Source organism: Pseudomonas sp. FW305-3-2-15-E-TSA4, assembly GCF_058787295.1.
In genome coordinates this window covers 59,126-116,621 of record NZ_JBYSZP010000006.1, presented here as the reverse complement: position 1 = coordinate 116,621, position 57,496 = coordinate 59,126, and the positions used below count along the sequence as shown (strand labels likewise).

The window sequence follows — 57,496 nt, the reverse complement described above, 5'->3', positions numbered from 1 at the left end:
GTCGGTCCAGGAGAGCCGGATTTTCAACCCGGCGCAGGCGGTGAAGACTTATCGCATCAGCATGACCGACCTCACTGAAGCAGTGATTCTGCCGCCGCTGTTCCAGCGTTTGCGGCGTCTGGCGCCGACGGTGATCATTGAAAGTTTCCTGTCCAAACGCCGCGAGACCACCAAGGAACTGGCTGCCGGACGCCTGGATTTTGCCGTCGATGCCCCGCTCAACACCGACCCGCAGGTGCGCCACGTCAAACTGATGGAAGACCGTTACGTCTGTGCGATGCGCAAGGGCCATCCGCTGGCGGGCAAGGAGAAACTGTCGCTGGATGACTATCTGTCGCTGACCCACATCCACATTTCCAGCCGCCGCAGTGGTCTGGGCTACGTCGATCTGGCGCTGGGCAAAATGGGCATTCAGCGCAAGATCGCCCTGCGCTCGCAGCATTATCTGATGGCGTCGCAGGTCATGCAGCAGACCGACATGGTGATGACGGTGCCCGAACGCTTTGCCCGGCGTAATGACTTGCACGCGTTCAACCTGCCGGTCAACGACGTGCCGCCGCTGGAGACTCACCTGTACTGGCATGAAAGCACCGACCAGGACCCGGCCAATCGCTGGATGCGCGAGCAGATCATCGAGTTGTGCCAGCAGGTGGCGGCGCAGGAGAAGAAGCTGGAGAAGGTGTAAGTCTTTGCACCGAGTCGCTGGCATCGCGAGCAGGCTCACTCCTACATACGACCGCGTTTCAATTGTAGGAGTGAGCCTGCTCGCGATGAGGCCCACAAGAACACCGCAGATCATCCTGCTTGACGTAAACGTCAACTCGCCATTAGCTTAGCGCCAAGACCTTTTTCCGAGCGCTTTCATGAGCAGCCAGACCTACAGCATTTCCGACCTCGCCCGCGAGCTGGACATCACCACCCGGGCGATCCGCTTTTATGAAGAACAAGGCCTGCTCAGCCCCGAGCGTCGTGGCCAGGAACGCATCTACTCGCCGCGCGACAAGGTCAGCCTGAAGCTGATCCTGCGCGGCAAGCGCATCGGTTTCTCCCTGGCCGAATGCCGTGAGCTGATCGAGCTCTATGACCCGTCCAGCGGTAACACCAAACAGCTCAACAGCATGCTGGCAAAAATCGGCGAGCGCCGCGAACAGCTCGAGCAGCAGTTGCTCGACATCGAACAGATGAAGCTGGAACTCGATACCGCTGAAGAACGCTGCGTGCAGGCGTTGGAGCAGACGCTGAAGAGCCAGCAGATAGCGCAGTAATCAGCCACAACTCATTCCCTGTGGGAGCGGGCTTGCTCGCGAAGGCGGAGTGTCAGGCGACAAATTTTGTATCTGATACACCGCCTTCGCGAGCAAGCCCGCTCCCACAGGGACCTCATGTAATTCCGAAAATGAGCAGGTCAACCCATGTCCCTCCCCTCCCAAGTACGCCTGATCGAAGTCGGCCCGCGCGATGGCCTGCAGAACGAAGCCCAACCGATCAGCGTGGCTGACAAGGTGCAACTGGTCGACGCCCTGAGCGCCGCCGGCCTTGGCTATATCGAAGTCGGCAGTTTCGTCTCGCCGAAATGGGTGCCGCAGATGGCCGGTTCCGCCGAAGTGTTCGCGCAGATCCAGCGCAAACCCGGCGTGACCTACGGCGCACTGGCGCCGAACCTGCGCGGCTTTGAAGACGCGCTGGCTGCCGGTGTGAAAGAAGTGGCGGTGTTCGCTGCGGCGTCCGAGGCGTTCTCGCAGCGCAACATCAATTGCTCGATCAGCGAAAGCCTGGCGCGCTTCGCACCGATCATGGAAGCGGCGAAACAGCAGGGCGTTACCGTGCGCGGTTACGTGTCCTGCGTGCTCGGTTGCCCCTATGAAGGCGAGGTCGCGCCGGAGCAAGTGGCGATGGTCGCGCGCGAGTTGTATGCGATGGGCTGCTACGAAGTATCCCTCGGCGACACCATCGGCACCGGCACCGCCGGCGCGACCCGGCGGCTGTTCGAAGTGGTGTCGGCGCAGGTGCCACGGGAGAAACTCGCCGGGCACTTCCACGACACCTACGGCCAGGCGATGGCCAACATCTATGCCAGCCTGCTGGAAGGCATCGCGGTGTTCGACAGCTCTATCGCCGGCCTCGGCGGCTGCCCGTACGCCAAAGGCGCGAGCGGTAACGTCGCCACCGAAGACGTGGTGTACCTGCTCAACGGCCTGGGCATCGAGACCGGTATCGACCTGGACGCCTTGATTGCGGCGGGTCAGCAGATCAGCGCGGTGCTCGGTCGCCCGAGCGGTTCGCGTGTGGCCAAGGCCCGTAACGCCCAGTGAGGGCGAAGGTGTTACCGCTGCGTCGGAAACGTGGGCGTAGACGAGTAACACGGAAACAAATTGTCTGGTTTGCCCTGAAGAAAAAATCCTTCAAAAATATCAAGCCCTTGATTTACAAGGGTTTTAAAAAGTTGGCACGGCTTCTGCTATCTCTATGGCATAACAAGAATAAAAAGCAGCAAACCAATAAAAATAAGACGTACCGACTCTGACATAACAAAAACAACACGGCAGAGACGCAGCTAACAGATTTTTTTGGAGAAGGTGTGCTTTTCAGGGTGCTCTCAGGAGTGACCCGCAACCGGGCAGAGAACAATAAAACTACCTTCAGGTAGCTCCCGAATCGGTTGGATCGTTTAACGAGAAAGCAGATCAGCGCTCAAAAAAATACGTTTGCTCTTGACCCCGGATGGGGGTCGCCAAAAACAGCGGTAAAGGGCCACGGTTGCCAAAAACAACAACAGACCGCCCCTCAATAATAAAAAAGAGCACGCGACGACAAAATTAAAGGGGAGCCTCGGCTCCCCTTTGTGCTTTCTGTGATTCCTGTTTTCACTGCGCATCCCTTGTGGGAGCGAGCCTGCTCGCGAAAGCGGTGTATCAGACTCATCTGCGCTGAATGACACACTGCATTCGCGAGCAGGCTCGCTCCCACATTTGATCTTCGTCAGGCCTGCTTTTCGCGGAGCTCCTCGATACTGATTTCACGCATCCTGAATTTCTGGATCTTGCCCGTCACCGTCATCGGAAACTCTTCGACGAACTTGAAGTAACGCGGCGTCTTGAAGTGCGCGATGCGCTCCTTGCACCAGGTTTGCAATTCCAGTTCGGAGGCGCTGTGACCGGGGTGGAACTTGATCCAGGCGACAATCTCCTCGCCGTAACGCGAGCACGGAATGCCGATCACCTGTACGTCCGCCACCGCCGGGTGGGTGAAGAAAAACTCTTCGAGCTCACGCGGATAAACGTTCTCGCCGCCGCGAATGATCATGTCCTTGTTACGCCCGGCGATGTTCACGTACCCCTCATCGTTCATACTCGCCAGATCGCCGGTGTGCATCCAGCCGGCCTCGTCGATGGCTTCGGCCGTGGCTTGCGGGTTGCTCCAGTAACCGAGCATCACACTGTAACCGCGGGTGCACAGCTCACCGATGGTGCCGCGCGGCACCAGGTTGCCCGCCTCGTCGATGATTTTGTTTTCCAGTTGCGGCTGGGTGCGGCCGACGGTGGTGACGCGCAGTTCAAGTTCATCGTTGGGTCCGGTCTGCAGCGACACCGGACTGGTCTCGGTCATGCCGTAGGCAATCTGCACTTCGCTCATGTGCATCTCGCTGATGACCCGGCGCATTACCTCGATCGGGCAAGTGGCGCCGGCCATGATCCCGGTGCGCAGGGTCGACAGGTCGAACTCGGCCCGCTGCGGCTGATCGAGCATGGCGATGAACATGGTTGGCACGCCATAGAGGCCGGTGGCTTGTTCTTCGGCGACGGTTTGCAGGGTCAGTAACGGGTCGAACGCGTCGTTGGGATAAATCATGGTGCTGGCGTGGGTGATGCAGCCGAGGTTGCCCATGACCATGCCGAAGCAGTGATACAGCGGCACGGGGATCACCAGGCGGTCGCTCGGGGTCAGGCCGATGCTTTCGCCGACCATGTAACCGTTGTTGAGGATGTTGTAGTGACTGAGGGTCGCGCCCTTGGGGAAACCGGTGGTGCCGGAGGTGTACTGGATATTCACCGGTTGATCGAAGTGCAGACTGTCGCTGCGTTCACGCAGTTGTTCGGGCGAAACACTGCTCGCCAGATCGGCCAGTTGCAACCACGGCAGGAAGCCCGACGGTGGCTGTGCGTCGAGGCTGATCACCCCGCGCAAATCCGCCAGACGTTCGCTGCACAAATGGCCGATGGATTGCTCGGCGAGTTCCGGTACCAGCCCTTGCAGCATGGCGTGGTAGTTGGAGGACTTGAAAGCGCCGGCGCACACCAGCCACTGGCAACCGGACTGCTTGAGCACGTATTCTAGTTCGGAGCTGCGGTAGGCCGGGTTGATGTTGACCAGGATCACGCCGATCTTCGCCGTGGCGATTTGCGTGATGCACCACTGCGCGCAGTTCGGCGCCCAGATGCCGAGCCGATCTCCCGCCTGCAAACCCAGCGCCAGCAAGGCTCTGGCGTGCAGGTCGACGCTATCGGCCAGTTGCTGCCAGGTATAACGCAACTGCTGATGCCTTACGACCAGCGCCTCGCCGTACGGGTGTTGCGCGACAGTCTGATCGAACTTCTGCCCGATGGTCATCGCCAGCAAGGCTTTGTCCTGTGAGCCACGGGTGTAGCTGCGCTGCGGGTTTGCACTGGGTTGATCCATGACTACCCCTATTGTCTTTATTAGTGGGTTTACCGGGATTTTGCTTCGGGTGGGAGCGGGCTTGCTCGCGAATGGGGAGGATCAGTCGCCAGATGTATAGGCTGACACACTGCATTCGCGAGCAAGCCCGCTCCCACCAAAAGCACTCCGCTTTCAATCCTGAACTGCCCCTACTCTCGCTCAAGTTGACGTTAACGTAAAGGGTGATTGACAGCCATTCGTCACAGGCTTACGTTAACGTAAAGGTGAGAGCCATTGACCGCCCTCCCCACCCTACAAAAAAGCCAAAAGGTGACCCATGAGCTACCCATCCCTGAACTTCGCCCTCGGTGAAACCATCGACATGCTGCGCGATCAGGTTCAGTCCTTCGTCGCCGATCAGATCGCCCCACGCGCCGCGCAGATCGACCGCGACAACCTGTTCCCGGCCGACATGTGGCGCAAATTCGGTGACATGGGCCTGCTGGGTATCACCGTGCCGGAAGAGTACGGCGGTGCGGGCCTGGGTTACCTGGCGCATGTGGTGGCGATGGAAGAAATCAGCCGCGGCTCGGCTTCCGTGGCGCTGTCCTACGGCGCGCACTCCAATCTCTGCGTCAACCAGATCAACCGCAACGGCAACCACGAACAGAAATCCAAATACCTGCCGAAGCTGATCAGCGGCGAACACGTCGGCGCCCTCGCCATGAGCGAGCCGAACGCCGGTTCCGACGTGGTTTCGATGAAACTGCGCGCCGACAAGCGCGGCGACCGCTTCGTGCTCAATGGCAGCAAGACCTGGATCACCAACGGCCCTGACGCCAACACCTACGTGATCTACGCCAAGACCGACCTGGAAAAAGGCCCGCACGGCATCACCGCGTTCATCATCGAGCGCGACTGGAAAGGCTTCAGCCGCAGCAACAAGTTCGACAAGCTCGGCATGCGCGGTTCCAACACCTGCGAGCTGTTCTTCGATGACGTCGAAGTGCCAGAAGAAAATATCCTCGGCGTGCTCAATGGCGGCGTGAAAGTGCTGATGAGTGGCCTCGATTATGAACGCGTGGTGCTGTCCGGCGGCCCGACCGGGATCATGCAGTCGTGCATGGACCTGATCGTGCCGTACATCCACGATCGCAAGCAGTTCGGCCAGAGCATCGGCGAATTCCAGCTGATCCAGGGCAAAGTCGCCGACATGTACACCCAGCTCAACGCCAGTCGCGCCTACCTGTATGCAGTCGCTCAGGCCTGCGAGCGTGGCGAAACCACGCGCAAGGACGCCGCCGGGGTGATCCTCTACACCGCCGAACGCGCCACGCAAATGGCCCTCGACGCGATCCAGATTCTTGGCGGCAACGGCTACATCAACGAATTCCCGGCCGGGCGTCTGCTGCGTGATGCCAAGCTTTACGAAATCGGCGCGGGCACCAGTGAGATCCGGCGCATGCTGATCGGCCGCGAACTGTTCAACGAAACCCGCTAAACGGAGCTGCACATGGCTATCCTGCATACTCAGCTCAATCCCCGTTCAGCGGAGTTCGCCGCCAACAGCGCGGCGATGCTTGAACAGGTCGACGCGCTGCACACCCTGCTCGCCCAAGTGGCGCAGGGCGGCGGCGCGAAAGCCCAGGAACGTCACACCTCGCGGGGCAAGTTGCTCCCCCGCGAACGCATCAACCGCCTGGTCGATCCGGGCTCGCCGTTTCTCGAGATCAGCCAGCTCGCCGCACACGCCGTGTATGGCGAAGACGTACCGGCCGCCGGGGTGATTGCCGGGATCGGCCGTGTCGAAGGCGTCGAGTGCATGATCGTCGCCAACGACGCGACAGTGAAAGGTGGCTCGTACTACCCGCTGACCGTGAAAAAACACCTGCGTGCGCAGACCATCGCCCAGCAGAACCGCCTGCCGTGCATCTATCTGGTGGACTCGGGCGGCGCCAACCTGCCGCGTCAGGACGAGGTGTTCCCGGATCGCGAACACTTTGGCCGGATCTTCTTCAACCAGGCCAACATGAGCGCGATGGGCATTCCGCAGATCGCCGTGGTCATGGGCTCGTGCACCGCGGGCGGCGCCTATGTGCCGGCAATGGCGGACGAAGCGATCATGGTGCGCAATCAGGCGACGATCTTCCTTGCCGGCCCACCGCTGGTGAAAGCCGCGACCGGTGAAGTGGTCAGCGCCGAGGACTTGGGCGGTGCGGATGTGCACTGCAAGATTTCCGGCGTGGCCGACCATTACGCCGAGAGCGACGAGCACGCCCTCGCCCTCGCCCGCCGCAGCGTCGCCAACCTCAACTGGCGCAAGCTCGGCGAAGTGCAGCAGCGCACGCCGATTGCGCCGCTGTACGCCAGCGACGAGTTATATGGCGTGGTTTCGGCCGACGCCAAACAGCCATTCGACGTGCGCGAAGTGATTGCGCGGCTGGTCGACGGTTCGGTGTTCGATGAATTCAAGGCGCTGTTCGGCACCACCCTGGTCTGCGGTTTTGCGCACCTGCATGGCTACCCGATCGCGATCCTCGCCAACAACGGCATCCTCTTCGCCGAAGCCGCGCAAAAAGGCGCGCACTTCATCGAACTGGCCTGCCAGCGCGGCATTCCGCTGCTGTTCCTGCAGAACATCACCGGCTTCATGGTCGGCCAGAAATATGAGGCCGGCGGCATCGCCAAACACGGCGCCAAACTGGTGACCGCTGTGGCCTGCGCCAAAGTGCCGAAATTCACCGTGATCATCGGCGGCAGTTTCGGCGCCGGTAACTACGGCATGTGCGGGCGCGCTTACGATCCGCGCTTCCTGTGGATGTGGCCGAATGCGCGCATCGGCGTGATGGGCGCCGAACAGGCTGCGGGGGTGCTGGTGCAGGTCAAGCGCGAGCAGGCCGAACGCAGTGGCCAAGCCTTCAGCGCCGCGCAGGAAGCCGAGATCAAGCAACCGATCCTCGATCAGTACGAAGAGCAGGGTCACCCCTACTACTCCAGCGCACGACTGTGGGACGACGGCGTCATCGACCCGGCGCAGACCCGTGATGTGCTGGCCCTGGCCTTGTCCGCGTCGTTGAACGCGCCTATCGAACCGAGCCGCTTCGGCGTGTTCCGGATGTGATGCTTTTTGTGGGAGCGGGCTTGTGTGGCGAGGGAGCTTGCTCCCGTTCGATTGCGCAGCAATCGTAATCCAGGTGCATAGGCAGCTCCCACAAGAACCGTGGAGACGGATGAATATGAGCGACTTCAACACCCTCGAACTGCACAACGACCCACGGGGTTTCGCCACCCTGTGGCTCAACCGTGCGGAAAAGAACAACGCGTTCAACGCCGAAATGATCCGCGAACTGATCCTCGCACTGGACAAGGTTGCCAGCGACGCCAGCCTGCGTTTCCTGTTGGTGCGCGGGCGTGGCAGACACTTCAGCGCCGGCGCCGATCTGGCGTGGATGCAGCAATCGGCCGAACTCGATTACCACACCAACCTCGACGACGCCCGCGAATTGGCGGAGCTGATGTACAACCTCGCCAAGCTGAAAATCCCGACCGTGGCCGTGGTGCAAGGCGCGGCGTTCGGCGGCGCGCTAGGCCTGATCAGTTGCTGCGACATGGCGATCGGCGCCGATGACGCGCAATTCTGTCTGTCGGAAGTGCGCATCGGCCTGGCGCCGGCGGTGATCAGTCCGTTCGTGGTGCAGGCCATCGGCGAACGTGCCGCGCGTCGTTATGCGCTGACTGCCGAGCGCTTCGGCGGGCAGCGTGCGCGGGAAATTGGTTTGTTGTCCGAGAGCTACCCGGCCGCCGAGCTTGATCAAGCCGTCGAGCAATGGATCGACAACCTGCTGCTCAACAGTCCCGCCGCGATGCGCGCCAGCAAGGATCTGCTGCGCGAAGTCGGCAACGGCGCGCTGACCCCAGCGCTGCGCCGCTATACCGAAAACGCCATCGCGCGCATCCGCGTCAGCCCTGAAGGCCAGGAGGGCTTGCGCGCCTTTCTGCAAAAACGTCCGCCAAGCTGGCAAGCCGCATCCACCACCAAGGAGCCGCGTTGATGAGCGCACCTGTTCTCACCACCCTGCTGGTGGCCAACCGTGGCGAAATCGCTTGCCGGGTCATGCGTACCGCCAAGGCGCTGGGCCTGACCACCGTCGCCGTGCACAGTGCCACCGACCGCGAAGCGCGGCACAGCCGCGAAGCGGATATCCGCGTTGATCTCGGGGGCAGCAAAGCCGCCGACAGCTATCTGCAAATCGACAAACTGATCGCAGCGGCAAAGGCCAGCGGCGCTCAGGCGATTCACCCGGGTTACGGTTTTCTGTCGGAGAATGCTGGCTTCGCCCGTGCCATTGAACAGGCCGGGCTGATTTTCCTCGGTCCCCCCGCCTCGGCCATCGACGCAATGGGCAGCAAATCTGCGGCCAAGGCCTTGATGGAAACCGCCGGTGTGCCCCTGGTGCCGGGCTATCACGGCGAGGCGCAAGATCTCGAAACCTTCCGCGATGCCTGCGCACGCATTGGTTATCCGGTGCTGCTCAAGGCCACTGCCGGAGGCGGCGGCAAAGGCATGAAAGTCGTCGAGGACGTCAGCCAACTGGCCGAAGCCCTGGCCTCGGCGCAACGTGAAGCGCAGTCGTCGTTCGGCGATTCGCGGATGCTGGTGGAGAAATACCTGCTCAAACCGCGTCACGTGGAAATCCAGGTGTTCGCCGACCAACACGGCAACTGCCTATACCTCAACGAGCGCGATTGCTCGATCCAGCGCCGGCACCAGAAGGTCGTCGAAGAAGCCCCGGCCCCGGGCCTGACCCCGGAACTGCGCCGAGCCATGGGCGAAGCAGCGGTGCGTTCGGCACAGGCAATCGGTTATGTCGGTGCCGGCACCGTGGAGTTTCTGCTCGATGCGCGCGGCGAGTTTTTCTTCATGGAGATGAACACGCGCCTGCAGGTCGAACACCCGGTCACCGAAGCGATCACCGGCCTCGATCTGGTGGCGTGGCAGATTCGTGTAGCGCGCGGTGAAGCGTTGCCAATCACCCAGGATCAGGTCCCGCTCAATGGCCATGCGATTGAAGTGCGGCTATATGCCGAAGACCCGTCGAATGATTTCCTGCCGGCTACCGGGCGTCTGGAGCTTTATCGTGAATCGGCCGCCGGACCGGGGCGTCGGGTCGATAGCGGGGTTGCAGAAGGTGATGAAATTTCGCCGTTCTACGACCCGATGCTCGGCAAGCTGATCGCTTGGGGCGAAGATCGAGAGCAGGCGCGCCTGCGGCTGTTGAGCATGCTCGATGAGTTCGCGATTGGCGGCTTGAAGACCAACATCAATTTTTTGCGGCGGATCATCGCGCATCCGGCGTTTGCCGCCGCGGAGCTGGATACCGGGTTTATTCCGCGTTATCAGGAAACGCTGCTGCCCGCTCCGGGTGAGCTGAGCGATGAGTTCTGGCAGACCGCAGCGCAGGCTTTCGCGCAGAGTCTGCCGGGCGCTGTTCGGGCGGATGACCTGGGTTCGCCGTGGGCGTTGAACAGCGGGTTGCGCACAGGGTTGCCGGCGGAAGTCACCTTGCACTTGAGCTGCGAAGGTCAGGATCGGGCGTTGACCTTGGGCAGCACCGACAACGCCAAACTGTCGGATGAAGCATTGGTCGTCGAGCACGATGGCGTACGTCGCAACTTGCGTGCCATTCGTCAGGGCGATTCGCTGTACCTGCAATGGGAAGGCGAGTTGCGGCGTATTCAGATGTTCGACCCAATCAGCGCCGTCGACGCCAGCCACAGCCATCAGGGCGGTCTGACTGCGCCTATGAACGGCAGCATCGTGCGGGTGTTGGTGGAGGCCGGGCAATCGGTCGAGGCCGGTGCGCAACTGGTGGTGCTGGAGGCGATGAAGATGGAGCACAGCATTCGCGCGCCCCATGCGGGAGTGATCAAAGCGCTGTATTGCCAGGAAGGCGAAATGGTCGGCGAAGGCAGCGCTTTGGTGGAACTGGAAGCCGAGTAAATGGGAGATCGATCCTACGCCGAGCGAGGATCGATCTGACTAGAAACGCGCCGTGGCCTGAACCACCACGCCGATGATTCGACACTCATCGGTGAACAGGGCTTTGGGCCAGGTCGGATTGAGCGGTACCAGATAACGCTGGCCGCCCTCTTCGTCGAGCTTGCGGAAGATCGCTTCGTCGCAGCCCTGCCACTGGGCGATCACCAGTTTGCCGGGCAGCGCCTCCACCTCCGGGTCCACCAGGATCAGCATGCCTTCGGCGATGCTCTGACCTGAAGGTGCGGTCATCGAATTTCCCGTCACGGTCAGCCAGAACGCTGCGCCACGGGCGTGATAGTCCGTCAGTTCGAAGCGCTGCTTGTCATGTGACGGGGCGTAAGCGGCGGTTGCACTCTCACGCGATTCGCACGGCGTGTGCCAATCGCTGACCGGATAGCGGAAATACGGGTTGTACTTCTGCGCCAGCGGCATCTCGTCATCGTCGGTCTCCTGCGGCTCGCGAATCACCAGCACCACTTCAAGGAAGTCCATTCCCAGCGCCTGCAATACGCGGTTCATTTCCGTAATACCCGGCTCGCGACGTTTGTTCAGCCAATGGCCGATCCCGCCTTGGGACATGCCGACGCGCTCTCCGAGCTCTGTTTGAGTGATTTTGAGTTCACTCATTTTGGCCTTGACCAACTCAATCCATTTATCCATGTGCGGCACCTTACTTGCCCCGCCTTCGGCCGGCAAAACACATATTGTAGTATTTAAATCCTCGTCACAACTACGCATCGTACTATGCTGGAAGCACGGACTTTCAATCGAACAAGGAGTGCCCCTTCACCATGAATATCAGCAGCAAAGACTTGCCCGATCTGCAAATGGACACCACGTTCACCTCCCCTCAAGGCAACGCGGCAGCGCAGCGAGCACTGGACTATTACTTGAAACCAGCTGTTTCAGAACCCGAGGTCGACGAGCGTTTTTTCAATGTAAAACGCCATCTCAGCGGCGAAGAGGCCCTCGTGCACGCGTCGGATCTGTTGCGCTGCGCAGCCGCCACCGCCTTCAAGGCAGCCGAAAACCTGCAGGGCGCGAGCCGCGACCTGGCATTTTCGGTGGTGCATATGGTGGATATGGCGCGGGCGATGGTCGACCATTCAATTGATGGCGAACAGCTCTGACGGATACGGGAAGCGGACGGACAGGAAAGAATTTCCCCATCGAGCAGATAAAAACATTTGACTTGCAAATGATAATGATTATTATTGCAAGCAGCTGGTCGCGAGATCAGTCGATGGACCAGAGACCTTAGGTCGGTCTTCTGGACTATCTCCTCATCAGGCTAATCACGGTTTTTGACCCGGCTTTTTGCCGGGTCTTTTTTTGCCCGTTTTTCGGGCTTATGGCTTCAGGCTAATGAAGTCTTTGGGTGCTGCAAATTCGATGGCGCGGATAATATCAAAAGAATATCGCTTGGCAAGCAAAGCCCGGCCCGATTGGGGCAAACTAATGACAATTAGCACTTGAGAATCAATCGCACAGTCTCTAAGCTGCTTGCGCGTCACGGAAGACGCCCCCCACCGCAACCCGCAATTTCCCTCGGTTTCACCCCAGTCTTGCGTGTAAAGTAGCCGCCATAAAAATCATATTCAGGAACCGATTATGACCGTGGCCAAATCTTCGTTCGACATCAGCGCCAACTTCGACAGCGGCAACATTCAAGTCATCGACATCTCCAATCCGCTCAACCCGGTTCTGGCCATTCGCCCGGATACCCGGAGCGCTCACTTCCAGTGGTTCCACTTCAAGGCCAGCGGCCTGCATGTTCATCAGGAACACTGGTTTCGCTTGGTCAACGCCAGTCAATCCTCTTACAACAAGGCCTGGACTGGCTATCAGGCTGTTGCGTCCTACGACCATGTGAATTGGTTTCGTATTCCTACCAGTTTCGAAGGCGACAGCCTGCGCTTCTGCATCGAAGCCGAGCAGACCCACGCCTGGTTCGCCTACTTCGAACCCTACAGCCGAGGTCGTCACGACTGGCTGATCGAGCAAGCGCTGACCAAGGCCGGCACCGAACTGCTGGCTACCGGCAAAAGCGTCGAGGGTCGTGACATTCAGCTGCTGCGCAAGGGCAGCGGCGCCGAAGGCCAGCGCAAAGTCTGGATCATCGCGCAACAGCACCCGGGCGAACATATGGCCGAATGGTTCATGGAAGGCGTGATCGAACGCCTGGAGCGCCACGACGACCCGGTGCTGAACAAGCTGCTCGCCAGCGCCGATCTGTATCTGGTGCCGAACATGAACCCGGACGGCGCCTTCCACGGTCATTTGCGTACCAACGCCATGGGCCAGGACCTGAACCGCGCCTGGCAGAGCGCCAGTCAGGACATCAGCCCAGAGGTACTTTTCGTACAACAGCAGATGGAAAAGTACGGCGTCGATCTATTCCTCGACGTACACGGTGATGAAGAAATTCCCCACGTGTTCACCGCCGGTTGCGAAGGCAACCCGGGTTACACGCCGCGCATCGAGAAGCTCGAAGAGCATTTCCGCACGCACCTCAAGCACACCACGAAAGACTTCCAGACCAAATATGGCTACACCCGCGACGAACCGGGTCAGGCCAACATGACCCTGGCCTGCAACGCGGTCGGCCAGAAATACGACTGCCTGTCGCTGACCCTGGAAATGCCGTTCAAGGATCACGATGACCATCCGAACAAAGAAACGGGCTGGTCCGGCAAGCGCTCGAAACAGTTGGGCAAGGACGTGCTGACCACCATCGCCGACATGGTCGATACCCTGCGCTGATCCCTCCCCCGCTCCACCCAAAGATCGCAGCTGTGTCTGCGATCTTTTTTTTGCGCAATCAAACGCCATTACCAACAAGGTTGCAAATTAAAACCAGAATGCTTACCGTGATTCTGGTTTTAATTTGAAACCCAAAAAGGAATCAGGGCATGCAATCTCAACCTCTCAAAAGCAGCGTGGTGCTGCTGTTTGCCGTCGCCTGTGGACTGGCGGTGGGCAACGTGTATTACGCGCAGCCGCTGCTGGACGCCATGGCCGATGCCTTCGCCATGTCACCGGCAACCATCGGCATCGTCATTACCCTGACGCAGATCGGCTATGGCATCGGTCTGGTGTTGCTGGTGCCACTCGGCGACCTGCTCAACCGACGGCGGCTGATCGTCACCCAGACCCTGCTCTCGGCCGCCGCGCTGTTGATGATCGCGCTGGCGCCCAGCAGTGTGTGGTTGCTGCTCGGCATGACCCTGACCGGTTTGCTCGCGGTGGTGACGCAAGTGCTGGTGGCCTACGCCGCGACCCTGGCGATCCCGGCGCAACGCGGCCGGGTGGTCGGCGTCGTCACCAGCGGCATCGTCGTCGGCATTCTGCTCGCGCGCACCATTGCCGGGGTCATGGCTGATCTGGCGGGTTGGCGGGCGATCTATCTGCTGTCGGCGGGGCTGACGCTGCTGATGGCACTGCTGCTGTTGCGCGTCTTGCCCAGGGATGAAGCCGCGCAGCCCGCAAGCCGTTACGGCGCGCTGATCGCTTCGGTGTTCAGCCTGTTCAGGCAAGAGCCGGTGCTGCGGCAACGGGCGATTCTCGCGCTGCTGACCTTTGCCAGCGCCATGGTGCTGTGGACGCCGATGGTGCTGCCGCTGGCCGCCCCGCCGCTGTCGTTATCCCATAGCGAAATTGGCCTGTTCGGGTTGGCCGGCGCCGCCGGTGCACTCGCCGCCGCGCGCGCCGGACATCTGGCTGATCGCGGCCTCGGCCAATGGGTCAGTGGCCTGTCGCTGCTGCTGATGCTCGCCTCGTGGCTGCCGATCGCCCTGACCCAGTCCTCGTTGTGGGCGCTGTTGCTGGGAGTGATCACCCTCGATCTGGGCTTGCAGGCCGTACACGTCACCAGCCAGAGCATGATCTACAGCGTGCGCCCCGAAGCGCAAAGCCGCCTCACCGCCGGCTACATGCTGTTCTATTCGATCGGCAGTGCATTGGGTTCGATTACCTCGACGGCGATGTACGCCTGGGCCGGCTGGACCGGCGTGTGTCTGCTTGGCGCCGCTATCAATGCAGTGGCGCTGGGTTATTGGTGGCTGACCGTGAAAAGTGGCGCACCCCAGCGGTGCGCCACACAGACGGGTTAATCGCGATCGCGACCGCGCAACATGCTGTCGAGCACCTCGTCGCGACGCACCCAACCATGGAACAGCGCCGCCGCCAGGTGCAACAGCACAGTCAGGAACAACAGGTACGCCAGATAGCCATGCGCCTTGCGCAGCAGGGCAAACACTTGCGCATCGGCCGGCAGGATCGACGGCAACTGCAAGGTATTGCTGAGCATCACCGGCTCCCCGGACGCACTGATCATCGCCCAACCGAGCAGCGGCAGCACCAGCATCAACGCGTACAACAACACATGCGAGGCCTTGGCCGCCAGCACCTGCCAGCCCGGCAGATCGTCCGGCAGTGGCGGCTGGCGGGTGGAAAACCGCACCAACAGGCGCACCACCACCAGCAGCAGAATCGCGATCCCCAGCGGTTTATGCAGATGGATCAGCCACTCATGCCGCTGTGAAACCGAAGTGACCATACCGGCGCCGATGAACAACATGGCGATGATCATCACCGCCATCAGCCAGTGCAGCAGGCGCGCCAAGAGAGCGAAATGAGTCGGTTGCGTGCTCATGGGCGAGCCTCCTGTTTGGCGGCGGGCAATTGGCTGACTTCACTGGTACGCCGTAGATAAGAATCGGCGTAACCGGCGGAACGCGCCGCGAGCAATGGGTCGTCGGAACCCTCGATACCAGCCGGCAACACCAGCGGATCGTAGTTGATGTCACGGCATTCGCCGCTGAGCTGCGGTTGAGTCTTCTCCAGCACCAGCGTGCCGGCGTTGATCACCTTGCGGCCCTCGGGCCAGGCTTTGCTGGCGTCGTTCACCGGATCACCAGGGTTGGCCAGGGTGATATTCAACTGCCAGCGCAACGGCCCTTCGGCCAGGCGCTGCACCAGATCCTTCTCGAGAAAATCCGCACCCTCCGGCGCCGAGGCACCGGCGGCATCACGCGCCAGCGGCGTGACACTCCAGCGCACCGCCTGCTTCTGCCCGCTGGCGTTAACAAGATAAAACGCATTCACGCTGTTGTAGGTTTCAGTGGCATAGCTGGCCGACGGTTTGGCGGTCTTCACCCACGTCAGGAACGGCACGGCTTCCGGATGCGCGGCGAAGAATGCCGGGACTTTCGACGGATCCGGTTTACCTGTGGCCGGATCCGGCGATTGTGCCTGCTGCAACTGATAGAACGCCTCGGGAGTGCCGACCGGGAACACCGGCATGCTGTTCATCCCGGTGCGCCATTGCTGCCCGTTGGCCTGGGTGAAACGCAGCGCCAGACTGCGGATCGGCACGCTGCTGTCCGGGGCATAGGGATTCCCCGCCGGCAATGCGAAGCGTCCGACCACCGGGGTCTGCGCCTCGTTGAACACCTGCGCGGAAGAGAACGCCTGCGCCTCGCCACTGCTCTCGAAATGTCCGATCACGCACACGCCCTTGGCGTGATTGCGGCGAAATCCGGGGTGCACGCCGTTGTTTTTCTCCAGCACATCGACCAGCGCCTTTGGCGTCAGACGTTGTGAGTCAAGGTTACCGTGCACGTAGGCAAACGCCCCGGCCACTGCGGCAACCACCACGGCAATCGCCGTCAGGCGCAACACTGTGCTCGCGGCACTCAAGGGCGGGCGCGACGGCCTGCCCGGCGGTGAAGTGCGATCAACCATGAATAACTCCAGGGCCATCGGCCACAAGTAGGAAGAATCAGCAAGACGCACCCCATCGGGGTTTATTCCATGGCCCGGTATTTATTTTTCCGAACGTGGAATAACCTCGAACGGCAGACGTCTCCCTAGTCCACAGCGTAGTGACTAGTAGAAATTCATGAGCGAATTCGACGAACAGTTGAGAGAAATCATTCCCAGATTGCGCCGCTTTGCCGTGTCATTGACCCGCAACAGCAGCAGCGCCGACGATCTGGTGCAGGCCAGCCTTGAGCGGGCCCTGTCCGGCTGGGGCGAGAAACGCGCCGAGGGTGACGTGCGCGCGTGGCTGTTCGCGATCCTCTATCGGCAATTTCTCGACGCCCACCGACGCTCGCGCCGTTATGCGCGGATGCTCGAATTCTTCACCGGTCGCGACGATGCCGAACCCTCGACCGAACGCACCGTGATCGCGCAATCGACCCTGCAAGCCTTCGATCGCCTGCCCAGCGAGCAACGCGCGCTGCTGTTGATGGTTTCGGTCGAAGGCCTGAGCTACAAGGAAGTCGCGCAAATTCTCAACGTCCCCAGCGGCACCGTGATGTCGCGCCTGTCCCGCGCCCGCCAGGCCTTGCGCCAACTCAGCGACGGCGAAATCAGCAGCCCTTCCTTGCGGATACTCAAATGATCAGCATGCCCCCCAGCGAGCGCGACCTGCACGCGTACGTCGATAACCAACTCAACGAAGCCGACCGGCGTCTGGTCGACACCTGGCTGACCACTCACCCGGAAGCCGCCGCGCAAGTGCGCGCCTGGCAGCACGACGCCCAGTTGTTGCGCGCAGCCCTGGGCGGTGCCTTGCAGCATCCGGCCAATCCGGAGCTCGATCCGGCACTGATTCGCCAGCGCCTCAAGCGTCAGTCGCGGCGCCACCTGGCCAGCGCGGCGGTGTTGCTGATCGCGGTCGGCATCGGCGGTTTCAGTGGCTGGCAGGCGCGGGAGATGACCCTCGTGCGCTCCTCCATGCTGCCGATGACCGATGCCTTGCAGGCCTATCGTTTGATCGCCCAGCAAGGGATTTTGCCGGCGGACTACAAAGTCGACAGTGACGGCGACATGCAGCATTGGCTCGACCGCTATTTCACCCAGGCCAGTCGCTTGCCGGATCTGAAATCCGCCGGTTTCGAACCGGTCAGCGGCCGGCTGCTCAGCACCGACGAAGGCCCGGCGGCGATGGTCATGTATGAGGATCGCAGCGGCCACAAGGTCAGTTTCTACGTGCGGCCACCGGGACCGAAGAACACCTTCCTGCCACGCGGTAGCCGCAGCGACGGCGATCTGCAGGCCGATTACTGGTCCGGTGGCGGGTACAACTATGCGATGGTCAGCCCGACGGACTCGCCGGCGGCGCAGCAATTGAGGCAGTCACTGCCATTGTGAAAACTGCGCCAATCCCCCTGTGGGAGCGGGCTCATCGTATGAGTCAGAACCCTACATCGAGCACCACATTGTCCAGGTACGTCCCCGCCGGCGGCGTGGTCTGATCGGTGTAGATTTTCGCGTTGTAATTGAAAATCTGGCTCCCAGTGCCCAGCCCATTCCCCGGATTCACCTCGGCATCGGTGCTCGACCGGCGTGCGCTGCCGACACTGCCCCAACGAGTGGTGCCAGCGCTTTTGAAGATGTCGTAGGCCAGATAGTTGCTCCCGGAAATCATCCGCCGCCGGCCGCCGACACTAGCCGGGTTCTGTCCGTCGCTCAAACCGACGGTGTAAGCACTGCCCTTGGTGCAGGCCAGATTGATGGTCTGCCCGGTCACCGGGGTAAAGGCACTGATTACCGGCGCACTGCCAAAGGCAATGTTCGGCGCAGTAATCGTGCAGTCGTTGGACACGGTCAGGTTCACGGTCAACGTCGCGGTACCGCTATTGATGTCGCGCCCCAGACAAACACTGCCGATACCGATCCCGGAGCAGTAATTCCAGTTCCAGAAAATGCTCAGGGTTTCCGTATAGACCCCGGCGGCGACGTTGCTGCCAATGGTCGTGCCCAGATACAGCGGCACAGTTTTCGGGGTGGTGCCGTTGAGCAGCCCCAAGGCATCGATGATGCCGTTGCGGGCGAAGTCGAATGCGGTGCCACGGGTGACCGGGTAGCTGGTGCTGTTGTTGGCGTAGATCGTGTAGCCGATGACGTCGCCGCTCGGCCCGAGCAAACCACTCTGGGTCGAGGTGATGGTGGCGTAGAAATGGTCGTTGCTGGTCAGCAATGACAACAGCGAACCGGTACAACTCAACCCGGCATTGAGCGTGGAACTGGGCTGCGTCGTGGTGCGCACGGCAATCGAACTGATCGAACCGAACGCCGCCGGAGTGGTGCTGACCACCGAACACAAGGCCTGCGCCATCCCCGGCAACAGTAACGCCAGACACAGGCAAATCCGCGCCGCGTTCATTGGCACACCAACGGGCCGATCAGCGGCACCTGGCTTTGCTGCATGTCCACGGCGAATTGCGCGTTGCAGGTCTTGCCGTCGGCCAGCGTCACCTGCAACGAGTTCTGCGCCTGGAGGTTTTCCAGATAGACCAAGCCGTCCCAACCGACCACCGTGCGCGCGCCACTCTGCTCGTGCAGCACACCCGCACCCAATGGCAGCTCGCGTTGCTGCGCATCTACCAGCACAATACTCGCAGCGATCACCCGGGTCAGTGGAAACTCCAGCAAATAACCGCTGCCACGGCGTACGGCGATGCGTTGTTCGACGTTGGGGCTGCGTACGTTGGCCGGCAGATTCAGCGGATCGATTTCGTATTTGCCGCGGTAGTACGCGCTGCTCCACGGCACCAGCAAGTGGCCGTTTTTATCGGTTTGACCGACCTGCTGGTTTTCGTAGCGCACCGGAATGTCGGCGAAACCATCGGTGCTGACCACCACAAACGCGTCGTCGATGCGATTGGCGGCGAACACCTGGCGGTCCATCCACACCAGCGAGCCACTGGCATCGGCCCAACGGGTCTCGGCCTCGGACGTGCCGTAAACCCCGGCCTGCAACTGCACAGATTGCAGACGCCAGGTCACGTCGGCCTGGCGATAATCGGGACCATCACCCTTGGCATACCCCAGATTGAAACCGACCCCGCCCTCGGTTGGCACCGAACGACTGTAATTGACCCGCTGCTGACTCTGCCCGGTCTTGCTGCGCTCGCTGCTGATCGCCAGGCTGCCGCGCAGATCGAACGGGATCACCAGTTGCGCCTGCACTGCCCAGTGGCTATCGCCGATCTCGCGATTGGCCGACAGATAGAGGCTGCTGTTGCGCCACAGCGGCTTGCTCCAGCTCAGGTTGAGCAGACGCGTGCGCGAATCGTCCGCCGCGCGCACGTCGAAATAACCGGCACCGAGGCTGCCCCAGCGCTCTAGGTTGACGCTCAGGGTCGCCTGCTCGCTGCGCCGGCTGAGGCTGATATAAGGGCTGTCGATCACGCTGAGGTCGGCGTACTGATCGCGGCGTTGCAGGCGCTGCCAGGAAAAACTGTAGCGCTGGCTGCTGTACTGATAACCGAGACTCAACTGCTCGCCGCCGTCGCCGTCGAATCGGCTCTGACTGATGGCGCTGTTGAGTACGCCGAAATTGCCCAGACGCCAATTGCCGCCGATCCCGCCGAGGGTCAGCGAGTCAGCCGCTTCGGCGTGGCTTTCCAGGGTGAAGCTGTCGCTGACACCATAGCGCAGGCTGCCGGAAGTCATGCCAGGGCCATAGCTGAAGTCCTTCAAACCGTAATCGCGGCGCAACGTACCGGCCGCCACCGAGAAATCACTCAGGCCTTTTTGCAGCAGACTGCTGGTGACATAGAACGGCACCGTGGTCGACACCTGCCGCCCCAGCGCATCGGTGGTCACCACCACGGCCTCACCGGCGCCGTTGATGAAGGGAATGTTGGTCAGGGTATACGGACCCGGTTGCAGGTCGGTGCTGCTCGACTTGTAGCCGTTGATGAACAGATCCACCGACGACGGCACCGCGGCCTCACCGGCGAACTGCGGCAACGGATAGGTGACCAGATCCGGACGCACGGCAAAGTCCCGCGAGAACTGCACACCGCCCAGACGCACCGAGTTGCTCCAAGGCAAGGCGCCACTGATCACGTCCCCGCCTTCGTAGGTGAGCATTCGCTCGTCGTCGGAGTAACGCCAGGTGGTGTCGTAGCGCAGGTAGCCGTTGTCCAGTGTGCTGACCGAATCGCCGGACAAGGTGCGCCGGTACTGCCCGGTGTTGGACAACGTGCCCCAGCTATCGAACAGCCGCACCTCGTTCCACGCCGCCAGATAAGTGCCGGCATCGTCGGTGTCGTTGAGGTACAGGTCATAGTTGAACAACGCGCCGAAACTGCTCAGCGCCGGGGTGCGCGGATAGTTCTCGCGATTACCGATGAACTGATCCGGCAGCCACTGCGGTGGCACCACCAGCAGCAGGCGCTGGCCGACACTGTCGTATTCGCTGTGCAGTCCAGGCAGGCCGTCGAGAGCAACTTCAGCACCAGGATTGCCCGGCAATTTCATCCCGGTTTCAGCCAATACGCTGGCCGGCAAAAACAGATGCCCGTCACGTTGCTGCACCGCCACCACCCGCCCGGTGTTCATCTGATTGACCACCAACTCCAGAAACAACTGTGCATCACTCACGGCCTCCATGCCGCTGGGCGGTGGCGGCAGTTCGCCGGCCTCGGATGGTTGCACGAACATCAGGCAACACGCGCCGGTCATGAGCCACAACGGACGCTGAATACGACGAGCCCATCCCGGGCTCATACACGCTTTACGTCCGTCAATGGACTCGATCCTCCTGATGCCACTCTTGCCAAAGCCAGTTATCTTTCTCTGGAATTTTGACGATACAATGCATTCATTGTGGCGAGGGAGCTTGCTCCCGCTCGGCGGCACAGCCGTCGTCAGAACTGTTTAAGCGAACTGCCTGACATGGCTTGGGGCTGCATCGCAACCCAGCGGGAGCAAGCTCCCTCGCCACAAAAGTCCACTCGGCATGGCTCCCTTTTCAGCGTCCCGGCGCAATGCTCTGCACCTGCGCCCCGCCATTGACTCGCACTTGCAACGCCGACTCACTCGCCAACGCCCCAGGTGCCGGCCAGCGCATCACCGCGCCCGGCAGCACATAACCCAGCAACCCCTCGGCTAATGGCTTGCTCTGTCCACCCTGTTTGATCACCACGTCGGTCAGCCGCGCATGCACCGCGCCCTGATTGCGCACTTCGATATACGGTCGACCGTCCACCGCCACCGTGCGCCAGCTCAGTTGCGGCACACCGATACCCTTGGGATCACGCGGGCGGGTGCTGTCTTCCTTGCTCCACAGCCCCGCGCCGTAGGCAAACAAGGGCACCGAATAGCGCATCTGAAAGCGGATCGCGGCTGCGGTTTTGCCGCCCTCGGAAGCCGGCGGCTGGGCAGAAGGGATTTCGTCGATGATGATCCGGTAGGCCAGTTCCTGCCCCGGCGGCACATCCTTGGTCCGGGTCAGGCGCACCAGTTGTTTTTGCCCCGGCTCGATCTTCGCCACTGGCGGGCTGCCGATCACGTCGCGCTGGTTCTGGTACTGCTCTGCAAAGCCGCTCTGGCTCCAGCCGAACACCCGGATCTGCAGGTTGGCGGTTTCCGTGCCACGATTTTCCAGCCACAGCGCACTGGCCTGTTGATCGGCCTCCAGCACCGGATCGATCGGCCAGATCAGCACCGAACTGGCGGCCTGCGCATGGCCGGCCCCGAGCATGACCAGCGCCAGCAACGCGCCCTGCAACAACGAATGCCCAGACGTAACTGCCCCCATGAACCTGCTCCTTGTCGGCCATTCAAATGTCGCTTTACCACGACAGCTGCACCTGCAACACGTCGCTGTATGTCCCCCCGGGCTGATTGCCCGGCAATTGCACCTGACCGTAAATCGGCAGGCTGATGTTGTTCGCATCGCTATAGGCCACCGCCACGCTCTGGCCGATGCCCAGGCTCTGGCTGTAAGCCGCATCGCGGAACAGCGCATACGCCACCCGCGCACTGCCGCTGTTGATCTGCATGTGGCGACCGCTGCTGTTGTACTGGCCGCCATCGACCGTCATGTTCAGTGCCACCCCCGGCGTGCATTGCAACTGTACGCCGCCGGTCAATGCCACTTGCACCGTGCCGGTCGCGAGGGCCGAACTCGAACCGAAATTCAGTCCGCCGTAATTCGACACCCCGCCCACCACCAGGCATCCCGGCGTGATGGTCGCGCTGACCTGAAAGCTCTGGCTGGTCGCCGCCCCCAGTGACAGCGGCACACTACCCGCACAGAGCAGGAGCAGCGCGGCACAGCCTTGGCGGCGCATGGCATCAGAACGTCAATTCAACAGCGACGGTGTCGGTGTACGTCCCCGCCGGCAACCCGGCCTTGCCCACCGCCTGACCGTAGATATTCACCGTCTGCGCCACGCCAGTGCTGGTCGCCAGGTTGATCGTGCCGTCGATCGGCAGCAGTTGCGAATGCCCGGCATCGGTGTAGAAGTCGTACGGCACGTAGTTGGCGACACCGTCGTACAGCGCGCGAGCGCCGCCCGGCGACTGCCCATCGTGAGCACCCGCACGCACCTTGACCACCGGGGTCGTGCCGCTGGAGCAGAGAATCGACAGCGCCCCGCCGCCACCGCCCAGAACCTGCCCGCTCGCGGTGGTGAACAGGCTGTTGGCGGTGCCGAAGTTCAGCGCACCAAAGTTCAGCCCGGTGGAACCGCCGGCACCGTTGACCTGACAGCTGCTGATCAGGGTCAGGCTGGCGGTGATCTGGCCGGTGACCGTGGTGGCGGCGTGGGCACTGGAAACCAGCGTCAGGCCGAGCAACGACAAACCTATCCTTGATGCAAACTTGCGCATGGTGTCCGTCCTCTACGGGGTTACCAGTCGAGCGTCACCGTCAGCGTGTCGGTGTAGACACCTGCCGGAACCGCGCGGGTATTCGCCACCACCGTGCCAAACACCGGAATCGGTATCTGCGCACCGCTGGTGACAGCGAAATTGTGTTGTTGACCAATGCTGTAGCGCTGGCTACCGGAGGCATCCAGAAAGAGTTGATAAGGCAGGGTCTGGCGCCCGTTGCTCAGGCGGCGGGTGGTGCCGTCGCCGTGGCTGCCGCCGTCGATGGTGACGGTGAAACCGGTGACCGAGGGATTGCAGGCGACGTTCAGCTTGCCGCTGCTGTCGCCGTCGAGACTGGCCTTGATCGGCGCGTTCCAGGTCGGCCCCTGCTGACCGAAATCGAGGGTGCCCAGATTGCTCACCGGGATCGCCGGGGTGGCGCTGTTGGTGACTTCGCACCCGGCGATCAGGATCAGCCGCGCATTGATCTGCCCACTGATCGCCGCCTGTGCGTCGTCAGCGAGCAACAGCAACGTACCCGTGGCGATAACCATCCAGTGCTTGCCTGTCATAGCGTCCGTCCTACTCCTTCAGGATGCCTGCGTACCTTGCGTTCAGGATTGAACGCCCCTTCCCTGCGCAATCCGCCTCCAGCGGATTGCCTGAAATCCTGCACTCACCAAGTCACGGTGACTTTCACCAGATCCGAATAGCGGCTGACCTGCGGCACCTGCGCCAGACGCCCGATCCGCGCGTAAAGCGGCAACTCCACCGTGCCGGTGTCCGGCACCCGGCCGCTGACTGGCACGTTCACCACCAGCGGCACCCGGCGCGCCGCGTCCTGATACAGCCGATATGGAATCGGCTGGCTCCCCGCCGCCCCCGCCATGTAGCGAACCTCGCCAACGCCACCATGCAGGCCACCGTCGACCCGCAGTTGATACGGCGTGTCAGGGTTGCATTCCAGACGTGGCAACCGTTGGTTGGTCAGCGCCGCACCCAGTGGCCCGGCCGGGTCGTCGAGACGCGCAATACTGCCGAAATCCAGCACGCCCAATTGTTCGATACCCGCCTCGCGCTGTTGGCCGATCAACTGGCAGCCACGCTGCACGTCAACGCGGACTTCGACCTGAAGATCCGCCGCATGCACCGAGACCCCAAGCACCCCGAGCAGGACCATCACCACACGTACAATCACTGTCCCATTCCTTGTGAGGGAACATCCTGGATGACGTTACTGTGTTTCAGGGTAGCAACGGACAACGAATCCGCCAGTCGATTGGATCCATGGATCTGCCGGGATATGTTTCGAAAGTTTGGCAACACGGCGAATTACATCGCTGAAAATAGCTGTACGTCCCGCACAAATCTGTTCAGTGATCGCCCACAGTCGACTAGCCGCGATGGAAGCCGGGCGCAGCCTCTGGTTACACTACGGCGCCGCGCTCCCGGGCGCCGGTCTGATGAACACGGAGTGACTGCACTGTGCCCTCTCGAGCGCCCAAACGATCGCCACTGACCCTACGCTGGTCGGCGCTGCGCCGCTGGTTCGCCAAGGGCCGGCCCGCGCATGCCGGGCATGACGCGAATGCCCAGTCGATCCGGGACTATTTCCGGCACAAGGCCCATGGTCAGGGTTACACCCTCAGCCACAGCCAGCAGCGGGTGATCGATTGCATGGCGCAGCAGGCCAGCCTGTTGTTCGGCACCAAGCCGCAAACGCCGCCGAGCCTGTACCTGCATGGCGCGGTCGGACGCGGCAAGAGCTGGCTGCTCGACGGTTTCTTCCAGGCACTGCCGACCGCGCAGAAACAGCGCGTGCATTTCCATGAATTCTTCGCCCGGCTGCATCAGGGCATGTTCCACCATCGCGAACAGGACGACGCTCTCGGCGTCACCCTCGACGAGCTGTTAGATGATTGCCGGGTACTGTGTTTCGACGAATTTCATGTGCATGACATCGGCGATGCGATGCTCATCACTCGGCTGTTCAAGGCCTTGTTTCAGCGCGGAATTCTGCTGCTGGTGACCTCCAACTATCCGCCGGAAGGCTTGCTGCCCAACCCGCTCTATCACGCGCGCTTCAAACCGGTGATCGAATTGATCAACGCCCGAATGCAAGTGATGGAGGTCGGCGGCCCGCACGATTACCGCAGCCAGGCGAGCAACCATGCGCATCAGGTTTTCACGCAGGGCCACTATGTGTGGCCAGCCACCGCAACCCAGCGCCAAGCGCTGAACCTGCCGCCCGAAGGTGCCCCGGCCATTGCGTTGCCGGTGGGCAGCCGACACGTTCAGGCGCGCCTGTGCGATGGCAGCCGGGTCGCTTTCGCCTTCAGCGACGTGTGCGAGCAACCGACAGCGGTGATGGATTATCTGGAGCTGTGTCGGCGTTTCGACCAGTGGATCATCGACGACCTGCCGGAACTCGGTGAGTGCTCGATCGCCGCACAACAGCGCTTCATCAACCTGATCGACGTGCTCTACGACCAGGACAAGCACCTGACCCTGCTCAGCCGCTTGCCACTGCGCGAGGCCCTTGGCGGGAATGCCATCGATCTGGCGCGCACCCGCAGTCGCCTGGGGCAGTTGCAGGAAACCCACTGATCCACTCAAGTCCCTTGTGGGAGCGAGCCTGCTCGCGAAAGCGTCCTGTCAGCCAATATTTCGCCAACTGACACTCCGCCTTCGCGAGCAGGCTCGCTCCCACAGGAATTAAAGGGGCCTCCAGTTCAGATCAATGCAAATCCCGGCTTTGCCGTTATCATGTCGCCCATTCCGAGCGCCCGGCGCTTCTTTCCTTTGATAGTGAACATCCCCATGCACACCCTTGCTCAATTGCGCGCCGGCGAGTTGTCGGGCATTACCCGGCTGGATCTGTCTTGCGGCCTGACCGAGTTCCCCCGGGAGATTTTCGAGCTGGCCGATACCCTGGAGGTACTCAACCTCAGCGGCAACGCCTTGAGCAGTCTGCCCGATGATCTGCACCGCCTGACCAGGATGCGCATTCTGTTTTGCTCGGACAACCACTTCACCGAGGTGCCGGAATGCGTCGGAAAATGCGCGGCGCTGACGATGATCGGCTTCAAGGCCAACCGCATCAGCCACGTGCCGGGCCCAGCACTGCCGCCGCTGCTGCGCTGGTTGATCCTGACCGACAACTGCATCGAAAGCCTGCCCACCGAACTGGGTGAGCGCCCGTATCTGCAAAAACTGCTGCTGGCGGGCAATCGCCTGCAAGCGCTGCCCGCCTCAATGAGCCAGTGCCATCGCCTGGAGCTGATCCGCATCGCCGCCAACCAGATGCGTGAACTGCCGCAGTGGCTGCTGACCCTGCCGAGCCTGACCTGGCTGGCGTATGCCGGCAATCCGCTGGAGACCGAAGCCGATGCCGCCGCGCTGGAAGCCACGCCGCTGATCGACTGGTCAGCGCTGCGTCTGGAACAACGGCTGGGCGAAGGCGCCTCGGGGGTGATTTCCCGGGCGCAGTGGCAGCGCGCCGACGGCTCGCAGGTGCCGGTCGCGGTGAAGCTCTATAAAGGTGAAATGACCAGCGACGGTTCGCCGCTGCACGAGATGAACGCCTGCATCACCGCGGGCTTGCACCCGAACCTCATCCGCGTGGAAGGCCGTATTCACGGGCATCCCGATGGCCAAAAGGGGCTGGTGATGCAACTGATCGACCCAAGCTTTCGCAACCTGGCGGCATTGCCGAGCCTGGCGAGCTGCTCGCGGGATGTGTATGCCGAGGACTGCCGCTTCAGTGCCGAAGTGGCGCTGAACATTGCCAAGGGCATCGCTTCGGCGGCCGAGCACTTGCATCAACAGGGCATCACCCACGGCGACCTCTACGGCCACAACATTCTGCTGAACGATCAGGGCGATTGCTTGCTCGGGGATTTCGGCGCGGCGTCGTTCCATGCCACCACCGACAACCTGGAAACCCGGGCACTGCAACGCATCGAAGTGCGGGCGTTCGGGGTTCTGCTCGGGGAATTGCTGGCGCGCGTCGACTCGGGGTTGAGCGATGAACAACGCGAGGTGCTGGAGGCGCTGGAACAGCGTTGCTGTCAGCCGGACGTGCTGGCGCGGCCGGGGTTCAGCGAAGTGATCGAGGTCCTGGAAACGCTTTAACTGACGCAAATCCTGTGGCGAGGGAGCTTGCTCCCGCTGGACGGCAAAGCCGTCCCAAAAACAACGACTGCCGCGCAGCCGAGCGGGAGCAAGCTCCCTCGCCACAGTTTATCTTTGCAGCAAATCAGCCCGCCAGACCGACAAACATGTCCTGCACGTCGTCGTGGTTGTCGAGGCCTTCGAGGAACGCTTCAACTTCAGCCATCTGCTCGGCGCTCAGGCCGCTGACCGGGTTCTTCGGCTGGTAGCCGAGTTTGGCCGACAGCACCGTGAAGCCTTGCTCAGGCAGGGCTTTCTGCACGGCGTCGAGGTCGGTCGGATCGGTCAGGAACAGGGTCGCGCCCTCTTCGCCCGGCTCGAAGTCCTGGGCACCGGCCTCGATCGCGGCCATTTCCGGATCGGCGTCCGGGGTGTCCGGCGACGCTTCGATCATGCCGACGTGGTTGAAGTCCCAGGCCACCGAACCGGAAGCGCCCAGTTGACCCTTGCGGAACGCCACGCGGATTTCCGCGACGGTGCGGTTGATGTTGTCGGTGACGCACTCGACGATCAACGGAACCTGATGCGGCGCGAAACCTTCGTACGTCACGCGGTGGTACTGCACGGTTTCGCCCAGCAGGCCGGCGCCTTTCTTGATGGCGCGGTCCAGGGTTTCCTTGGGCATCGAGGCTTTCTTGGCCTGCTCGACCACCAGACGCAGGTGTGCGTTGGTGGCGGTATCGGCACCGTTGCGGGCAGCGATGGTGATTTCTTTCACCAGTTTGCCGAAGATCTTGCCCTTGGCGTTGGCTGCCGCTTCTTTGTGTTTAACCTTCCACTGTGCGCCCATTACTCACTCTCTTGATCTGTGGCGCCGAGACATCTATTGGCCGACGCGTGGCGCCAAGTTTATACGGCCTAAAGTCGGCAATCGACCAAAAAAATCATTGTTGAATCGACATCGTCACCACGACTTGTAGGGCGATTCTGAAAAGCCCACCAGCCATGACCATTCGTGCTCGCGTTTTCGTACCCTCTGCCGTCCGTATTGCCCACAGAGCCCGTACGAATGCTCAATGATAAGGAAAGCCCGTTCACCCTGACCCTGACCGACGGCCCGCTGTGCCTGCCGGTCTTGCGTTTCAGTGGCAAGGAAGCACTCAATCAGCCGTTTCGCTTCGAAATTGAAATGATCGGTCTGGCACCGGCGTTGCCCCCAGGCAGTCTGCTGCGCCAACCGGCGTTCCTGCGCCTGGGCGCCGATCACGGGATCCACGGTCTGATCCACAGCGTCAGTTGCGAGCATCGCGCCAGCCACCGCATCGGCTACCGGCTGATCCTCGTCCCGCTGCTGCTGAGCCTGGACCAGCCGCCCCGGCGCCGGGTCTTCGTGCAAACGAGCGTGCCGACGATCCTCGCGCAATTGCTCAGCGAGCATGAGTTGCCGGCGGACAGTTACCGGATCGAAATGAGCGTCGGCCAATACCCGCCGCGGCCCTTTTGCATCCAGTACGAAGAAAGTGACCTGGCCTTCGTGCAACGGCTGTGTGAGGAGGAAGGCATCCACTATCACTTCGAACATCACCCGAACGGGCATGTGCTGGTGTTTGCCGATGACAACCTCAGCCTGCCGCAGGAACCGTTGCCGGTGCCGTTTGGCATCACCGACGACACACCATCACCGCGCGTCAGCACGCTGTTTCAGCGCCATGACGCGCCACCGGTGATGGCTGCGCACGGCATTCGCAACCGCGGGCAGGAGGCCATCGCCACCGACGCGGCCAACCATCCCGTGCCCGCACTCGCACCGCAGAACCTGTCCGGCGAACAGCGTCACGCCGAACAACGCAGCCGTCGCCATCTGCAGCGCCAGCGCTGTCAGTCGCGCTCGATCCGGGGCACCTGCGATTGCAGCGCGTTGCGCAGCGGGCATCTGTTACAGATCAGCGAGCATCCGATCAATACCTTCAATGAACAATGGCTAATCACCGAACTGCACCACCAGGGCCAGCACCCCTCGATCCTCGACCCGACCACTGATGTGCATCGCTATCGAAACGACTTCACTGCCCTGCCCTGGTCAAGCGATTTTCGCCCGCCATTGGCACAGCCGCGCCCGAACATCGGCGGCTACCATCTGGCACAAGTGCTGGGATCGCCCGGCCAGCCCGCGCAACTGGATGATCGCGGGCGCATCGGCGTCAACCTCTGGCCGGCGCAGACAACTGAGTCTGCATGCCTGTGGCTGCCAATCGCACTGACCGGCGCCGGCCGGCTCGCCACCCACCAGTTGCCCCGCGCCGGCAGTGAGGTGTGGGTCAGCTTCCTCGACAGCGACCCGGATCGACCGATCCTGTGCCTCGCCAACACGCGTCCCGCGCCACCGAGTGAAACACCATCACCGCGCGACAGCAGCCTGTTGCTCGATTGGCTGCTGCACGGTGCCGATCCGTAAGCGCCGCGAATATAGGAATTGAGTACAGCGGCCGAAAACTGGCTGGCTGGGAGGTGGCTATCGCCAGCAGGCTCACTCCTATAGTTGGATTGGGTGGGGGCTGTTGGAGGTTGGTTGGCTATCAGGCCGCCTTCGCTGGCAAGCCAGCTCCCACAGTGGATTGGTTGTGGGCAGTTAGAGATTGGCTGGTTTTGAGGTCGCTATCGCGAGCAGGCTCACTCCTACAGTTGGATTGGGTGTGGGCTGTTGGAGATTGGTCGGCTGGGAGATTGCTATCGCTGGCAGGCCAGCTTCCACAGGAGAGCTAAAGCCGGCCGCATGCTTTTCACCACTCAAATGGCCGAGTGTCAGCTCGCCGAAAGCTCTTGATCTTGCCGTGCCGGCCCCATCGGCAGGCTGAGTGAAGGGGTTTATCCGGGGGTGGGAGCGCAGCGACCGTTCGACGAAGTCGAACACATCGAGAGGAGGTGCAGCGAAGCAAACCGGAGGCGATGCCCCCCGGATGAATCCCGTAACGAAGGAACCCGAGCCTAGGCGAGGGCCGTACGCCGGGGCCAAGCCTTTTGCTTACTTTTCGGCGTCTGGAAAAGTGAGTCGCTGTAAGAGCGAAACCATAAGAAGCCGTTACCGCAGAAACGGATATGTACTCGGTAACTCAAAAGAACGCAGCGCTCGCCAGCCCCCAATCACCCCTTGTCAGCCTTCCCCGCCGCCGCCGCAAACTTCGCCAACCGCACATCCAGATGCCGCGGCCGCCGCCCATGATCCTCTGCCCGCTCCTTGCGGCGAATCGCATTACGCACCATCAACGACCCCAGATACCGAATCGGCTCCGGCGGAAAATACCCCAGCGGCCCGTTCACCAACGGCGAACGTGTCCAGGGGTTATCGAGCCCCTGCACCAACGAGGCAAGAATCTGCCCGCCCATGTGACACGGCCCGACGCCACTGCCGGAATAACCAAAACCATAAAACACATTGCCACTGGCACTCATCTGCCCAAAAAACGGCAACCCGGTCACCGAACGATCCGACGGCCCATTCCAGGTCGCATCGACTTTGACCTCGGCAAACGCCGGAAAAAAATCCCCGAGGCTGCGCTTGAGCAAATCCGCATACGGCGAAGGCTGATCGAACACCGGCAGCATCCGCCCGCCAAACGCGAAGGTATTCCCCCCCTTGCCAAGCATGATCCGGCCGTCCGGCGTGTTGTGGTAGTAGTGCACGAAAATCCGCGAATCGAGCACCGTAACGCCGCTGGTCAAACCGATTTCCTGCAGCAGATCCGGGCGCGGCTCGGTGATCAGCATGTCGCTGGAGACAATCGCCACGCTGCGTTCGAACTGCGGGAACGCCCGGGCCATCCACGCGTTCATCGCCAGCACCACGCGGTCTGCAATCACGCTACCGCCAGCGGTGTGAATGCGCGCCGGACGGCCCTCCTCCAGGCCGGTCATCGCCGTGTTCTCGTGGATCTTCACGCCCAGTTGCAACGCCACCCGACGCAGCCCGCGCACCAGTTTGCCCGGCTGCACACTGGCCGCCGCTGGCGAGAACCAGCCTTCCAGATGCTTGCTGGAACCGGCCATGCGCTGCACATCGGCCACCGGGCGTTGGGTAAAGGAGTTGATGCCATTACGCTCCAGCGTCGCGATCACGGCGTCGGTCGAACCGACCTGCGCCTTGTTGGTGGCGGTGTACAGCGTGCCGTCGAGGCGATAATCGGCATCGACGCCGTACTGTTCGCAGAACTCGCCGATGGCGTGGATGCTGCGCTCGGATTCCTTGACCAGGCGCACCGCCTCCTCGACGCCGAACAGCCGCTCGAGGGTGAAATACTTGGCCGACCACGACAACGCGCAACCACCGTTGCGGCCACTGGCACCCGCGCCGCAGATGTCGGCTTCGATCAGCAGCACATCGAGTTCAGGGTTCTGTTGCTTGAGCATGATCGCCGTCCACAACCCGGTGTAGCCGCCGCCGACGATGCACACGTCGCTGCGCACTTCGCCTTGCAGTGACGGACACGTCGCGGATGGATCGGCCTGCAAGGCCTGTTCGAGCCAAAACGGTCGCATGGGATTCTCCAGTCAGATGGCCACGACACAGCCTGCCGCGAGCGCCGCAGCAGGCCGCAGGGCAAGGGTTTTCAGTTACGCAGGGGTTTGATGGTCAGTGGGCAATTGGGAATGGCCGCGCGCGGTTCCATCACCCCGACCGGGCGGCTGTTCCAGTGCGGAATCAGCACCAGCGCCGAGAACAAAGCGCAGCCGGCGAAGACGATGAACACCGTCACCGAATCGAAGTAACCCGGCAGCAATCCGCCGAGCACCGCGCCGACCGAGCCGCAACCGTTGACGAAACCGGCTGCCGTGGCACCGGCCTTGGCCTTGCCGAAGTCGATGGCCGCCGCGCCGCTGATCATCGAATCCGGCCCGTACAGGGTCAGGCCCATGACAAACAGCAACGCCACCACCAGCATCACGCTGCCGGTGTGCAACGCCCCCATGAACAGCGCCAACGTTACGGTCAGTGCCAGCAGACTGAGGACGCAGGCCGGCATGCGCCGGGCGCCGAACAGTTTGTCCGAGGCCAGACCGATCATGATCGGCCCGAGCAGACCGGCCAGTTCGAACGAGGTGGGAATGATCGCCGCGCCGACCTTGCCGACACTTGGCATCTGCTCAAAGACGATCACCGGGCCCCACAACAGAATCGCGTAACGCGCCGGTTTCAACATGAAATACGCCAGGCCCAGCACCAGCACCGTGCGGTTGCGCAGGATTTCCTTCAACGGCTCCCAGACGCTGAGCTTGCTGTTGGCTTCGGTTTCCGCGGCACTGAGTTCCGGCTCCGGTTCAACCGCCGGCAGGCCGACGTCTTCCGGTTTGTTGCGCTGAAAAATGAAGAACAACACCGCCACCACCGCGACCACTGCCGCGCTGGAAATGAACGCCGCGTGCCAGGTGCCCATCAGCGTATACGCCCACCAGCCGGCGAACGGCGAGGCCACCAGACCGCCAAACGCGTAGCAGGAGCTCCACAATCCGAGCACCCGCCCACGCTGCTGCGCCGGGAAGAAACTCCCAAGGTTTTTACACAATCCCGACCAGCCGGTGGACTGCGCCAGCCCCTGGATCAGCATGCACGTGGCGAAGATCGGCAAGGTCGCGAAACTGCCCATCACCAATGCCGCGCCAGCAGAAATCAGCAGCCCGCCAAGCACCACGACCCTCGGGCCGAAACGGTCGGCAAGCATGCCCCAGGTGAATTGGCCGATGGCGTAGGCCGCCAGATAGATCGCATCGAGGTTGGCCATGGCCATCTTGTCGAGCATGAAGGTCGGGTCTTCGGCGATGCCCAGTTTGGCCACCGAAAACGCTTTGCGGGTGAAATAGAAAGCGGCGTACGCGAGCCAGGTGACAGCGAAAATCTGCATGCGCCAACGCGCAATGGTGCCGATGTGCTTGTTCATTGTGGTTCTGACCTCAGGGTGTGAGTGTGCCGGCAGAATCGTTAAGTAAACGCCTGTGTTTTTTATTGTTGAGCACTGCGCCAGCGCCCCATCCCTGATGGCGATAGCGGTCAGATGAGTCCTGTTGTTGCACGCACAGGCTCATCGCCGACGCTGCTGTCCGAGCGGACAGTCAGCGCTGGCGTGAGCGGATCAAAGCAATTACTGTTTAATAAATAAAATCGATTTATCGTATTTCACACATAAGCTCAGCTTGTTACTGGAGGCTGCATGTCGGTGTCCCACGCCCAGCTCAAAGCCTTCCACGCCGTGGCCGTGCATGGAAGCTTTACCAAAGCCGCCGAACGGCTTTTTCTCACTCAACCGGCAATTTCCGACCAGGTGCGCAAACTCGAAGAGCGCTTTGGTGTGTTGCTGTTCCATCGCAACAAGCGTTCGGTGCGCCTGACCGATCTCGGTGAGCGGCTGCTGGCGATTACTCAGCGGCTGTTTGTGATCGAGGCTGAAGCCCAGGAACTGCTGCAGGAATCCCAGGCGTTGCAGACTGGCAGCCTGATTCTCGCAGTGGACGCACCGATACACGTGCTGCCGCAAATCGCGCGGTTCTGCGAGCGGTATCCGGGGATCAGCGTGAAGATCGAGACCGGTAACACCGATGAATCGCTGTTTCGCCTGTTCAACTATCAGGCCGATCTGGCGCTGCTCGGGCGCGATGTCACTGATGAACGTCTGCTGTGCGTGCCGCTGCGTAACGACCCGATGGTGGCGTTCGTTTCGCGCCATCACCCGTGGGCCGAGCGCGAGTCGATCTGTCTGGCCGATCTCGATGACACGCCGCTGGTGCTGCGCGAGCACGGCTCGGTAACCCGCCAGACTCTGGAAGAAGAAATGGCCCGCGCCGGTTTTCGCATTCGTCCGGCAATCCAGGTCGAGGGCCGGGAAGCCGCGCGCGAGGCGGTGGTGGTGGGGATCGGTGTGGGGGTGGTGTCGGCGGCGGAGTTTGGCGCGGATTCGCGGGTGTGTGCGTTGCCGATCACCGATTGCACCCGGCGGTTGACCGAGACGCTGGTGTGCTTGCGCGAGCAGAGTTCGCGGCGGGTGGTGGCGACATTTCTCGAGATGGTGCGCGAGAGTCTTGGGTAAACCGGTCTGGTCCCTTCGCGAGCAGGCTCGCTCCCACAGTTGAAATGCATTCCAATGTGGGAGCGAGCCTGCTCGCGAAGGACGCACCACGGTGTATCAGCCTGGCGCCAGACCGAAGAACGCTTGAATCAGGCGCAACTCCCGCCGCCGCTCCATGCAGCCAATCATGTGCCGATTGACCAACCCGTCGCCGACGATCGGAATCGCCACCACCCGCGGGTCATGGCTGACCTCCACCGAAGACACCACACCCACCCCCAGCTCCGCCGCCACCGCTTCGGTCACCGCCTCACGGCTGTCCAGTTCCAGCAGCACCCGTGGAATGACCGTCGCCTGCGCACACGCCTGATCAAAGGTGCGCCGGGTGATCGAACTCGGCTCGCGCAACACCATGATCACCTGATCCAGCTCCTTGAGCTCTACTTCGCCGGCACGCTGCGCCCACGCATGCGCCGCCGGCACCAGCGCGCAGATCCGCGATTCGCTCAACGCTTGCAGATGCAGGCCCTTGCGCGGTTCGACCTCGGTCAGCACCGCCACGTCCGCATGCTCGGACAACAGCGCGGCGAGGGTTTCCTGCGCATTGCCCAGACGCAGGTTCACCGTGATTCCGGGATAGCGTGCGCGCAGGCTGGCGAGCATCGGCATGACCATGTGCGGGCCGTCCGCCGCCACTTCCAGACGCCCGGTGAGCAATTGGCGGTTGGCTTCGAGCAGGGTCTGCGCTTCTTCGGCCAGACCGAACATGGCGCGGGTGATCGCCGCCAGTTTGGTGCCCTCCTCGGTCAGTTCCACCCGGCGTGCGGTGCGACGCAGCAAGGTGATCTGGTAGTGCTCCTCCAGCGCCTTGATGTGTCCGGTGACCGCCGGCTGACTGATGAACAGGCGCGCGGCGGCGCGGGTAAAGCTGCCTTCCCGGGCCACGGCGTCGAAGGCGCGCAGCTGGAACAGATTCATGGATAACCCTCACTGATGGCTGGCATAACAACAAACAATTTGATTGATAGACCGCCGAATTGCAACGTATGCCCCGTAGCTTCATCCCACAGCGCTATCGCGAGGACACACGAATGAGTACTGCCGCACCCATCCTGCTCACTCCCGGCCCGTTGACCACCTCGGCCCGCACCCGCCAGGCAATGATGGTCGACTGGGGGTCATGGGATGACCGCTTCAATCAACTGACCGCCAGCCTCTGCGAGCAATTGCTGGCAATCCTCAACGGCGCCGCCACTCACCACTGCGTGCCTTTGCAGGGCAGCGGCACCTTCGCTGTCGAAGCCGCCATCGGCACACTGGTGCCGCGTGACGGCAAGGTGCTGGTGCTGATCAATGGTGCCTACGGCAAGCGTCTGGCGAAGATCTGCGAAGTGCTCGGCCGCTCGTTCAGCACCTTCGAAACCGCCGAAGACGAACCGACCACCGCTGCCGACGTCGACCGCCTGCTGCGCGCCGATGGCGACATCAGCCACGTCGCGCTGATTCATTGCGAAACCAGCACCGGCATTCTCAACCCGTTGCCGGAAATCGCCGAGGTCGTCGCGCAACACGACAAACGCCTGATCATCGATGCCATGAGCTCGTTCGGCGCACTGCCGGTGGACGCGCAAAAAGTGCCGTTCGATGCGCTGATCGCCGCTTCCGGCAAGTGCCTGGAAGGTGTGCCGGGGATGGGTTTTGTTTTCGCCCGCAAGGAATCGCTGGCAGCAGCGGCCGGCAACTCGCATTCGCTGGCGATGGACCTGTATGACCAGCACACGTATATGCAGAAGACCGGCCAGTGGCGCTTCACTCCGCCGACTCATGTGGTCGCGGCGCTGCATGAAGCGCTGTTGCAATACAACGAAGAAGGTGGCCTGCCCGCGCGGCATGCGCGCTACGCCGCCAACTGTCAGGCGTTGATGGAAGAGATGGGCAAGCTCGGCCTGCGCAGCTTCCTGCCGGCAGCGATCCAGGCCCCGATCATCGCCACCTTCCATGCCCCGCAAGATCCGCGCTACCAGTTCAAGGACTTCTACGAACGGGTCAAGGCCAAGGGTTACATCCTCTACCCCGGCAAACTGACCCAGGTCGAAACCTTCCGCGTCGGCTGCATCGGCCACGTCAACCCGGACCAAATGCGCCAGGCCGTGGCGGCAGTGGGTGAAGTGCTGCGCGAGATGGAAGTCCTCGATATCTGAAACACCACTAATCCCCTGTGGGAGCGGGCTTGCTCGCGAAGGCGGAGTGTCAGCCGCCATCAATGTTGAATGTGCCGCCGCATTCGCGAGCAAGCCCGCTCCCACAGTTTTGAACCGTATTGCCAACTCAGGAATTGATTGCCATGAACTACACCAACCCAAGCAAACTGCAAGCCGCCATCCTCGACTGGGCCGGCACCGTGGTCGATTTCGGCTCGTTCGCGCCAACGCAGATCTTCGTCGAAGCCTTCGCCGAGTTCGACGTTCAGGTGTCCATCGAAGAAGCCCGTGGCCCGATGGGCATGGGCAAGTGGGACCACATCCGTACCCTGTGCGATCAGCCGCAGGTCGCCGAGCGTTATCGCAAAGCGTTCGGCCGCACCCCGACCGACGATGACGTGACCGCGATCTACAACCGCTTCATGCCGCTGCAGATCGAGAAGATCGCCGAGCACTCGGCGCTGATTCCCGGCGCACTGGAAACCATCGCCAACCTGCGCCAGCAAGGGATCAAGATCGGTTCCTGCTCCGGCTACCCGAAACAGGTGATGGACAAGGTCGTGGCGCTGGCCGCTACCAACGGCTACGTCGCCGACCATGTAGTCGCCACCGACGAAGTGCCGAACGGTCGCCCATGGCCGGCTCAGGCCCTGGCCAACGTGATCGCCCTGGGCATCGACGACGTCGCGGCCTGCGTGAAGATCGATGACACCGTGCCGGGCATCCTCGAAGGTCGTCGCGCCGGAATGTGGACCGTGGCGCTGATCTGCTCGGGTAACGCGCTGGGCCTGGACTACGCCGGCTACCGGGCGCTGGGCAGCGACGAACTGGCCAGCGAACGCAAACGCATCCACGCGCTGTTCGGCGATTCGCGCCCGCACTACATGATCGACACCATCAGCGACCTGCCGGAAGTGATTGCCGACATCAACAAGCGTCTGGCCAACGGTGAGATGCCGCAATCGAGCTGATCGCGCGTTTGGTCAAACAATAGAAAACGCCAGGGTCTTCGCGACACTGGCGTTTTTTTTGGCTAAAGCCCTGACTCAGCGCAGTGAAACTCCGATCAGCCTCAGGCAAATCCGCCAAAGCGGATTACAGTTAAAGCATGCCGTCGCACAAGAACGGCACGTGGCGACCCTGATCTGTGAGGAAACACCGTATGCCGTGGACAAGTTCCGAATCCCGCTACAGCACCGTGTCCGTGCTGTTGCACTGGCTGATGCTGGTCCTGTTGATCCTGGTGTATGCCAGCATGGAGTTGCGCGGGATTTTTCCCAAAGGCAGTGGCGGCCGCTCGCTGATCCGCGAAGTGCACTACATGCTCGGCCTGACCGTGTTCGTGCTGGTGTGGTTTCGCCTGGTAGCGCGCAGCATTGGCCCGGCACCGAAAATCTTCCCGGCATCGCCACAATGGCAGACTCTGCTGGCGCGGGTGATGCACTGGTTGTTGTACCTGTTCATGATCAGCATGCCGATTCTCGGCTGGCTGATAACCAGCGCCGAGGGGCATCAGGTGATGTTCTACGGTTTCGATCTGCCGCTGCTGGTTCATGAAGACAAGGCATTCGCCAAGCAGGTGGAGCACTGGCATGTGTTGATCGGCAATATCGGCTACTGGCTGATCGGCCTGCATGCGCTGGCGGGGCTTTATCACCATTATGTGGTGGGCGATAACACGTTGCTGCGGATGATGCCCAAGCGCGCGCCACGCTGATGCCAAGTTTTGACCCTTGTAGTGAGGGGATTCATCCCCGATGGGCTGCGAAGCGGCCCCAAAACCTGTGCACACGGTGGATCAGACTCACTGCGTGTTCAATGAGGGGCCGCTGCGCTGCCCTCGGGGATAAATCCCCTCACCACAGGGTTACTCATTCATCTTGTGGTGAAACCTCGCCGCCCCTGCAAACCGCCCGTGTGCACAAAGATCAGCCGGGTGCCTGACTCAAATCCGCCCGCTTCAACCTGCTCCTTGAGCGCCAACAACGCCTTGCCGGTATACAGCGGCTCCAGCGGTAGGCCGCCGGCCTGCTCGGACAGTTGAATAAACTCCCGCAACAACGGATCAACCTTGGCAAAACCACCACGGCTGGCATCGAATAATTCATAACCTGCATTGGCCATTCCGGCTTCGCGCAAAATCGCCTCCACCTGCGCCGCCACGCCATGATCTTCCGGCACCGCCAGAGCGCCGTACACCGGATGTGCACCCGCCTCGGCAAGCACCAGCCCCGCCAGGGTCGTCCCGGTGCCGCAGGCCAGCCACCAGCCGTGATAATCGCTCCAACCCAGATTGTTCAGTTGCGTGTTGACCTGCTCCTTGAGCGCTTTGCAGCCCAAGGCACCGGCCAATCCGCCGCCACCCTCTGGCACTGCGTGCAGATTCGGGAACTGCGCCTGCCAAGGCTCCCAGAATCCGGGCTCATGCCGCGCCCGATAGCCACCGTAACCGAGCCAGTGCAGTTGCACGCCGAACGCCTGCAAATCCGCAACCGTGGGCGTCTGCTGCGGATGCCCACGCAATAGGCCGACTGTTTTGAAGCCCAGACGCTTGCCAGCCGCCGCCAGCGCATGCAGATGATTGGAATGCGCGCCACCCAGGCTGATGATGCCCTGCGCGCCAGCGCGGTCGGCGGCCTTGAGGTGTTCGGTGAGTTTGAACCATTTGTTGCCGCTGATCAGCGGGTCGATCTGGTCCAGACGCAGGATCGCGACCTCGATTCCGGCGTTGGTGAGCCAGTCGAGTTGAAGCAATTCGAGGGGGGCTTGAGGTAGCCAGTTGGCGGGAGGAAGAAGCATGGGCGACTGATCATTCGAGGCAGAGCCGGCATTCTAGTCGCTCACAGGACGCCATCGCGAGCAGGCTCACTCCTACAGGATCCGTGCCATCCATAAATGTTGCGCACACTGCCAATCCACTGTGGGAGCAGGCTCGCTCCCACAGGGGGGATTCGTGGTGGTTAAAGTTCAGCGGCGAGACGCGACCCCTGATTGATCGCGCGCTTGGCATCCAGCTCGGCCGCCACATCAGCGCCGCCGATCAGGTGCACACTCTGCCCCGCTGCGACCAGACCGTCCTGCAGATCCCGCAGTGGATCCTGACCGGCGCAGATCACGATGTTGTCCACCGCCAGCACTTGCGGCTCGCCGGTTTCGCCGATGCGGATGTGCAGGCCTTCGTCGTCGATTTTCAGGTATTCGACGCTGTTGAGCATCTGCACTTGCTTGTTCTTCAAGCCCGTGCGGTGAATCCAGCCGGTGGTCTTGCCCAGGCCATCACCGACCTTGGTTTTCTTGCGCTGCAACAGGAACACTTCGCGAGCCGGCGCGTGCGGCGCTGCTTTGATCCCGGCCACGCCACCACGGGCTTCCAGATGGGTGTCGATGCCCCACTCTTTCCAGAACGCGGTGCGATCGAGACTGGTGGCCACGCCTTCGTGCACAAGGAATTCCGAGACATCGAAACCGATGCCGCCCGCGCCAATCACCGCGACACGCTTGCCCACCGGTTTGCGCTCGAGGATCACGTCCAGGTAGCTCAGCACCTTGGCATTCTCCACGCCCGGAATCGCCGGCACGCGCGGCGCGATGCCGGTGGCGAGGATGATTTCGTCGTAACCGCCCTCGACCAGCTTCGCCACGTCGACGCGAGTATTCAGGCACACCTCGACATTCGTGGTCTGCAGCTTGCGCTTGAAGTAGCGCAGGGTTTCGAAGAATTCTTCCTTGCCCGGCACACGCTTGGCGATGTTGAACTGGCCGCCGATTTCGCTGGCCGAATCGAACAGGGTTACCTGATGACCGCGCTCGGCGGCCACGGTCGCGGCGGACAGACCGGCAGGGCCGGCACCGACCACGGCGATCTTCTTGATCTGTTGCACCGGCAAATAGTTGAGCTCGGTTTCGTGACAGGCTCGCGGGTTGACCAGGCAACTGGTGAGCTTGCCGCCAAAGGTGTGATCCAGGCACGCCTGGTTGCAACCGATACAGGTGTTGATTTCGTCGGCGCGGCCTTCGGCGGCCTTGTTGACGAAGTCCGGGTCGGCGAGGAACGGCCGCGCCATCGAGACCATGTCGGCATCGCCTTCAGCGAGGATCTGCTCGGCGATTTCCGGGGTGTTGATGCGGTTGGTGGTGATCAGCGGAATGTTCACCGAACCACGCAATTTGGCGGTGACCTTGCTGAATGCCGCACGCGGCACTTTGGTGGCGATGGTCGGGATCCGCGCCTCGTGCCAGCCGATGCCGGTATTGATGAGGGTCGCGCCGGCCTGCTCGATGGCTTTGGCCAGGGTCACGATCTCTTCCCAACTGCTGCCGCCCTCGACCAGATCGAGCATCGACAAACGGAAAATGATGATGAAGTTCGGGCCGACTGCTTCGCGCACGCGGCGGACGATTTCCACCGGCAGGCGCATGCGGTTTTCGTAACTGCCGCCCCAGCGGTCGGTACGGTGGTTGGTGTGCGCAGCGAGAAACTGGTTAATGAAATAACCTTCCGAGCCCATGATTTCCACACCGTCATACTCGGCGCTCTGCGCCAGTACCGAACAGGTGACGAAATCGCTGATCTGTTTCTCGATGCCCTCCTCGTCCAGCTCTTTGGGCTTGAACGGGTTGATCGGCGCCTGAATCGCACTCGGCGCCACCTGTTTCGGGCTGTAGGCATAACGCCCGGCGTGGAGGATCTGCATGCAGATTTTGCCGCCCGCCTCGTGCACTGCGCGAGTGACGATGCGATGCTTGAGCGCTTCTTCCTCGGTGGTCAGCTTGGCTGCACCGGAGTACACGCCGCCCTCGTCGTTCGGGCCGATACCGCCGGTGACCATCAGGCCGACGCCGCCACGGGCACGCTCAGCGAAGTACGCCGCCATGCGTTCGAAGCCACCCGGTTTTTCTTCAAGGCCAGTGTGCATCGAACCCATCAGGGTGCGGTTGCGCAGCGTGGTGAATCCCAGGTCCAGCGGGGCCAACAGGTGCGGGTAATGAGCGGCGGTCATCGGTAACTCCACAACGTGCGATCACGGAAATTGCGGGAGCTCTGCGTCCCCCGTCAGTCATGTTCGACAGACTAAGAGTCGCACTGCTGTCACTCAATGACCGAAACTGACAACTTATTGATCCAAATGCGCAGCGCCCCTTGGCAAGCGCAGGTATGCGCCCTACCCTAGTCGCCACACCCTGTACCCGGTTGTTGTTGGTTTTCATGCGCAAACTTCTGTATCTGTTTTTCTCCATGGCCATCGTTGCCGCCCTGACCACCTACGCCATGTGGGCGGCGGACCGGCCGGCGGGGCATTACCTGTCGGACCTGCGCATCAAACTGGCGGTCGATCAGGGCACGCCCGCCGACCGTGGCAATCTGCTGGGCATCCAGCCGGAACTGTTTCCGACCGACTACCAAAGTCCCGAGCGCCTGCACCGCAAACTCGCAGCTTATCTGCAGCAGGCACAGGATCAGGGGCTGCTGAACGAAAAAACCGTGGTGGTACTGCCCGAGCATGTCGGCACCTGGCTGATGATCAGCGGCGAGAAAGACGAGCTGTATCAGGCGCCGACCCTCGTCGAAGCGATGAACTGGCTGGCGGCGAGCAATCCGTTGCTGTTCGCCCGCGCCTGGCTCACTGCCAAGGGCGAAAATCGTCTTGACGACGCGCATCTACGGATGAAGTCCAAAGCCATGGCCAAGGATTACCAGACGTTATTCGGTGGTCTGGCCAAGGAATTCCACGTGACCCTGGTGGCCGGCTCCATCGTCCTGCCCGAACCGAGCATCCGCGACGGCCAGCTCAAGCCCGGCAGCGGCGCGCTGTTCAACAGCAGCGTGGTGTTCGGCCGTGATGGCGTGCCGTTGGGCCAGCCCCAGCGGCAGATGCACCCGATCTTCGAACAGCGCGACGTGATCAATAGCGAAGACGAGCATGCGATCAACGTGATCGAGACCCCGGCCGGGCGTCTGGGGGTGCTGATCGGCAGCGACAGCTGGTACCCCGACAACTATCGCCGACTCGACGAGCAAGGCGCGCAACTGGTGGCGGTGCCGGCCTTCGTCGTCGGCCACGACGCCTGGAATCAGCCGTGGGCCGGCTATAAAGGTTCGAGCACACCGGGGTCGGTCAGCCTCAAGCCCGGGGAAATCAGTGAAGGTCAGGCCTGGCATCGCCTGACACTGACCGCGCAGCCGCCGAGCAGTCGTGCGATCGCCGGCATGAGCGTGTTCCTGCGCGGCCAGTTCTGGGACAAGCCTGGTTCGGGACAAAGCTTCCTCAGCAGCAACGGTCAGCAATTCGCCGATGGCGAAGCCCGTGGCGCGCGTCTGCTGAATATCTGGTTGTAAGCCATGAAGCCGCTGCCGATGCGCCTGGGGGATCTGTCGGTAGGTTTCGTGCACAGCCTCGCTGATGCCGTGCGCAGCCAAGGTGCCGATCCGCAACCGCTGCTCGAACAATATGGGCTGGATGCTGCGCGACTGGCCGAGGCCGGCGCGCGGTTGTCGATTCCGCGCTACATGCGTCTGGGGCACAGCGCGATTCAGTTGACCGGCGATCCGGCACTGGGCTTGCGCATGGGCCAGCTCAGCCGCTTGAGTCAGGCCGGGCTCGCCGGGGTCACTGCCGCGCAGGCGCCGACCGTGCGCGAGGCCGCCCGTTGTCTGATCCGCTTCGAGCCGCTGTACGGCTCCAACTATCGCGGGCAGTCGAGTTTTCACGAAGACGCTCATGGCGCGTGGCTGCGCTTCTATTCGATCAGCCCGTACAACGCCTATAACCGTTTTGTAGTGGATTCGATCATCGCCGGCTGGCTGCATCAGCTGTCCAGCGTCGGTCGCGAGCCACTGCGCGCCGAACGCATCGAGATCGAATTTGACGCGCCGGACTATCGCGACGCCTACAACGTCTTGGGCGACTGCCCAATCCAGTTCGGCGCCGAACGCAATCAATTGCGCCTGAACCTGAACAGCCTCGCACAGCGTAATCCCGAGCACTGCCCGAGTACCTGGCGGCATCTGCTGCAATTGTGTGAACGAGAACTGGAGCAATTGACCCGCACCCGCAGCCTGCGTGAACGCATCACTCAGCTGTTGGGGCCGTTGCTCAATGGTGGCCGGGAGCCCGACCTGGAAGAAGTGGCGGCGCGCCTGAAGCTGCCGACCTGGACCTTGCGCCGCAAACTGGCCGAAGAAGGCACGCAGTTTCGCGCGATCCTCAACGACACCCGCCGTGATCTGGCGATGACCTACATCCGCGACACCGAACTGGCGTTCGGCGAGATCGCCTACCTGCTGGGCTTTGCTTCAGCCGAGGCGTTTCAACGCGCCTTCAAGCGCTGGAGCGGCCAGACCCCCGGCGAGTTTCGCCGCAGTCATCGCAAAACCGCCTGACGCCTTAAAGCTCGGTGGCGTCTTCGGCCGGCTCTGGCTGATCCAGTTCATACGCCTGGAATTCGAGCAGTTCTTCTTGATAGTCGTCCATCGTGTGATCCCCCTGCTGCCCGTTTGAAAATAGCCCGGTCAACTGACCAGTGCCTCGAGCCTATCGTGCCCGTATGAAGGAAAAGTGACATCCCGCCTTCATGAATAAAACGTAGCAGGTGGTCAGGAATTTATCGCAGGAGTTTTGTCGGGGGGAATGTAACGAGATTTGAGTACACCACAAAACAAATGTGGGAGCGGGCTTGCTCGCGAAAGCGTCAGTACATTCAGCATCGATGTGACTGAACAACCGTTTTCGCGAGCAAGCCCGCTCCCACATGGGATGTATGTGTGTGTTACTGCATCGCCGGAATCGGCTCCGATGGCGGCGGGATATTGGTCGGGTTGGCCGGCGGCGTGATCGTTTCGGTGGCCGGTGCAGGTTCAGCACTCGGTGCCGGGGTGATCGGCGCTGACTCGGCCGGCGGCACCACTGGCTCAGAACCCGTTGGCGTCGGCGCAACCGGGGCCGGGGTCGATGCCGGGGCTGCCGGCGTCATGTTTTGGGCAGGCTCGACAATCCCGGCTGGCGGCGGCGCAGGCGTAGCCTCTACCGCCGGGGCAGGTGTTGCCGGCGTTACAGCGGCAGGCTTGGGCTCGGGCACACCGAGATCGGTCTTGGGCTTTTCTTCGATGTGTGCGGCTTTTTTCGCATCGGCTGGCAGGAACAACTCAACCAGCGTGAAGAACCGCTCGTAGAACTTCTGCGAGGTCACGGTTTCGCTGGCGACCTTGACCATCGAATCGTCCGAAGAACCGATCGGCATCGACACCGAACCCAATACGCCAACCCCGAGACTGGCGGAGTTGTTGGTCTTCTTCAACGCGTAGCGATCCTGCAGGGCATTGGCGAACACCGTGGCATGGTGCTTGGCACTGCCATCTTCGGCACACACCACGTTGAAGCTGATTTCCAGGTGGGTTTCCCCGGTCTGCTGGAAACTCTTGTGGCCACTGACCAGTTTCGGGTCACTGCTGGTGATGATGTAGCCTTGGCTGAGCAACGCACGACGGGCCGCCTCGCAACTCGCGGTGTCGGCCACCGGATAATTGCGCGAGAACGTGCCGGAATCATCGAAGTTCTCATGCTCATAGATCGGCTTGTCCTTCGAACAGCCAGCAACAGCGGTCAACAACAGCGCCAACCCAACGACACGCATGGGAGTTGAAATCAACATTGAACATCCTGAGGAAAAACAGTCCGGGGCGTATTGTGCAACAGAACGTGGCCCTGCGGCGCATGGATTGTGTCTTAAAGCCGTTACAACCCTATTGACCCTTGTTTGCCGGAAAAAGTCGCAGCGACAAGTGATCGATGAAGACGCGCAATTTGGCGGTGGCATGGCGACTGGAGGGCCACAACACCCAGAACTGACCGGTGTGCTGCATATGCGCATCCAGCACTCGCTGCAAGCGCCCCTGCGCCACATCCTCATGGGTCATGAAATCCGGCAGGCAGGCGATACCCATCCCTGCCAGCGCCGCATGATGGACGGCTTCGATAGAAGTGGTGACCAGCCGCGTCGGCAAGCTCGGCTCCGGCGCGCCCTCCTCGCCAGTCAATGGCCATGGCTCCAGCTTGCCAGTGGCATGAAAGGTGTGCCGCAAGCAGGCGTGCTCCGCCAGATCGGCGGGAGTTTGCGGCACGCCGTGCTCCCGCAGATACAACGGGCTCGCCACCAGCACCATATGAAACTCACCCAAGGGCCGCGCCATCAGCCGTGAATCTCGTGGCTGACCGGTACGAATCACCGCATCGAAGCCCTCCTCGACCACGTCGACCATGCGATCAGTCAGGTCCAGATCCAGCTCGATCTGCGGGTACAGCGCCATGAACTCATTCATCACCGGCATTACCAGCCCGTGCACCTGCGGCAGGCTGATGCGCAGTTTGCCATGGGGCTGCGAGGCGGAATCGCAAAGTTCGAACTCGGCGGCTTCCACCTCGGCAAGAATTTTGCGACAGCGTGCGAGGAACAGCGCGCCCTCGCTGGTCAGGGTGATGCTGCGGGTAGTGCGATGAAACAGCCGCACGCCCAATCGCGCCTCCAGCCGGGCGATACTTTTGCCCACCGCTGAAGACGACACGCCCTGCAGCCGCCCAGCCTCGGTAAAACTGCGGGTCTCGGCGACCTGAACAAACACCGAAATACTGCCCAGACTGTCCATTCCGCCCCTCCGATTCACGACATCCATGTCCGATATGTTCGGAACCGTAACCCATTTTTCTCCAATGCGCAGCGCCCTAGCCTATGGCCTTCACCCACTTCGGCACATGGACGCTGACTCATGAACGACGCACAACTGACCTCGGCCCTCACCCAGCCAGTCGACACCCGCGAACGATTGCCCCTCGGCGCCCTGCTGGCCCTGGCCACCGCCGGTTTCATCACGGTGCTGACCGAAGCCGTGCCCGCCGGCCTGCTGCCACAAATGAGCGCGGGGCTGAATGTCTCCCAGGCACTGATCGGGCAACTGGTCACCCTGTACGCGATTGGCTCGATGCTCGCCGCCATCCCGCTGACCATCGTCACCCGCAGCTGGCGTCGTCGGCCATTGCTGCTGTCAGCCATCGGCGGCTTCGCTATCGCCAACAGCATCACCGCCGTGTCGGAATGGTACTGGCTGACTTTGACCGCACGCTTGCTCGCCGGGATATTTGCCGGGCTGCTGTGGGCGTTGCTGGCAGGCTACGCCAGCCGCATGGTTGCCCCACACCTGCAAGGCCGGGCGATCACCGTCGCCATGCTTGGCGCGCCGCTGGCGCTGTCGCTGGGCATTCCGGCGGGAACACTGCTCGGTACACTGGTCGGCTGGCGCCTGAGCTTCGCCATCATGACTGCGCTGACGCTGTTGCTGGTGATCTGGGTGCGCTGGCAAGTGCCGGACTTTGCCGGAGAACACGCAGGAAAACGCCTGCCCCTACGTCAGGTCTTCACCCTGCCCGGCGTACGCTCGGTGTTGTTCGTGACCTTGACCTACGTGATCGCCCACAACCTGCTGTACACCTACATCGCACCATTCCTGCAACCGTCGGGACTGGCCAGCGATATCGACCGGGTGCTGCTGGTGTTCGGCCTCGCCTCAGTGCTGAGCCTGTGGATCGTCGGCAGCCTGATCGATCGCTGGCTACGCGAACTGGTGCTGATCAGCACGCTGCTGTTCATGCTCTCCGCCATCGCCTTGGGCCTGTGGCGAGAATCGGCGACCGTGGTCTACATCGCCGTCGCCGTGTGGGGATTGGCGTTTGGTGCGATGCCTTCGCTGCTGCAGACTGCCTCGGCGAAAACCGCTGGAGAGGCTGCCGATACGGCGCAGTCGATGCTGGTGACCCTGTGGAATGTCGGGATTGCCGGGGGTGGTTTGGCGGGTGGTTTGCTGCTGGGGAGTCTGGGGGTTGGGGGGTTTCCGTGGGTTGTTGTGGGGTTGCTGGTTTTGACTTTGAGTGCGGTACTCAGGGCTCGGGGCTATGGGTTTGTGTGATTGGGATGTTTGTCTGTGAGGGGTCGGGCGACTAGTCGGCCGTCTTCGCTGGCAAGCCAGCTCCCACAGTGGGATTGAGTGCAGGCAGTTGGAGATTGGTCGGCTGTCAGGCCGCCATCGCGAGCAGGCTCACTCCTACAGAAAAGCAAAAGCCGACCGCACGCTTTTCACCACTCAACAGGATGAGCGCAAGCTCGGCTGCAGCTCTTGATCTTGCCGTGCCGGCCCCATCGGCAGGCTGAGTGGAGGGGTTTATCCGGGGGTGGGAGCGCAGCGACCGTTTGGCGAAGCCAAACACATCGAGAGGAGGTGCAGCGAAGCAAACCGGAGGCGATGCCCCCGGATGAATCCCGTAACGAAGGAACCCGAGCCACGGCGAGGGCCGAACGCCGGGGCCAAGCCTTTTGGGTTACCTTTTCGGCGTCTGGAAAAGGTGACTCGCTGTAAGAGCGAAACCGCCAGAAGCCACACCCGAAGCAACGGATATTCACCCAATCCCCAAGAGCATGGTCGGCCCAAAGGCCGCCAAGCCCCAAAAACCAAGCGAAAAAAAAACCCCGACCATAAGATCGGGGCTTTCCTGTTACCACTCAGTCAACCATCAATACCTCTTGATGTCCGCCTGACTCTCCAACTGCTTACGGAACGCCGCAAAATCCTGCTGACCTTCACGCGAAGCCAGGAAACGACGGTACTGCGCCTTCTCTTCATCAGTCGGCGCTACCGCTTCATTCACACCGTCCAGACGCACAATCATCAGACTACCGTCCTGCAAGGTCACGCTGCTGAACGTCGGCTTGCCCTTGGCTGCCGGTTTCGGCATGCGGAACAACGCCTGCAGCACAGTCGGGTCAACCCCTTCCTGAGCACGGGTCGCCGCCGTCACAACCTTCCAGTTCTGGCCGTCAACCGCCTTGTCCAGTGCAGTCTTGCCATCGCGCAGACCAGCAATCAACTGGTCAGCCTTGGTCTTGGCCGCAGCGCTGGCGTGCTCTTTGGTCAGTTGGGCACGGATCGCCGTGTTCACCGCTTCGAGTGGCAACTGCTCAGGCTTCAGATGTTCCTTGGCACGCAGCACGACCACGGTTTCCGGGTCCAGCTCGATACCGGTGCTGTTGGCGTTTTCTTCCAGCACTTCCTGACTGAACGCAGCCGTCACCACCGCGCGGTTGGCGGCGATGCCTTCACCACCTTCACGGCCGAATGGCTTGGTGGTGTGCACAGTCAGTTTCAGATCTGCCGCAGGCTGGGCCAGGTCAGACGCTTCGAACGCCGAGTCTTCCAGTTGCTTGGTCGCCTCGACAAAACGCTGCTCGACCTGTTGAGTCTTCAGCTCGCGGGTCAACTTGTCTTTCAGGCTGGCCAGGGTCGGAACTTCCGGCGCTTCAACACCCAGCAGCTTGATCAGGTGGTAACCGAAGTCGGTACGCACCGGCTCGGACACCTGGTCCTTGTTCAGCGAGTACAGGGCTTTTTCGAAAGCTGGATCATAGACGCCAGGACCGGCAAAACCGAGGTCACCGCCATTGTTGGCCGAGCCCGGATCCTGCGAGAACTCCTTGGCCAGCGCTTCGAATTTCTCGCCCTTGGCCAGACGCGCCTGGACTTCTTCGATCTTCGCCTTGGCCTGAGCGTCGGTGGTCTTGTCGTTGACTTCGATCAGGATGTGCGCCGCACGACGCTGTTCCGACAGGTTGGCGATCTCTTTCTGATACGCCGCCTGCAGGTCTTCATCCTTGACCGCAACCTGGTCGAAGAAAGAAGACTTCTTCAGCTCGACATAATCGACGACCACTTGCTCAGGGGTCATGAACTCCTTGGCGTGCTCGTCGTAGTAAGCCTTGACCTCATCGTCGGTCAGCTTGACCGCGGCCGGGTCGGCCTTGACGTTCAGCGAAGCGAAATCGCGGGTCTGTTTTTCCAGACGGGCAAATGCCAGCACTTCGGCGTCGGTGACGAAGCCGCTACCGGCAACACCGGCGCGCAACTGACCGATCAGCATTTCCTGAGCCAGCATCTGGCGGAATTGCATGCGGGTGTAGCCCAGTTGACGAATCACCTGGTCGAAGCGCTCGGAGCTGAACTTGCCGTCCACCTGGAATTCAGGGGTCTGCAGGATCACCTGATCCAGTGCACCTTCGGAGAAAGCGAATTTCGATTGTTCTGCGCCTTGCAGCAGCAGCTTGCGATCGATCAGACCCTTGAGGGCCGATTCGCGGAGCATTTTTTCGTCAAGCAAGGAAGCATCGAAGTCCTTGCCCAGTTGTTGCATCAGCTGACGGCGTTGCATGTCAACGGCCTGGCTCAGCTCGTTCTGGCTGATTTCTTCACCATTGACCTTGGCCGCATCGTTGGTGTGCGTTGTGGCCTTGAAAATGGCATCGAAACCGGTCAGAGCCATCAGTGCAACGATGACCCCGATAATGGTCTTGGCAATCCAGCCTTGTGAATTGTCCCTGATATTCTGCAGCATGCGTCCCCCAGAAACGGTTGAACTTCAAAAATTAGGCAACCGTGGAGCGTGGGTAGAATCCGGATAGAAGAAAGGCGCATCCGAGGATGCGCCTTCTCGTAACTGGCGGAGCGGACAGGGCTCGAACCCTCGATCCCGGCGTTACAGGCGGCTGTTCCAGCGACCTGCTCTACCGCTCCGCTGCCAAGTCAGGCATGACCCCGACCCGGATGGGTAAAAACCTGAAACAAACTAACTTAGTTAACAGCTTCTTTCAGTGCTTTACCGGCTTTGAAACCTGGCTTTTTAGCAGCAGCGATTTGCAGCGTCTTGCCGGTCTGTGGGTTACGACCAACGCGAGCTGGACGATCAGTCACGGAGAAAGTGCCGAAACCAACCAGAACAACGGAGTCGCCAGCCTTGAGAGCGCCAGTGACGGATTCGATTACAGCGTCCAGCGCACGGCCAGCAGCAGCTTTCGGGATATCAGCGGATGCAGCGATAGCATCAATCAGTTCCGACTTGTTCACTCTAAGTCCCCTTATATCTATTTTGAGATGATTCTAAGTTTTTTGGTGAAAGCAAAAACGAGTGCTGAATGGCCTACAGACACTTAAGAGCCGCTTTATAACAAGGGCTCTAAAAAGCTGTCAAGGAAGCCCCCCAGGCAAAAACGTATTAATGCGTGCTAATTCTTTCCTTTGAATCAGACTCACGTTTTTCGTCCTTGGAAACTATCTCCGGAGCCACATCCGGCAAGGGCTCCGGCGCGTATTGCAGCGCAATTTGCAGGACCTCGTCAATCCATTTAACCGGTTTAATCTGCAGATCCTGCTTGATATTGTCAGGAATCTCCTTCAGATCGCGCACGTTCTCTTCCGGAATAATCACAATCTTGATTCCGCCACGGTGAGCCGCGAGCAGTTTTTCCTTCAGACCACCAATCGCCAACACTTGGCCACGCAGGGTAATTTCGCCGGTCATGGCGACATCGGCGCGCACCGGAATCCCGGTCAATGCCGAAACCAGTGCGGTGCACATGCCTACACCCGCGCTCGGACCGTCTTTCGGGGTCGCCCCTTCCGGCATGTGAATGTGCGTGTCGCGCTTCTCATGGAAGTCCAGCGGAATGCCCAGGCTTTTGGCACGGCTGCGCACAACGGTCAGCGCCGCAGTGATCGATTCGACCATTACATCGCCCAGCGAACCGGTCTTGATCAGCTGACCTTTACCCGGTACCACAGCCGCTTCGATGGTCAGCAATTCGCCGCCCACCTGCGTCCACGCGAGGCCAGTCACCTGACCGATCTGATCCTGTTGCTCTGCCAGACCGTAGCGGAATTTACGCACGCCGAGGAAGTGCTCGAGCAGGTCAGCTGTCACTTTTACCGAGAAGCGTTTTTCCAGCGCATGTTCTTTCACAGCCTTGCGGCAGACTTTGGCGATCTGACGTTCAAGGCCACGCACACCGGCTTCACGGGTGTAGTAACGGATGATGTCGCGGATCGCTTCTTCATCGAATTCCAGCTCGCCTTTCTTCAGACCATTGGCGGCAATCTGCTTGGGCGACAGGTACTTTACGGCGATGTTGATCTTTTCGTCTTCGGTGTAGCCCGGCAGACGAATGACTTCCATCCGGTCCAGCAATGCCGGCGGGATGTTCATCGAGTTCGAGGTGCACAGGAACATCACATCGGACAGGTCGTAATCGACTTCCAGATAGTGATCGTTGAAGTTGTGGTTCTGCTCCGGATCGAGCACTTCCAGCAACGCCGACGCCGGGTCGCCACGCATGTCGCTGCCCATTTTGTCGATTTCATCGAGCAGGAACAGCGGGTTGCGCACACCCACTTTTGTCATCTTTTGAATCAATCTTCCTGGCATCGAACCAATGTAAGTCCGACGATGACCCCGAATTTCCGCTTCATCACGCACGCCACCGAGGGCCATACGCACAAATTTACGGTTGGTGGCGTGGGCAATCGACTCTGCCAGCGAGGTCTTACCCACGCCAGGAGGACCCACCAGGCACAGCACCGGGCCACGGATCTTCTTCACGCGCTTCTGCACGGCGAGGTATTCAAGGATGCGCTCCTTGACCTCTTCGAGACCGTAGTGATCGGCGTCGAGAATGTCTTCAGCACGCGCCAGGTCGAGGCGCACCTTGCTTTGCGCCTTCCACGGCACCTGCACCAGCCAGTCGATGTAGGAGCGCACCACGGTGGCTTCAGCGGACATCGGCGACATTTGCTTGAGCTTGTTCAGCTCGGCGGTGGCTTTGGCCAAGGCATCTTTCGGCAGGCCGGCAGCATCGATGCGCTTTTTCAGCTCTTCGATTTCATTGTGACCTTCGTCACCGTCGCCCAGCTCTTTCTGAATGGCCTTCATCTGCTCATTCAGGTAGTACTCGCGCTGGCTGCGCTCCATTTGCTTTTTGACGCGGCCGCGAATGCGTTTTTCAACTTGCAGCAGATCGATTTCGGCATCCAGCAAGGCGAGCACGTGCTCGACCCGGGCCGACAGATCGATTATTTCGAGGATTTCCTGTTTCTGCTCGATCTTCAGCGCCATGTGCGCGGCCATGGTATCGACCAGACGACCCGGCTCATCAATGCTGTTGAGCGACGACAGGACTTCAGCCGGGACTTTCTTGCCCAACTGCACGTATTGTTCGAACTGCGACAGCAGGCTGCGCACGAACACTTCGGATTCGCGCTCGGCGGCGTCGACTTCGTCGATCAGCGAGACTTCGGCGCGGCAATGCCCGTCGACTTCGCTGAAGCGCTCTACAGCACCGCGCTGCTCACCTTCGACCAGAACCTTGACGGTGCCGTCCGGCAGCTTCAGCAGCTGCAACACAGTGGCGATAGTACCTACGCGATAGAGAGCGTCTTCACCGGGATCATCGTCAGCCGGGTTTCTCTGGGCCAGCAGCAGGATCTGCTTGTCGCCCGTCATCGCGGCCTCGAGGGCTTCGATGGATTTCTCGCGCCCCACGAACAGCGGGATAACCATGTGCGGATAAACCACGACATCACGCAATGGCAGGAGAGGCAATTCGATGGTTGTCTTCATGATTTCGCCTCTACGGCGGCCATATGGCCGTAATCAGATGGAATTAAACTTGAAACCAAGATGGGGGCTGCCTTGAAAAAAAACAAGCGCAAAGCGGATGTAAAAAACGACATAAAAAAAAAGAGGCCCGAAGGCCCCTTCTTTGTTCCGGCAGTGTGGACGCTTACGCGTCCGGCGCTGCCTTGGCCGTCGGCTCACTGTTTTCGTAGATATACAGTGGCTTGGACTTGCCTTCAATCACGCTTTCATCGATGACGACTTTGCTCACTTCAGACTGCGAAGGGATTTCGTACATCGTGTCGAGCAGCACACCTTCGAGAATCGAACGCAGGCCACGGGCACCGGTTTTACGTTCCAGGGCACGCTTGGCGACCGATTTCAGTGCGTCGGTCCGGAACTCCAGATCCACGCCTTCCATCTCGAACAGCTTGGCATACTGTTTGGTCAGAGCATTTTTCGGCTCGGTGAGGATCTGCATCAACGCAGCCTCGTCGAGCTCGTCCAGCGTCGCGAGAACCGGCAGACGACCGACGAATTCCGGGATCAGACCGAACTTGACCAGATCGTCAGGCTCGACTTCACGCAGGGATTCACCGACTTTCTTGCCTTCTTCCTTGCTGCGCACTTCTGCGTTGAAACCGATGCCGCCCTTGGTGGAACGGTTTTGGATAACCTTTTCCAGACCAGAGAACGCACCACCGCAGATGAACAGGATGTTACGGGTGTCGACCTGCAGGAATTCCTGCTGCGGATGCTTGCGACCACCTTGCGGTGGAACGGAAGCGACCGTGCCTTCGATCAACTTGAGCAAGGCCTGCTGCACGCCTTCACCAGAAACATCGCGGGTGATCGACGGGTTGTCGGACTTGCGGGAAATCTTGTCGATTTCGTCGATGTAGACAATGCCCATCTGGGCCTTTTCCACGTCGTAATCGCACTTTTGCAGCAATTTCTGAATGATGTTCTCGACATCTTCACCTACGTAACCGGCCTCGGTGAGGGTGGTTGCGTCAGCGATGGTGAACGGAACGTTCAGCAGGCGGGCCAGTGTTTCGGCCAGCAGGGTTTTACCGGAGCCTGTCGGGCCGATCAGCAGGATGTTGCTCTTGCCGAGTTCGACGTCGTCAGCCTTCTTGTCACGCTGGTTCAGGCGCTTGTAGTGGTTGTACACCGCTACGGCCAGAACCTTTTTCGCACGCTCCTGACCGATTACATACTGGTCAAGGATGCCGCTGATTTCTTTAGGCGAAGGCAATTTATGCGCGCTGCTTTCGGCCTGTGCTTCCTGCACCTCCTCGCGGATGATGTCATTGCACAGGTCGACGCACTCGTCGCAGATAAAGACCGAGGGGCCGGCAATCAATTTGCGCACTTCATGCTGGCTTTTGCCACAGAAGGAGCAATAGAGCAGCTTGCCGTTGTCCTCGCCGTTGCGGGTGTCAGTCATTCGTTCGATCCAAATCCGATAGGCTTGCAACACAAGATGAAGGCTATTGCGGGCTTTTTCAAGCCCGCTGGTGGTCGGACCTGCCGACCCACCTTATTTTGAGCTGCTTATTTTACGCAGGACGCTGGTTGATGACTTCGTCGATCAGGCCGTATTCCTTCGCAGCTTCTGCACTCATGAAGTTGTCGCGGTTGGTGTCACGCTCGATTTCTTCAAGCGTACGACCGCTGTGCTTGGCCATCAGCGTGTTCAGACGCTCGCGGATGAAGAGGATTTCCTTGGCATGGATTTCGATATCCGAGGCCTGGCCCTGGAAACCGCCCAGGGGCTGGTGAATCATCACACGCGAGTTCGGCAGGCAGAAACGCTTGCCTGGAGCACCGGCCGTCAGCAGGAATGCACCCATGCTGCACGCCTGACCAATGCACGTCGTCGAGACGTTTGGCTTGATGAACTGCATGGTGTCGTAGATCGACATGCCCGCTGTCACCGAACCGCCCGGGGAGTTGATATAGAGATGGATGTCCTTGTCCGGGTTTTCCGCTTCAAGGAACAGCAATTGCGCACAGATCAGGTTGGCCATGTAGTCCTCTACAGGACCCACCAGAAAAATGACGCGCTCCTTCAGAAGGCGCGAGTAGATGTCATAGGCGCGCTCGCCACGAGCAGATTGCTCGACAACCATCGGGACCAGGCCGCCGGCGGCCTGGATATCAGAGTTCTGCTGAATATACGAATTACGGAACATGCTCTGCAGTCACTCCCAAATAGTTATGTCTTGAATACGCATAAGCCAGCTCGAAGGCTGGCTTATGTGTGTACTTCTTAACGCAAAAACAATCAGTCGGCTTTTGGAGCTTCTACCGGCTTGACCGCTTCTTCGTAAGAGACCGATTTGTCGGTCACGCTAGCTTTCTGCAGAACAGTATCCACAACTTGTTCTTCCAGCACAACCGAACGAACTTCGTTCAGTTGCTGCTCGTTCTTGTAGTACCAGGACACGACCTGCTCAGGTTCCTGGTAAGCCGAAGCCATTTCCTGAATCATTTCGCGAACGCGGGCTTCGTCAGGCTTCAGGTCGAATTGCTTGACCACTTCGGCCACGATCAGACCCAGCACTACACGGCGCTTGGCTTGCTCTTCGAACAGCTCGGCCGGCAGCTGGTCAGGCTTGATGTTGCCACCGAACTGCTGAACAGCCTGCACACGCAGACGGTCAACTTCGTTGGACAGCAGAGCCTTCGGCACTTCGATCGGGTTGGTGGCCAGCAGACCGTCCATTACCTGATTTTTTACCTTGGACTTGATGGCCTGACGCAGCTCACGCTCCATGTTCTTGCGAACTTCGGTGCGGAAACCGTCGATGCCGCTTTCCTTGATGCCGAATTGAGCGAAGAACTCTTCGTTCAGCTCTGGCAGCTTAGGCTCGGAAACGGTGTTGACCGTCACGGTGAACTCGGCGGTTTTGCCGGCCAGGTCCAGGTTCTGATAGTCCTCAGGGAAGGTCAGGTTCAGAACGCGCTCTTCGCCCGCTTTAGCGCCCACCAGGCCTTCTTCGAAGCCCGGGATCATGCGACCGGAACCCAGCACCAGCTGAGTGCCTTTGGCCGAGCCGCCAGCGAAGGCTTCGCCGTCAACCTTGCCAACGAAATCAATGTTCAGCTGGTCTTCGTTCTGAGCAGCACGATCGGCCACTTCAAAACGGGTGTTCTGCTTGCGCAGGATGTCCAGCATCTTGTCCAGATCGGCGTCAGCCACTTCAGCGCTCAGACGCTCGACAGTGATGCCGTCGAAACCGGCAACGGTGAACTCAGGGAACACTTCGAATACGGCAACGTATTCCAGGTCTTTGCCAGCTTCCAGCGACTTCGGCTCGATCGAAGGCGAACCGGCAGGGTTCAGCTTCTGCTCAACCACGGCTTCGTAGAAGGAGGACTGGATGACATCACCAACAGCTTCCTGACGAGCGTCAGCACCGAAACGGCGCTTGATTTCGCTCATTGGCACTTTGCCTGGACGGAAGCCAGCAATCTTGGCCTTTTGGGCAGTCTGCTGCAGACGCTTGTTGACCTGGCTCTCAATGCGCTCAGCCGGCACGGTGACGCTCATGCGGCGCTCAAGAGCAGTAGTATTTTCAACAGAAACTTGCATGGATATTCCTCGTTGCACAGACGTTAGCCGGCCGTTTCCGACCCCAGAATCAAGGGCATGCATTCTAGTGGGTCAAACTCAAGAAGTCACCCTACTGAAAACGGGTAAAAAAACAGCAGGCCATTTATAGGTGTGAATGCAGCAATGCACTCCACCTCGAAGACGAATAAAGACCATCACGCCAAGGCTCTGCTTCAACCGCTTCTATATATAGAAGAGACTGCGAGCCATCTCCCTGACGGCTGATCCCGCGAACATGGCCGGCGGTCGGCACGCTGACAGCAAGCCCCTGAACACGACGAAACGCCCTGCCCTTCGACCCGAAACGCTGCGCGACAAACCATCAGCCGTAAAACAAAAAAGGCGCCAGACTGTTAAATCTGGCGCCTTTCGAAATATGGGGTGGACGATGGGGATCGAACCCACGACAACGGGAGTCACAATCCCGTGCTCTACCAACTGAGCTACGCCCACCATATTGCGTCACAAAAAAGCCATTCAACTTCTTTGCTGAACTTCATCAGGCCTGCGGCATGAATGAAGCTTTAATTGGTGCGGATGAAGAGACTCGAACTCTTACGCCTCGCGGCGCTGGAACCTAAATCCAGTGTGTCTACCAATTCCACCACATCCGCAGATGAAGCTTTTTAAAGCAAAGGCGCCAGATTGTTACATCTGGCGCCTTTCGAAATATGGGGTGGACGATGGGGATCGAACCCACGACAACGGGAGTCACAATCCCGTGCTCTACC

At 60.8% G+C, this 57,496-nt stretch carries 47 protein-coding genes and 3 tRNA genes (2 of these 50 cut by a window edge); 22 read left to right on the top strand and 28 right to left on the bottom strand.

The genetic code is table 11. The features are described from left to right. The 3 genes from AC3WMV_RS10140 to AC3WMV_RS10130 all read left to right on the top strand — a co-directional run. Nucleotides 1–685 carry the 3' portion of a LysR family transcriptional regulator gene (locus AC3WMV_RS10140; protein ID WP_097088160.1) on the top strand. It extends 245 nt beyond the left edge of the window, so only the last 685 of its 930 coding nucleotides appear in the window; the start codon falls outside the window, past its left edge; the stop codon is at nucleotides 683–685. Nucleotides 686–863: 178 nt separating this feature from the next. Continuing rightward, a complete protein-coding gene (locus tag AC3WMV_RS10135) occupies nucleotides 864–1,265 on the top strand; it encodes a MerR family transcriptional regulator (RefSeq protein ID WP_027614625.1) in 402 nt (133 codons plus the stop codon). A gap of 147 nt (nucleotides 1,266–1,412) precedes the next feature. Further along, nucleotides 1,413–2,312, top strand: a complete 900-nt coding sequence (locus tag AC3WMV_RS10130; RefSeq protein ID WP_103369284.1) for a hydroxymethylglutaryl-CoA lyase — start codon at nucleotides 1,413–1,415, stop codon at nucleotides 2,310–2,312. Nucleotides 2,313–2,979: 667 nt separating this feature from the next. Here the strand turns inward: AC3WMV_RS10130 and AC3WMV_RS10125 are convergent. Then, nucleotides 2,980–4,677 carry an AMP-binding protein gene (locus AC3WMV_RS10125; RefSeq protein WP_103369283.1) on the bottom strand — a complete coding sequence of 566 codons (1,698 nt, stop codon included), beginning with the start codon at nucleotides 4,675–4,677 and terminating at the stop codon, nucleotides 2,980–2,982. A 298-nt stretch (nucleotides 4,678–4,975) separates the two neighbouring features. Here AC3WMV_RS10125 and AC3WMV_RS10120 point away from each other — a divergent pair, with 298 nt between their 5' ends. The 4 genes from AC3WMV_RS10120 to AC3WMV_RS10105 all read left to right on the top strand — a co-directional run bounded on the left by AC3WMV_RS10120 (nucleotide 4,976) and on the right by AC3WMV_RS10105 (nucleotide 10,639). Next, nucleotides 4,976–6,139 (top strand): isovaleryl-CoA dehydrogenase, encoded by a 1,164-nt coding sequence (locus AC3WMV_RS10120; protein ID WP_103369282.1) that lies wholly within the window; start codon nucleotides 4,976–4,978, stop codon nucleotides 6,137–6,139. Nucleotides 6,140–6,151: 12 nt separating this feature from the next. Beyond that, nucleotides 6,152–7,759: a carboxyl transferase domain-containing protein gene (locus AC3WMV_RS10115; protein ID WP_103369281.1), complete on the top strand. Its 1,608-nt coding sequence runs from the start codon at nucleotides 6,152–6,154 to the stop codon at nucleotides 7,757–7,759. Nucleotides 7,760–7,874: 115 nt separating this feature from the next. After that, nucleotides 7,875–8,690 (top strand): gamma-carboxygeranoyl-CoA hydratase, encoded by an 816-nt coding sequence (locus tag AC3WMV_RS10110; protein WP_103369280.1) that lies wholly within the window; start codon nucleotides 7,875–7,877, stop codon nucleotides 8,688–8,690. Next, nucleotides 8,690–10,639: an acetyl/propionyl/methylcrotonyl-CoA carboxylase subunit alpha gene (locus tag AC3WMV_RS10105; RefSeq protein ID WP_103369279.1), complete on the top strand. Its 1,950-nt coding sequence runs from the start codon at nucleotides 8,690–8,692 to the stop codon at nucleotides 10,637–10,639. Before AC3WMV_RS10110 ends, AC3WMV_RS10105 begins: the two co-directional genes overlap by 1 nt. Before the next feature lie 39 nt (nucleotides 10,640–10,678). Here the strand turns inward: AC3WMV_RS10105 and AC3WMV_RS10100 are convergent, their stop codons facing one another. After that, nucleotides 10,679–11,338 carry a LexA family protein gene (locus AC3WMV_RS10100; protein WP_027614618.1) on the bottom strand — a complete coding sequence of 220 codons (660 nt, stop codon included), beginning with the start codon at nucleotides 11,336–11,338 and terminating at the stop codon, nucleotides 10,679–10,681. Between the two features lie 131 nt (nucleotides 11,339–11,469). On the opposite strand from AC3WMV_RS10100, the gene AC3WMV_RS10095 reads away from it, so the two are divergent. The 3 genes from AC3WMV_RS10095 (at nucleotide 11,470) to AC3WMV_RS10085 (ending at nucleotide 14,790) form a co-directional block, all read left to right on the top strand. After that, a complete protein-coding gene (locus AC3WMV_RS10095) occupies nucleotides 11,470–11,808 on the top strand; it encodes a DUF6124 family protein (RefSeq protein WP_097088169.1) in 339 nt (112 codons plus the stop codon). A 481-nt stretch (nucleotides 11,809–12,289) separates the two neighbouring features. Next, on the top strand, nucleotides 12,290–13,441 hold the full coding sequence (locus AC3WMV_RS10090; RefSeq protein ID WP_103369278.1) for a M14 family metallopeptidase: 1,152 nt from the start codon (nucleotides 12,290–12,292) through the stop codon (nucleotides 13,439–13,441). Between the two features lie 149 nt (nucleotides 13,442–13,590). Next, a complete protein-coding gene (locus AC3WMV_RS10085; protein WP_103369277.1) occupies nucleotides 13,591–14,790 on the top strand; it encodes an MFS transporter in 1,200 nt (399 codons plus the stop codon). Here AC3WMV_RS10085 and AC3WMV_RS10080 read toward each other — a convergent pair. Both AC3WMV_RS10080 and AC3WMV_RS10075 read right to left on the bottom strand, forming a co-directional pair. Continuing rightward, nucleotides 14,787–15,332, bottom strand: a complete 546-nt coding sequence (locus tag AC3WMV_RS10080; protein WP_103369276.1) for a cytochrome b — start codon at nucleotides 15,330–15,332, stop codon at nucleotides 14,787–14,789. The genes AC3WMV_RS10085 and AC3WMV_RS10080 overlap by 4 nt on opposite strands. After that, complete coding sequence (locus AC3WMV_RS10075) at nucleotides 15,329–16,423, bottom strand: catalase family peroxidase (protein WP_103369275.1); 1,095 nt, start codon at nucleotides 16,421–16,423, stop codon at nucleotides 15,329–15,331. Before AC3WMV_RS10075 ends, AC3WMV_RS10080 begins: the two co-directional genes overlap by 4 nt. Before the next feature lie 157 nt (nucleotides 16,424–16,580). Here AC3WMV_RS10075 and AC3WMV_RS10070 point away from each other — a divergent pair, with 157 nt between their 5' ends. Together AC3WMV_RS10070 and AC3WMV_RS10065 are read left to right on the top strand one after the other, a co-directional pair. After that, nucleotides 16,581–17,087 (top strand): RNA polymerase sigma factor, encoded by a 507-nt coding sequence (locus tag AC3WMV_RS10070; RefSeq protein WP_103369274.1) that lies wholly within the window; start codon nucleotides 16,581–16,583, stop codon nucleotides 17,085–17,087. Continuing rightward, on the top strand, nucleotides 17,084–17,839 hold the full coding sequence (locus tag AC3WMV_RS10065; protein WP_103369273.1) for an anti-sigma factor family protein: 756 nt from the start codon (nucleotides 17,084–17,086) through the stop codon (nucleotides 17,837–17,839). Before AC3WMV_RS10070 ends, AC3WMV_RS10065 begins: the two co-directional genes overlap by 4 nt. A 43-nt stretch (nucleotides 17,840–17,882) precedes the next feature. Here the strand turns inward: AC3WMV_RS10065 and AC3WMV_RS10060 are convergent, their stop codons facing one another. The 7 genes from AC3WMV_RS10060 to AC3WMV_RS10030 all read right to left on the bottom strand — a co-directional run bounded on the left by AC3WMV_RS10060 (nucleotide 17,883) and on the right by AC3WMV_RS10030 (nucleotide 24,497). Next, on the bottom strand, nucleotides 17,883–18,854 hold the full coding sequence (locus tag AC3WMV_RS10060) for a Csu type fimbrial protein (protein WP_103369272.1): 972 nt from the start codon (nucleotides 18,852–18,854) through the stop codon (nucleotides 17,883–17,885). After that, complete coding sequence (locus AC3WMV_RS10055; RefSeq protein ID WP_103369271.1) at nucleotides 18,851–21,208, bottom strand: fimbria/pilus outer membrane usher protein; 2,358 nt, start codon at nucleotides 21,206–21,208, stop codon at nucleotides 18,851–18,853. Before AC3WMV_RS10055 ends, AC3WMV_RS10060 begins: the two co-directional genes overlap by 4 nt. 244 nt (nucleotides 21,209–21,452) lie before the next feature. After that, entirely contained in the window at nucleotides 21,453–22,241 is a 789-nt protein-coding gene (locus AC3WMV_RS10050; protein WP_097088182.1) for a fimbrial biogenesis chaperone, read from the bottom strand. Between the two features lie 34 nt (nucleotides 22,242–22,275). Further along, nucleotides 22,276–22,776, bottom strand: a complete 501-nt coding sequence (locus AC3WMV_RS10045) for a Csu type fimbrial protein (protein WP_096795680.1) — start codon at nucleotides 22,774–22,776, stop codon at nucleotides 22,276–22,278. A gap of 4 nt (nucleotides 22,777–22,780) precedes the next feature. Continuing rightward, nucleotides 22,781–23,317 carry a Csu type fimbrial protein gene (locus AC3WMV_RS10040; protein ID WP_027614606.1) on the bottom strand — a complete coding sequence of 179 codons (537 nt, stop codon included), beginning with the start codon at nucleotides 23,315–23,317 and terminating at the stop codon, nucleotides 22,781–22,783. A gap of 20 nt (nucleotides 23,318–23,337) precedes the next feature. After that, entirely contained in the window at nucleotides 23,338–23,871 is a 534-nt protein-coding gene (locus AC3WMV_RS10035) for a Csu type fimbrial protein (protein ID WP_096795681.1), read from the bottom strand. Nucleotides 23,872–23,975: 104 nt separating this feature from the next. Beyond that, nucleotides 23,976–24,497, bottom strand: coding sequence for a Csu type fimbrial protein (locus tag AC3WMV_RS10030; protein ID WP_103369270.1), 522 nt, complete (start codon nucleotides 24,495–24,497; stop codon nucleotides 23,976–23,978). Between the two features lie 287 nt (nucleotides 24,498–24,784). On the opposite strand from AC3WMV_RS10030, the gene zapE reads away from it, so the two are divergent. Together zapE and AC3WMV_RS10020 are read left to right on the top strand one after the other, a co-directional pair. Further along, nucleotides 24,785–25,906, top strand: coding sequence for a cell division protein ZapE (zapE, locus tag AC3WMV_RS10025; protein ID WP_103369269.1), 1,122 nt, complete (start codon nucleotides 24,785–24,787; stop codon nucleotides 25,904–25,906). Nucleotides 25,907–26,119: 213 nt separating this feature from the next. Continuing rightward, on the top strand, nucleotides 26,120–27,433 hold the full coding sequence (locus AC3WMV_RS10020) for a protein kinase (protein WP_103369268.1): 1,314 nt from the start codon (nucleotides 26,120–26,122) through the stop codon (nucleotides 27,431–27,433). Nucleotides 27,434–27,557: 124 nt separating this feature from the next. Here AC3WMV_RS10020 and AC3WMV_RS10015 read toward each other — a convergent pair whose 3' ends face one another. Then, a complete protein-coding gene (locus AC3WMV_RS10015) occupies nucleotides 27,558–28,262 on the bottom strand; it encodes a YebC/PmpR family DNA-binding transcriptional regulator (protein WP_027614601.1) in 705 nt (234 codons plus the stop codon). Nucleotides 28,263–28,481: 219 nt separating this feature from the next. Here AC3WMV_RS10015 and AC3WMV_RS10010 point away from each other — a divergent pair, with 219 nt between their 5' ends. Next, nucleotides 28,482–29,867, top strand: a complete 1,386-nt coding sequence (locus AC3WMV_RS10010; RefSeq protein WP_103369267.1) for a type VI secretion system Vgr family protein — start codon at nucleotides 28,482–28,484, stop codon at nucleotides 29,865–29,867. A gap of 686 nt (nucleotides 29,868–30,553) precedes the next feature. On the opposite strand, the gene AC3WMV_RS10005 is transcribed toward AC3WMV_RS10010, so the two are convergent. Both AC3WMV_RS10005 and AC3WMV_RS10000 read right to left on the bottom strand, forming a co-directional pair. Continuing rightward, nucleotides 30,554–31,945 (bottom strand): FAD-dependent oxidoreductase, encoded by a 1,392-nt coding sequence (locus AC3WMV_RS10005; protein WP_103369266.1) that lies wholly within the window; start codon nucleotides 31,943–31,945, stop codon nucleotides 30,554–30,556. A 71-nt stretch (nucleotides 31,946–32,016) separates the two neighbouring features. Further along, nucleotides 32,017–33,342, bottom strand: a complete 1,326-nt coding sequence (locus tag AC3WMV_RS10000; RefSeq protein ID WP_103369265.1) for an MFS transporter — start codon at nucleotides 33,340–33,342, stop codon at nucleotides 32,017–32,019. Nucleotides 33,343–33,612: 270 nt separating this feature from the next. Between AC3WMV_RS10000 and AC3WMV_RS09995 the strand changes: the two genes are divergently transcribed. Continuing rightward, nucleotides 33,613–34,485 (top strand): LysR family transcriptional regulator, encoded by an 873-nt coding sequence (locus tag AC3WMV_RS09995; RefSeq protein WP_097088195.1) that lies wholly within the window; start codon nucleotides 33,613–33,615, stop codon nucleotides 34,483–34,485. A gap of 96 nt (nucleotides 34,486–34,581) precedes the next feature. Here AC3WMV_RS09995 and AC3WMV_RS09990 read toward each other — a convergent pair whose 3' ends face one another. Further along, nucleotides 34,582–35,442, bottom strand: coding sequence for a LysR substrate-binding domain-containing protein (locus AC3WMV_RS09990; RefSeq protein ID WP_103369264.1), 861 nt, complete (start codon nucleotides 35,440–35,442; stop codon nucleotides 34,582–34,584). Between the two features lie 113 nt (nucleotides 35,443–35,555). Here AC3WMV_RS09990 and AC3WMV_RS09985 point away from each other — a divergent pair, with 113 nt between their 5' ends. The 3 genes from AC3WMV_RS09985 to AC3WMV_RS09975 all read left to right on the top strand — a co-directional run bounded on the left by AC3WMV_RS09985 (nucleotide 35,556) and on the right by AC3WMV_RS09975 (nucleotide 38,382). Beyond that, entirely contained in the window at nucleotides 35,556–36,665 is a 1,110-nt protein-coding gene (locus tag AC3WMV_RS09985) for a 2-aminoethylphosphonate--pyruvate transaminase (RefSeq protein WP_103369263.1), read from the top strand. A 143-nt stretch (nucleotides 36,666–36,808) separates the two neighbouring features. Continuing rightward, nucleotides 36,809–37,636, top strand: a complete 828-nt coding sequence (gene phnX, locus AC3WMV_RS09980; RefSeq protein ID WP_103369262.1) for a phosphonoacetaldehyde hydrolase — start codon at nucleotides 36,809–36,811, stop codon at nucleotides 37,634–37,636. A gap of 191 nt (nucleotides 37,637–37,827) precedes the next feature. Then, nucleotides 37,828–38,382 (top strand): cytochrome b, encoded by a 555-nt coding sequence (locus AC3WMV_RS09975; protein WP_096795691.1) that lies wholly within the window; start codon nucleotides 37,828–37,830, stop codon nucleotides 38,380–38,382. 158 nt (nucleotides 38,383–38,540) lie between these two features. Here the strand turns inward: AC3WMV_RS09975 and AC3WMV_RS09970 are convergent, their stop codons facing one another. Both AC3WMV_RS09970 and AC3WMV_RS09965 read right to left on the bottom strand, forming a co-directional pair. After that, nucleotides 38,541–39,464 (bottom strand): 1-aminocyclopropane-1-carboxylate deaminase/D-cysteine desulfhydrase, encoded by a 924-nt coding sequence (locus AC3WMV_RS09970; RefSeq protein WP_103369261.1) that lies wholly within the window; start codon nucleotides 39,462–39,464, stop codon nucleotides 38,541–38,543. Nucleotides 39,465–39,625: 161 nt separating this feature from the next. After that, nucleotides 39,626–41,665 (bottom strand): oxidoreductase, encoded by a 2,040-nt coding sequence (locus tag AC3WMV_RS09965; protein WP_103369260.1) that lies wholly within the window; start codon nucleotides 41,663–41,665, stop codon nucleotides 39,626–39,628. A gap of 206 nt (nucleotides 41,666–41,871) precedes the next feature. On the opposite strand from AC3WMV_RS09965, the gene AC3WMV_RS09960 reads away from it, so the two are divergent. Continuing rightward, nucleotides 41,872–43,002, top strand: a complete 1,131-nt coding sequence (locus AC3WMV_RS09960; protein WP_103369259.1) for a carbon-nitrogen hydrolase family protein — start codon at nucleotides 41,872–41,874, stop codon at nucleotides 43,000–43,002. 3 nt (nucleotides 43,003–43,005) lie between these two features. Continuing rightward, nucleotides 43,006–44,046: an AraC family transcriptional regulator gene (locus AC3WMV_RS09955; RefSeq protein ID WP_103369258.1), complete on the top strand. Its 1,041-nt coding sequence runs from the start codon at nucleotides 43,006–43,008 to the stop codon at nucleotides 44,044–44,046. Nucleotides 44,047–44,432: 386 nt separating this feature from the next. Here AC3WMV_RS09955 and AC3WMV_RS09950 read toward each other — a convergent pair whose 3' ends face one another. Then, nucleotides 44,433–45,314 carry a DUF2242 domain-containing protein gene (locus AC3WMV_RS09950; protein WP_103369257.1) on the bottom strand — a complete coding sequence of 294 codons (882 nt, stop codon included), beginning with the start codon at nucleotides 45,312–45,314 and terminating at the stop codon, nucleotides 44,433–44,435. Nucleotides 45,315–45,405: 91 nt separating this feature from the next. Further along, the gene (locus AC3WMV_RS09945) at nucleotides 45,406–46,305 is read right to left on the bottom strand and encodes a LysR family transcriptional regulator (RefSeq protein WP_103369256.1); all 900 of its coding nucleotides are present in this window, start codon (nucleotides 46,303–46,305) and stop codon (nucleotides 45,406–45,408) included. A gap of 120 nt (nucleotides 46,306–46,425) precedes the next feature. On the opposite strand from AC3WMV_RS09945, the gene AC3WMV_RS09940 reads away from it, so the two are divergent. Then, entirely contained in the window at nucleotides 46,426–47,619 is a 1,194-nt protein-coding gene (locus AC3WMV_RS09940) for an MFS transporter (protein ID WP_492561389.1), read from the top strand. A gap of 601 nt (nucleotides 47,620–48,220) precedes the next feature. Here the strand turns inward: AC3WMV_RS09940 and AC3WMV_RS09935 are convergent. From AC3WMV_RS09935 to AC3WMV_RS09895, 9 genes are all read right to left on the bottom strand, one after another. Further along, a complete protein-coding gene (locus AC3WMV_RS09935) occupies nucleotides 48,221–50,092 on the bottom strand; it encodes a SurA N-terminal domain-containing protein (protein WP_103369491.1) in 1,872 nt (623 codons plus the stop codon). Between the two features lie 236 nt (nucleotides 50,093–50,328). Beyond that, nucleotides 50,329–50,601: an HU family DNA-binding protein gene (locus tag AC3WMV_RS09930; RefSeq protein WP_008077714.1), complete on the bottom strand. Its 273-nt coding sequence runs from the start codon at nucleotides 50,599–50,601 to the stop codon at nucleotides 50,329–50,331. Between the two features lie 148 nt (nucleotides 50,602–50,749). Then, entirely contained in the window at nucleotides 50,750–53,146 is a 2,397-nt protein-coding gene (gene lon / locus AC3WMV_RS09925) for an endopeptidase La (RefSeq protein WP_003223634.1), read from the bottom strand. A 163-nt stretch (nucleotides 53,147–53,309) separates the two neighbouring features. Beyond that, nucleotides 53,310–54,593, bottom strand: coding sequence for an ATP-dependent Clp protease ATP-binding subunit ClpX (gene clpX, locus AC3WMV_RS09920; protein ID WP_003223632.1), 1,284 nt, complete (start codon nucleotides 54,591–54,593; stop codon nucleotides 53,310–53,312). 112 nt (nucleotides 54,594–54,705) lie between these two features. Beyond that, complete coding sequence (clpP, locus tag AC3WMV_RS09915; RefSeq protein ID WP_007951559.1) at nucleotides 54,706–55,341, bottom strand: ATP-dependent Clp endopeptidase proteolytic subunit ClpP; 636 nt, start codon at nucleotides 55,339–55,341, stop codon at nucleotides 54,706–54,708. A gap of 92 nt (nucleotides 55,342–55,433) precedes the next feature. Further along, nucleotides 55,434–56,744, bottom strand: coding sequence for a trigger factor (gene tig, locus AC3WMV_RS09910; protein ID WP_027614582.1), 1,311 nt, complete (start codon nucleotides 56,742–56,744; stop codon nucleotides 55,434–55,436). A gap of 398 nt (nucleotides 56,745–57,142) precedes the next feature. Next, nucleotides 57,143–57,218: transfer RNA gene (locus tag AC3WMV_RS09905), tRNA-His, on the bottom strand. Nucleotides 57,219–57,294: 76 nt separating this feature from the next. Continuing rightward, nucleotides 57,295–57,379, bottom strand: a tRNA-Leu gene (locus tag AC3WMV_RS09900). A 58-nt stretch (nucleotides 57,380–57,437) separates the two neighbouring features. Further along, nucleotides 57,438–57,496, bottom strand: a tRNA-His gene (locus tag AC3WMV_RS09895); it runs 117 nt beyond the window's last position.

Coding starts and splice junctions, on each gene's coding strand:
- AC3WMV_RS10135 (WP_027614625.1), top strand. CDS start 864: ATGAGCAGCCAGACCTACAGCATTTCCGACCTCGCCCGCGAGCTGGAC.
- AC3WMV_RS10130 (WP_103369284.1), top strand. CDS start 1,413: ATGTCCCTCCCCTCCCAAGTACGCCTGATCGAAGTCGGCCCGCGCGAT.
- AC3WMV_RS10125 (WP_103369283.1), bottom strand. CDS start 4,677: ATGGATCAACCCAGTGCAAACCCGCAGCGCAGCTACACCCGTGGCTCA.
- AC3WMV_RS10120 (WP_103369282.1), top strand. CDS start 4,976: ATGAGCTACCCATCCCTGAACTTCGCCCTCGGTGAAACCATCGACATG.
- AC3WMV_RS10115 (WP_103369281.1), top strand. CDS start 6,152: ATGGCTATCCTGCATACTCAGCTCAATCCCCGTTCAGCGGAGTTCGCC.
- AC3WMV_RS10110 (WP_103369280.1), top strand. CDS start 7,875: ATGAGCGACTTCAACACCCTCGAACTGCACAACGACCCACGGGGTTTC.
- AC3WMV_RS10105 (WP_103369279.1), top strand. CDS start 8,690: ATGAGCGCACCTGTTCTCACCACCCTGCTGGTGGCCAACCGTGGCGAA.
- AC3WMV_RS10100 (WP_027614618.1), bottom strand. CDS start 11,338: ATGGATAAATGGATTGAGTTGGTCAAGGCCAAAATGAGTGAACTCAAA.
- AC3WMV_RS10095 (WP_097088169.1), top strand. CDS start 11,470: ATGAATATCAGCAGCAAAGACTTGCCCGATCTGCAAATGGACACCACG.
- AC3WMV_RS10090 (WP_103369278.1), top strand. CDS start 12,290: ATGACCGTGGCCAAATCTTCGTTCGACATCAGCGCCAACTTCGACAGC.
- AC3WMV_RS10085 (WP_103369277.1), top strand. CDS start 13,591: ATGCAATCTCAACCTCTCAAAAGCAGCGTGGTGCTGCTGTTTGCCGTC.
- AC3WMV_RS10080 (WP_103369276.1), bottom strand. CDS start 15,332: ATGAGCACGCAACCGACTCATTTCGCTCTCTTGGCGCGCCTGCTGCAC.
- AC3WMV_RS10075 (WP_103369275.1), bottom strand. CDS start 16,423: ATGGTTGATCGCACTTCACCGCCGGGCAGGCCGTCGCGCCCGCCCTTG.
- AC3WMV_RS10070 (WP_103369274.1), top strand. CDS start 16,581: ATGAGCGAATTCGACGAACAGTTGAGAGAAATCATTCCCAGATTGCGC.
- AC3WMV_RS10065 (WP_103369273.1), top strand. CDS start 17,084: ATGATCAGCATGCCCCCCAGCGAGCGCGACCTGCACGCGTACGTCGAT.
- AC3WMV_RS10060 (WP_103369272.1), bottom strand. CDS start 18,854: ATGAACGCGGCGCGGATTTGCCTGTGTCTGGCGTTACTGTTGCCGGGG.
- AC3WMV_RS10055 (WP_103369271.1), bottom strand. CDS start 21,208: ATGAGCCCGGGATGGGCTCGTCGTATTCAGCGTCCGTTGTGGCTCATG.
- AC3WMV_RS10050 (WP_097088182.1), bottom strand. CDS start 22,241: ATGGGGGCAGTTACGTCTGGGCATTCGTTGTTGCAGGGCGCGTTGCTG.
- AC3WMV_RS10045 (WP_096795680.1), bottom strand. CDS start 22,776: ATGCGCCGCCAAGGCTGTGCCGCGCTGCTCCTGCTCTGTGCGGGTAGT.
- AC3WMV_RS10040 (WP_027614606.1), bottom strand. CDS start 23,317: ATGCGCAAGTTTGCATCAAGGATAGGTTTGTCGTTGCTCGGCCTGACG.
- AC3WMV_RS10035 (WP_096795681.1), bottom strand. CDS start 23,871: ATGACAGGCAAGCACTGGATGGTTATCGCCACGGGTACGTTGCTGTTG.
- AC3WMV_RS10020 (WP_103369268.1), top strand. CDS start 26,120: ATGCACACCCTTGCTCAATTGCGCGCCGGCGAGTTGTCGGGCATTACC.
- AC3WMV_RS10015 (WP_027614601.1), bottom strand. CDS start 28,262: ATGGGCGCACAGTGGAAGGTTAAACACAAAGAAGCGGCAGCCAACGCC.
- AC3WMV_RS10010 (WP_103369267.1), top strand. CDS start 28,482: ATGCTCAATGATAAGGAAAGCCCGTTCACCCTGACCCTGACCGACGGC.
- AC3WMV_RS10005 (WP_103369266.1), bottom strand. CDS start 31,945: ATGCGACCGTTTTGGCTCGAACAGGCCTTGCAGGCCGATCCATCCGCG.
- AC3WMV_RS10000 (WP_103369265.1), bottom strand. CDS start 33,342: ATGAACAAGCACATCGGCACCATTGCGCGTTGGCGCATGCAGATTTTC.
- AC3WMV_RS09995 (WP_097088195.1), top strand. CDS start 33,613: ATGTCGGTGTCCCACGCCCAGCTCAAAGCCTTCCACGCCGTGGCCGTG.
- AC3WMV_RS09990 (WP_103369264.1), bottom strand. CDS start 35,442: ATGAATCTGTTCCAGCTGCGCGCCTTCGACGCCGTGGCCCGGGAAGGC.
- AC3WMV_RS09985 (WP_103369263.1), top strand. CDS start 35,556: ATGAGTACTGCCGCACCCATCCTGCTCACTCCCGGCCCGTTGACCACC.
- phnX (WP_103369262.1), top strand. CDS start 36,809: ATGAACTACACCAACCCAAGCAAACTGCAAGCCGCCATCCTCGACTGG.
- AC3WMV_RS09975 (WP_096795691.1), top strand. CDS start 37,828: ATGCCGTGGACAAGTTCCGAATCCCGCTACAGCACCGTGTCCGTGCTG.
- AC3WMV_RS09970 (WP_103369261.1), bottom strand. CDS start 39,464: ATGCTTCTTCCTCCCGCCAACTGGCTACCTCAAGCCCCCCTCGAATTG.
- AC3WMV_RS09965 (WP_103369260.1), bottom strand. CDS start 41,665: ATGACCGCCGCTCATTACCCGCACCTGTTGGCCCCGCTGGACCTGGGA.
- AC3WMV_RS09960 (WP_103369259.1), top strand. CDS start 41,872: ATGCGCAAACTTCTGTATCTGTTTTTCTCCATGGCCATCGTTGCCGCC.
- AC3WMV_RS09955 (WP_103369258.1), top strand. CDS start 43,006: ATGAAGCCGCTGCCGATGCGCCTGGGGGATCTGTCGGTAGGTTTCGTG.
- AC3WMV_RS09950 (WP_103369257.1), bottom strand. CDS start 45,314: ATGTTGATTTCAACTCCCATGCGTGTCGTTGGGTTGGCGCTGTTGTTG.
- AC3WMV_RS09945 (WP_103369256.1), bottom strand. CDS start 46,305: ATGGACAGTCTGGGCAGTATTTCGGTGTTTGTTCAGGTCGCCGAGACC.
- AC3WMV_RS09940 (WP_492561389.1), top strand. CDS start 46,426: ATGAACGACGCACAACTGACCTCGGCCCTCACCCAGCCAGTCGACACC.
- AC3WMV_RS09935 (WP_103369491.1), bottom strand. CDS start 50,092: ATGCTGCAGAATATCAGGGACAATTCACAAGGCTGGATTGCCAAGACC.
- lon (WP_003223634.1), bottom strand. CDS start 53,146: ATGAAGACAACCATCGAATTGCCTCTCCTGCCATTGCGTGATGTCGTG.
- clpX (WP_003223632.1), bottom strand. CDS start 54,593: ATGACTGACACCCGCAACGGCGAGGACAACGGCAAGCTGCTCTATTGC.
- clpP (WP_007951559.1), bottom strand. CDS start 55,341: ATGTTCCGTAATTCGTATATTCAGCAGAACTCTGATATCCAGGCCGCC.
- tig (WP_027614582.1), bottom strand. CDS start 56,744: ATGCAAGTTTCTGTTGAAAATACTACTGCTCTTGAGCGCCGCATGAGC.